This window comes from Halobacillus sp. A5 (assembly GCF_024189315.1).
Lineage (GTDB): Bacteria > Bacillota > Bacilli > Bacillales > Halobacillaceae > Halobacillus_A.
In genome coordinates this window covers 519,041-564,917 of record NZ_JAIZEO010000004.1, presented here as the reverse complement: position 1 = coordinate 564,917, position 45,877 = coordinate 519,041, and the positions used below count along the sequence as shown (strand labels likewise).

The following is a 45,877-nucleotide window of genomic DNA, read 5'->3' as shown; positions in this document are numbered from 1 at the left end:
CAGAGACGATGAGGTCAATAGGTCCGAGGTGGAAGCGTGGCGACACGTGCAGCTGACGGATACTAATCAATCGATGACTTAACTACATCCCTTTGTGAAAAATCAACGAATCGTCATGATGTGTTGTCTAACCTCTTATCCAGTTTTGAGGGTTTACCTCAAACCAAATGATGTGGTGGCGACAGCGAAGAGGTCACACCTGTTCCCATGCCGAACACAGCAGTTAAGCTCTTCAGCGCCGATGGTAGTCGGGTTGATCCCCGTGAGAGTAGGACGTTGCCACGTCAGATTTATTTTTCATCTTAATGGGAACTATAATTAATAGTTCACCCACATTATCGCGGGGTAGAGCAGTTCGGTAGCTCGTCGGGCTCATAACCCGGAGGTCGCAGGTTCAAATCCTGCCCCCGCAACCAATTTTTAATCGTAGTACAGACAAAATAGCAGTTTCTTATTAATTCAACGTATGACGTTGAATTATATTAGTAGTTACGATACTTTTAATATAATGGTCCGGTAGTTCAGTTGGTTAGAATGCCTGCCTGTCACGCAGGAGGTCGCGGGTTCGAGTCCCGTCCGGACCGCCATTACATCTTATAATTACAGCCTTAGGGATCAATCCTAAGGCTTTTCTTTTGTTCTTTTTTATTTTCACCTCTTCCTTGGTATAATAAGTTTATTGTGAAGAAGCGTGAGAGGGGTATTTGCTATGGACGAGTTTTCTTTTATCCGGTCGATTCAGCCTGCTGCTTATTTTCAGTCTTCCTTGATTAAAGGAGTGAGTGATGATGCGGCCGTCTTTCGCCAGCCGTCTGAGGATGTTGTGACGGCGGTTGATACGATGGTGGAGGATGTGCATTTCTCTAAAGAAACGATGGATCCTTATCACGTCGGATACCGGGCGTTGGCAGCGAATCTTAGTGATTTGGCAGCAATGGGCAGCAAGCCTGCTTTTTATTTAGTATCGCTGGTCGTTTCAAAGGATTGGTCAGAAGAGGAGCTTAAAGAGCTGTATCGAGGTATGCAGTCACTGGCTAAAGAACACCAGATTGATTTAATTGGCGGCGATACGGTTTCTGGAAAACAGCTTTGTGTATCGATTACTGTATTTGGATACGTGTTAAAAAATAAGGCGCGTTACCGCAATGCGGCTCGTCATGGAGATGTGGTATTTGCGACCGGGACTTTAGGAGATTCACGTGCCGGGCTGGAATGTATACTTAAAGGCAGGCATGACCGGTATTTAATCGATAGGCATCGTCTGCCTTCCCCGCGCGTACGATTTGCGGAGGAATTAGCGTTTTGCCGGCGTGTTGCTTTAAATGATATAAGTGATGGGATTGCCAGTGAAGCGAATGAAATTGCAGAGGCTTCTCAAGTTGATCTTCATTTAAATTTTGAGCAGCTTCCATTTTCTCCTCAGCTGGCTGAGTTCTTTCCTTCTCAATACGAGGAATGGGTTCTGACTGGCGGGGAGGATTTTGAATTGATTGGAACGGTGAATGAACAGGAGTGGCCGCGCGTGCTGGAGGCAGCTGAGAAAACGGGAACTTCTGTGGCTCAGATCGGACGTGTGAAAGATAGCGGAAATACAGGAGCTGTGTATCTTTATAAAGAAGACGTGCGGACTCTTTTAACTAAATCGGGGTATACCCATCTGCAAGAGGAACGTGATTAGCATGACAATGAAGCGAACGATGCTTTCAGAAGACGAAACGAAACAGTTTGCCGAGAGGCTTGGGATATTGCTTACGGCCGGGGACGTCCTCACACTTGAGGGCGATTTAGGCGCAGGAAAAACAACGTTTACCAAAGGGCTGGCTAAAGGGCTTGGAGTTAAACGGACGGTGAACAGTCCGACGTTTACGATTATAAAAGAGTATATGGGCCGTCTGCCGTTTTATCATATGGATGTTTATCGATTAGAGAATAGCGATGAGGATCTGGGTTTTGAGGAGTTTTTCCATGGTAAAGGTGTGACGGTCGTGGAATGGTCACAGTTCATAGAAGAGTATTTACCGGAAGAACGACTGGATATCAGGATCGAATATGTTGATGAAACGACGCGTGTGATCTCTTGTACGGCTCGTTCGTCTCATTTCGAACAAGTGTGCAAGGAGTTGAGTTCATGAATGTACTAGCGATCGATACGTCAAATGATGTGTTAGGACTGGCCGTCGTTAAAGACGGTGTTGTGTCAGGAGAATTAATGACAAACGTGAAGAAGAATCATTCGGTCCGGCTGATGCCTGCGATTGATCAGCTGATGCACGACACTCAGACGAAGCCGGAGGAGTTGGACCGCGTGGCGGTTGCTCACGGTCCAGGCTCGTACACGGGAGTAAGAATCGGGTTAACAACGGCAAAAACGATGGCCTGGTCACTTGGGATTCCGGTTGTCGGAATTTCAAGTTTAGAAGCGGCGGCGAGTCAGGGGAAGCTTTTTTCAGGAGTGATTTGTCCTTTTTTTGATGCGAGACGAGGTCTTGTTTATACAGGGCTGTATGATAATAAAATGAATGTGCTGAAAGAGGAAGCGAATGTGTTGATGACGAATTGGCTTGGCTCGTTAAAGGATATGGATGAACCTGTGCTGTTTCTCAGTCAGGACCTTAAGCTGCATGAAGAGGTCATTACAGAATACCTCGGGGACCAAGCGGTATTTCCTGACGCAGCGTATCACTACCCGCGGCCGTCTTATCTTGCGCTTGCTGCCATAGAAATAAAACCGGCTCCTCTGCATGAACTCGTTCCAAACTATCTGCGTCTGCCTGAAGCTGAAGCGAAGTGGCTTGCTCAACAGGAGAAGCAGTAAATGGCAGCGATTCGACCAATGCTGGAGAGTGATGTAGAGCAGGTGATGGTGGTGGAGAAAGCTACGTTTGCCGTGCCGTGGAACGAAGACACGTTTAGAAGTGAAGTGAACGGAGAGAATCCTTATTCCAATTATTATGTGATTGAAGAAGATGGGCACGTGTTCGGCTATTGCGGCGTGTGGCTGATCATTGATGAGGCCCACGTGACGAATATTGCTATTCATCCCGATTACCGTGGGAAAAAGTACGGCGAGCAGCTGTTTCGTTATTCTTTTGAACAAGTAATTGAAATGGGTGCGATCCAGCTCAGTCTTGAGGTGCGGGTGTCCAATACGGCTGCTCAGCATCTATACCGCAAGTTCGGCCTCGTTCCAGGAGGTATTCGAAAAAATTATTATACGGATGATGGGGAAGACGCAGTAGTAATGTGGGTGGGATTAAAATGAAGGATCAATATATTTTAGCTATAGAAACGAGTTGTGATGAAACAGCTGTGGCAATTGTAAAAAATGAACGCGAGCTGGTAAGCAATGTAGTCGCTTCCCAGATTGAAAGTCATAAGCGCTTTGGCGGAGTGGTTCCAGAGATTGCTTCTCGTCATCATATTGAACAGATTACGATCACTTTAGAAGAAGCACTGACAGAGGCAGAGCTTACGATGGACGATATCGAAGCCATTGCTGTAACAGAAGGACCGGGACTGGTCGGTGCTTTACTTGTGGGTGTAAATGCAGCCAAGGCACTCGCATTTGCCAAACAAAAGCCGCTCGTCGGTGTTCATCATATCGCCGGGCATATATACGCCAACCGGCTGGAAAAAGAATTTGAATTTCCACTGCTTTCTCTCGTCGTCTCAGGGGGCCATACTGAGCTGATTTTAATGGACGAGCACGGAAGCTTCGAAGTCATTGGCGAAACGCGTGACGATGCTGCAGGAGAGGCCTACGACAAAGTGGCCCGGACTCTGACGCTCCCTTACCCGGGAGGGCCGCATATCGATAAACTCGCTCAGGAAGGCGAAGTCACTATTGATTTTCCGCGCGCCTGGTTGGAGGACGGATCTTATGATTTCAGCTTCAGTGGTTTAAAATCAGCAGTTATCAACAAGCTGCACAACGCGAAGCAGAAAAATGAAGACATTCCTCCACAGGATGTTGCGGCAAGCTTTCAGGCCAGTGTCGTAGATGTGTTATCCACAAAAACGGTCCAGGCTGCTAAAGAGCATGGCGTCAAACAGGTAATTGTAGCCGGAGGAGTAGCCGCAAATAAAGGACTGCGGCAGGCGCTGCAGGCTAAATTTACAGATATGGATTGTGAATTACTTATTCCGCCGCTTCACTTATGCACAGATAACGCAGCAATGATTGCTGCGGCTGGAGCGGTAGCTTATCAACAGGGTCACCGCGCAGGCTATGACTTAAATGCCAACCCGGGTCTTGACCTTGAAATGTACGGCAGAAGAGGCTTTTAAGCTCCCTTTAAGTAAGGGAGCTTTTTTTGTGGGTAAGGAAATTATAAAATTTCAAGCTGTGGATAAGCAGTATTGAACAGCAACACCCGGCGTAAGGAACCCTTACACTCGCGTGGTATAGCAGAAGCGAAGGATGCCGTCCTCAAGCTTAATTGCTTATGCGTTTCGTGGTTGCCAATGCGCCTGAGCTATTGTTCTTAATAAAGTTATTCACAACTGTATATTTATACAGTGGATAAAATAAATAGTGTCTTGAATTTTTAAGGGTAGAAAACGTTGCCATAATCTGTGGATAACTTAACTGTTATTTGTGGATAGTGTGAATAAACTTGTTGAAAACCGATGATAACCATACACATCTGTTGAAAAAGGTGTGGATAGTAACACTGTTGTCATACAAGGGTATACAGAAGTGTCTCTTATTCTAAAAGGAATTTTATTTGCTGAAGCTTATATTTACTTCTTAAAACATTGAGTTCCCCTGTATCTTTTGAAATAATTTGGAGTAGAAAGTTTTTAATTCTCATCATGCCCGCAATTTTTGTTGATTTCTTCTTTAATAAAATAAGAAGTGCTTAAGAAAGTATCGGATAAAGGGGATAACAGCCATGTTTTTAAAAACGATCACATTAAAGCATGAACGCGTTCAATCTTTTAATGAATACCCATTTTCCATCCCCGCTATTAGAAACCTTGATCAACTGCACCTAAACACTAAAGTGACATTCTTCGTCGGGGAAAATGGTTCGGGAAAATCCACTCTATTAGAAGCTGTTGCCGATCAATGCGGGTTTAATACGGCGGGAGGCGGACGGAATAATTACTATGACGTTGAAGCTTCCGGATCAGCTCTTGGCGAGTACATCAGGCTGTCATGGATGCCTAAAGTGACGAACGGCTTCTTTCTGAGGGCTGAATCGTTTTACAACTTCGCCTCTCACGTGGATGATGTGAAGGCGGAAGAGGCGTATGGCGGACGCTCCCTTCATCACCAGTCACATGGAGAATCTTTTTTATCCTTATTTACTAACCGTTTTCATGGTAGAGCCCTATATTTACTCGATGAGCCTGAGGCCGCCCTGTCGCCGCAGCGTCAGCTTTCTTTTCTTAAAATTGTTCACGACCTGGCAGAGAAGGATGACTGTCAATTGATCATTGCCACGCATTCTCCTATTCTTTTAGGCTATCCAAATGCCTCTATCCTCAGCTTTGATCATGATACAATTAAAGAAATTGATTACGAGATGACAGACCACTACAAAATTACGAGCTACTTTTTGCAAAATCGGGAGAGGTTTCTCAAAGAAATTTTGGAGGATTGAGCAATGGAGATTAGAGTAGATGATGCAACAGGACCCGAAGTCGTAGATTTAATAACAGGGCATCTTCAGAACATGAAGCTTCATTCCCCGCCGGAAAGCAGACATGTATTAGGTATTGACGTGCTGCGGACGAAGGAGGTTACCTTTTGGAGTGCATGGGAGGATGGGGAACTTGCCGGCTGTGGCGCACTGAAGGAAATTGATCAGCATCACGGCGAAATCAAATCAATGATCACGTCTCCTTCCTATTTAAGAAAAGGTGTGGCGAGTGAGGTTTTACAATTTATCATACGAGAAGCAAAGCAGCGCGGCTATCACCGGCTAAGTCTGGAGACGGGCTCGATGGACGCTTTTGAACCTGCGAAGTGTCTATATCAAAAGCTTGGTTTCCAATACTGCGACCCGTTTGCAGGTTATCAAGAGGATCCAAACAGTGTATTTATGACTAAGCTGCTTTAAAGAAAGGAAGTCTTACATATGATACTCAATATGGAAAATGTCTCGATCCGACGAGGCGACCGCTGGATATTAAATAACATCAACTGGCAGATTGAAAAAGGAGAACACTGGGTACTGCTCGGATTAAACGGCTCCGGGAAAACATTCATTCTCAATCTGCTAAATGCCTACACTTTCGCTACAAAGGGAGAAGTCAACGTACTCGGTATGCAGTTCGGGAAGACCTATCTTGCTGAAAAACTACGCCAGCAGATCGGATTTGTCTCTTCCGCCATCCAGCAGAAAATCCATCAGGGGGATAATGCGTTTGAAGTTGTTCTAAGCGGAGCTTTTGCTTCGATCGGCCTTTATGAAAAGCCGACGGATGAAATGAGGGAGAGAGCGATTTCGCTGCTCGAGGACCTCGGGTGTATTGAATATGCCAATCGTGATTATGATACCCTTTCACAGGGGGAGAGACAGCGTGTGCTCATTGCTCGTGCGTTAATGGCGGAACCTTCACTGCTCATTTTGGATGAACCGACGAACGGTTTGGATTTTATTGCGCGTGAACAATTGCTGGAGTCGATCGAAAAACTTGCACAGAAGCCGGATGCGCCGACAATGATTTATGTGACCCACCACGTGGAAGAAATATTACCCGTCTTTCAGAAAACACTGCTTTTAAAGGAAGGTGAAGTGTTTGATCAAGGGAAGACGGAGGAGTTAATTACAGGTGAGCAGCTAACTCGTTTTTTTGATCTGCCGGTGGAAGTGAGCTGGCATAACGAGCGTCCGTTTCTATCGAAGGTACAGATGGTGAAGAAGTAAAAAAGACTCAGCGTGGCCGCACGCTGAGTCTTCGTTATGAATCGAGACGTTCCCACTCTTCAAGCAAAGCTTCCATTCTTTCATGCAGCTGTTCATTTTCTTCCGTAAGCTTGAGCGACTTCTCGTGGTCCTGAAATACCTCGGGCTCACACAACAAGGCATCGTTTTCCTCGACTTTTGCTTCGAGCTGTTCGATTTCCTTCTCGATTTCCGCAATACGCCGTCTGCGCTTTCGTTCTTCGCTTTTCAACGCTTTATCCTGCTGAAAACTGTTTATAACTTCCTGTTCAGCAGGCTTTGTGGCTGCGGCCTGTGCTGCCAGTTCGGCTTCCTCGATCTCCAGGAGCTCGCGTTCTTCCTGTTTTTTATGAAGATAATAATCATAATCTCCGAGGAAGACGCGCGTCTCCTCCGGCTCCATCTCAACAATCTGAGTGGCGATTTTGTTAATGAAATAACGGTCGTGGGAGACGAATAGAATCGTACCCGGGTAATCGACCAGCGCAGATTCGAGCACTTCTTTGCTGTCTAAATCAAGGTGGTTCGTCGGCTCATCGAGGATCAGCAGATTTGCTTCCTGCATCATCAGCTTCGCCAGCGCGACCCGTGCTTTTTCCCCGCCGCTTAATGCCGATACAGGCTTCAGCACATCTTCTCCTGTAAATAAAAAGTTGCCGAGAATCGTTCGGATGTCTTTTTCATTCTTCAGCGGATAATCGTCCCACAGCTCGTTCAGCACCGTTTTCTTTGAGTTGAGCTTTGTCTGTTCCTGATCATAGTAGCCGATTTGTACATTTGTGCCGATCATAATATTGCCTTCGGCCGTTTTTAAGTCTCCGATAATCGTCTTAAGAAGTGTTGTTTTCCCGACACCGTTCGGACCGACTAAGGCAAAGGAATCCCCGCGCTGAAGATCCAGCGACAAATGCTCGAACACATTACTGGCGGCATCATCATAGCGAAACGCTAAATCACGGATCTTCAGTACATCATTTCCGCTTTTCTTTGCCACCTGAAAGCTGAAGCTTGCAGATTTTTGATCGGTTTTTGGTTTATCGAGCTTATCCATTTTCTCCAGCTGCTTGCGTCGGCTCTGTGCACGTTTACTCGTTGTCGCCCGCACGATATTTTTTTGAATAAACTCTTCCATCTGCTTGATTTCGCTCTGCTGCTTTTCGTAATGCTTCAGCTCAAGCTCATAGTCTTCTTCTTTCTTCTTTAAATAGTCGCTGTAGTTGCCGTGGTATTTCTTTGAACCCCGGTGGGCGATCTCATACACAGTATTTACAATCTCATCTAAGAAATAGCGGTCGTGCGAAACGATGACAACTGCCCCCTCATACCCTTGTAAATACGTCTCAAGCCAGGAGAGCGTGTCGATATCCAGGTGGTTAGTCGGTTCATCTAGAATCAGCACATCCGGCTGTGTTAACAGCAGCTTACCAAGCGCCAGGCGCGTCTTCTGCCCGCCGCTTAACGTCGCAATCGATGTGCTCCAGTTGAAGTCGTGGAAGTTCAGCCCGTTAAGAACCGCCTTAATCTCCGCTTCATATTGATAGCCGCCCGCCAACTTAAAGTAATCCTGCTTCTCATCGTATTTCGTGAGCAGGTGCTGATACTTATCCTGATCAGCAAGCAGGTCAGGATCGGCCATGTCTGCTTCCATCTGTCTTAGTTCACGCTCAAGCTTCTGCAGATGAGCGAACACCTTGTTCATTTCGTTCCAGATCGAATCGTCAGACTGCAGTCCGGTATTCTGAGCCAGGTAGCCCATCGAGACATCCTTCGGTTTAAAAATATCCCCCTCATCATGGCTCATTTCTCCCGCCATCATTTTAAGCAGGGTACTTTTACCGGCTCCGTTACGTCCGACAATCGCGATGCGGTCATTCATTTGTATATCCAGTTTAATATTTTGCAAAATTAACTCCGCGCCAAACCGTTTCGTTAATTGATTCAGTTGCATGAGAATCATGTCGTTTCACCTCAATGAAATAAGTGTATCTTATATCGGACGAGACTAGCAAGGAGAGGTGCTTACGAGATTGTGAACGCTTTAACACTTTCGTTTGATTTTTTGGTAAAATAGGAGTAGTGTTTGAGTAACTACCCCCGTAGCAAAGGAGTCACGGCATGTCTGATTTTACGCATTTCAATGAGCAGGGCAGGGCCCGCATGGTCGACATTTCCGAGAAAAAAGATTCCGTGCGTACCGCGCTTGCCCATTCAAGTATAGAAGTGAACGAAACGATATATCATAAAGTGAACAGCGGCGATATGGAAAAAGGGGACGTGCTTTCTGTCGCACAGATTGCAGGCATTATGGCGGCAAAGAAGACCCCCGACTGGATCCCGATGTGCCATCCGCTGCCGTTAAAAGGCATTGACGTCAACTTTGAATGGGAGACAGGCGGGAAATACATTCTTCACATTCTCGTTTCGGTCAAAACGAAAGGGAACACGGGTGTCGAAATGGAAGCATTAACCGCTGCATCCGCTGCCGCCTTAACCGTATATGACATGTGCAAAGTGGTCGATAAAGGAATGGTGATCGGGCCGACATATTTAGAAGAGAAAACAGGAGGTAAATCCGGCGATTACAAACGATAAAGCCGGTAAGGGGAGGTTGAACCAATGGATATAGAAAATGCAAAAATCCCGCAGGCCACAGCGAAACGCCTGCCATTATACTATCGATTCATTAATAATCTCCATAGCCAGGGCAAGATGAGAGTCTCCTCGAAGGAACTGAGTGAAGCGGTCAAAGTCGACTCCGCGACGATTCGGCGTGATTTCTCCTACTTTGGTGCTTTAGGGAAAAAAGGGTATGGTTATAATGTCGAGTATTTGCTGTCGTTCTTCCGTAAGACACTTGACCAGGATGAGACGACAAGCGTTGCGCTCATCGGTGTCGGGAACTTGGGAACGGCGTTTTTAAACTATAATTTTATGAAGAATAATAATACAAAAATTGAAGTCGCCTTTGACGCTAGAGACGAGCGGATCGGCCAGAAGGTCGGCGGTGTGCCGATCAAGCACATCGACGATTTGGAGAAGCACATGGAAGGCATTTCGGTCGCGATTTTAACTGTACCGTCCTCAGCGGCGCAGGGGATCGCGGACCGGCTGGTGGAGGCGGGCATCTCCGGCGTACTGAACTTTACGCCGGCGCGTATTACCGTCCCATCAAGTGTCCGCGTCCATCACATTGACTTAGCCGTCGAGCTCCAGGCGCTCGTATATTTCTTAAAGCATTATCCTTTAGACGAAGAAGAGGACAGCCAATAAGGTTGGCCTCTTTTTTAAGGTTTTGAGTCGTCTTTTCTTTTAATAATAAAAGCAGTAAACAGTCCTGCACTCTCTGCTAAAAACAACCAGAGGAAAAAGTTTTGAAAAGCAGAAGACATTTCAGGTGATTTTGGATACTTTCCTGTAAATACTCGCCCGTTCCAGTAAATGTAAGCCCCCAGTCTTTCAATTGTAAATATGACTCCGGCAGCTAGGAGAAACGAACAACTTAATAATAAATAGGTTTTGTATTTCATTAACTCGCCCCGCTTTAATAAGTATAAATTTACCATACCAGGAATTATAACACTCTTTAACTAAGAACTAGAGAATCTATTTTGAGCAGCAAACAATGTGATGTGAAAGTATAGAAGTGATAAAATAGAGGTTATTCAATAGTCCAGAATAATGAAGGTGAGTACTTTGAAGAGAATACCGAACAAATGGCTGGTCGTCATTTCCGTTTTATTCGGAACGTTCACCGTCATTTTAAATAACAGTATGCTCAACCCTATCCTGCCCCGCTTTATCGACGTATTTGACGCCGATGCAGTGGCGGTCGGTTGGATTTTAACGATTTTTATGGTCTCGATGGGGATGGCGATGCCGTTAACCGGCTACTTAGGGGATCGCTTTGGAAAAAAGAAAGTCTATATCGCCGGGCTCTGCCTGTTTATCGCAGGCTCGGTTTCCGGCCTCTTATCACAGACGCTCGGCATGGTCATTATATCACGGGCGATACAGGGAATTGCCGGCGGGTTTATGATGCCGATTGCGATGGCGTTGATTTTTAATTCGTTTCCACGCCACGAACGCGGGCTGGCTGTCGGTGTATACGGTGTGGCTGCGATGGTGGCGCCGGCAATTGGTCCGACGGTCGGCGGGTTAATCATTCAGTTTCTGGACTGGCCGTGGCTGTTTGCGTTCAACATTCCGTTTGGCGTACTCGGCCTCATGTTATCCGTAAAGTTTCTTGAGCCGACGGAAACTCATCCGGAGAAAAAGTTTGACTATATCGGCTTTGGCATGATTACGCTCGGGATCGGAGCGGTTCTGTTTGCGCTCGGCCGCGGCCGGGAGCTTGAGATGCTTGCTGATCCTTTGAATCTCACGCTCATCATCGCAGGTCTTGCAGCCATTGCGGCGTTCGTTATGTATGAAAATCGTCAGGACGATCCACTTCTGAACTTATCCGTCTTTAAAGTGCCGACATATTCCGTCTCGATTCTCGTCACTTCAGCGGCTTCGATCGGATTGTTCTCCGGCATCTTCCTGCTGCCGCTGCTCATTCAAGTCGTCTACGGCTTAAATGAAGTAATGACAGGGCTGTTGTTTTTACCGGCGGCCGCGGCGAGCGGAATCTTTATGTCCATTGGAGGACGGCTGCTTGATAAAAAAGGGCCGCGCTACGTCGTGCCTCCTGGTCTTGCCATTATGGCGGCAGCAACGATCGGACTCGGGATGCTGACGACTCATACGCCGTACTGGCTGATTCTCCTGTTGAATTCCGTGCGAGGCATAGGGATGGGAATGGGGAATATGCCGGCTACGACGTCAGGGATGAATTCAATTCCTGAGCATCTCGTTGCGCAGGGATCAGCGATGAACAACATCATCCGCCAGATTTCCTCGTCGCTTGGGATCGTCTTTTTCTCCATTTATTACGAAGTCAGAAGAGCACAGGTCGTTTCAAGCCCGGATATGGACATGCAGGCGGCAACGCTGCAGACGTTAAATGAAGCGTTTCTTGTCTCAGCAGCTGTTCTTTTACTCGCGCTGCCGTTTTCCTTTGTGTTAAAAGGAGTACAGGACGATAAAGCATAAAAAAATGCTGAAGGAGCTACTCCAGCTCTTCTTCAGCATTTTTTTCATTCCGCCCGCGCCATTCCCGCGCAAGCAGTCCGTAAATAAACATGTCGTACGCTTCCCCGTCGCGGAGAATAAACTCACGCTGCGCGCCTTCATACGTAAAGCCAAGCTTCTCATACAGCCATAACGCCGGCTGATTGTATTCAAAGACGGTCAGCTGCAGACGGTGAAGGTTCAACTCATCAAAGGCGTAGTTAATTAAAAGCTCCATCGCTTCAGAGCCATAACCTTTCCCTTGATGGTCTGCATCGCCAATCGCAATCCCGACCCAGCCGTTGCGCTGATTCCACAGGATCCCGTCAAGCTCTACATAGCCGATCAGCGACTCCCCGTCACAAATCGAGAAAAGAAAGGAATTGTCGCTTTCACCTGTATCATCGCGCCACTGTTTTAACGAATCATAGGATCGCGGCTGCGCGGCTGCCGCATCGAAGCGGCGCAGGAAGAGAGAATGGTTAAACCAGGTTGAGATTTGCTCTAGATGCTCATCTGTCACGGGGCCAAGCCGGACACGGTGACCGTGTAAGATGGCTTTCATCACGAAACCTCCTGTCTCTATTTCTTATTCTCATTCTTCTTCTGTTTAATCTTCAGATGAATGTTAATCAAGCGGATCGTCACCGCAAAGTTAAACGTCGCAATCACGGCCGGAAGCAGAGTCGTGAAATCCCAGACAGTCTCAGACTCCATGCTGGCCGCAATATACGTGAAGGCCACCCCCATAAAGAAGTAGATAGCCGCCATCGTCAGCGGAGAGGCTCTCATATTAGAACAACCCTCCTAATACGATCGTCTGCAGCTGCTCCTGCATGCGCCGGATGTCTTCCTCTGTATAGAAAAGCTGCGTAATGACCACGAACGAGTTCATCGCCATGTGAGCCACAATCGGCGTAATGATGCTTTTCGTTTTTACATAGAGGAAAGCGAATACCACTCCCATAGAGAAGTAGACAAGCATGTGCAGGAAGTCGAAGTGAAAAGCGCCGAAGATCACAGAAGAAAGCAGGACAGCTAACAGGAAGTTCGTGCGCTTATACACCTGCCCGAAAATCACCTTACGAAAAATGATTTCTTCTGTTATAGGAGCGAACACAACGGGTAATAAAATGAACAGCGGTGATTCTCTCGCAATGCTCATTAAGTCCATTGTATTCTCAGAACCCATCGGTATTCCGAAAATTTCTGTTTCAATCGTAGCGGCAATTCCCTGAGCGAACAAGGCCATAAATACACCGAGAATCGACCAGAGCACAATTTTTCCTTTAGAAGAACGTTCCCTGCGCAATTGCGGATCCGTCATATCAGGTTTTAGCAGGCGTAATATAACAATGGTGGCAACTGTGAAGCTGATAATCGACCATACAGCGATCGCATCAGACTCACCGAGTCCAAACAGAAACATCAGCGGCAGTCCAATAAAGGAAGACAGCTGTGCAATGATATACGTAATAATAATCCACCAATATCGTTTTGGCATATGCATAACTCCTTTTTAGTGAAAAAACAGGGTGTTTCCATACTTTATGTATTTTATCATAATTTAAATACAACCCCTAAGAATAAAGGCTTAAGCCCGTGCGAACATTGTAGAAAAAAGTTGATAAAAAATTGATAGTTTCTACTTGAAAATCAAAAGTGAATTGATTATTATAAGAATTGTGTTAGCACTCAGCATAAACGAGTGCTAATAAACGACATGGATCGAAATATGAACCTGACTAAGGAGGGTGTCCTAATTGTTAAAACCATTAGGTGATCGTATTGTTATTGAATTAGTAGAGGAAGAACAAACGACAGCAAGCGGAATCGTACTTCCGGATTCTGCGAAAGAAAAGCCGCAGGAAGGCAAAGTCGTTGCAGTAGGTACAGGCCGTGTAACTGAAAACAATGAGAGGGTCGCACTTGAAGTAAGTGCCGGAGACCATGTCATTTACTCGAAGTTTGCCGGTACTGAAGTGAAGTTCGAAGGCAGCGAATACTTAATTATCCGCGAAAGCGATATTTTAGCAGTCGTTCAGTAAGACCTTAAGCACCATCTATTCTATCGATACGAAATTTGATAAGGAGGGCATTTTATTATGGCTAAAGAACTAAAGTTTAGTGAAGACGCTCGCCGCTCCATGCTGCGCGGTGTAGATACATTGGCAGATGCCGTTAAAGTAACACTAGGACCAAAAGGACGTAACGTTGTCCTTGATAAAAAATTCGGATCTCCGCTGATTACAAATGACGGGGTAACCATCGCGAAAGAAATCGAACTGGAAGACCACTTCGAAAACATGGGTGCACAGCTTGTGTCTGAAGTTGCTTCTAAAACAAACGACGTTGCCGGTGACGGTACAACTACAGCAACAGTACTTGCACAGGCTATGATCCGTGAAGGACTTAAAAACGTAACTTCCGGCGCGAATCCAGTAGGCATCCGCCGCGGAATTGAAAAAGCAACAGCTGTTGCTACAGAAGAGCTGCGCAAAATCTCTAAGCCGATCGAAGGCAAAGAGTCCATCTCCCAGGTAGCTTCCATCTCAGCATCTGATGATGAAGTAGGACAGCTTATCGCTGAAGCCATGGAGCGCGTAGGTAACGACGGAGTTATTACAATTGAAGAATCTAAAGGATTCAACACTGAACTAGAAGTAGTTGAAGGAATGCAGTTCGACCGCGGATATGCTTCCCCATACATGGTTTCTGACCAGGATAAAATGGAAGCGGTTCTAGAAGATCCTTATATTCTGATTACTGATAAGAAAATCAACAACATCCAGGAAGTTCTTCCTGTCCTTGAGCAGGTGGTACAACAGTCCAAGCCGCTTCTATTAATCTCTGAAGACGTAGAAGGCGAAGCACTGGCTACACTCGTTGTAAACAAACTTCGCGGAACATTCAACGCCGTATCTGTTAAAGCACCAGGCTTTGGCGATCGTCGTAAAGCAATGCTTGAAGATATCGCTGCCCTTACAGGCGGTCAAGTGATTACAGAAGATCTAGGACTAGATCTGAAGAATACTACTCTTGATCAATTAGGCCGTGCTTCTAAAGCAGTCATTACAAAAGAAAACACAACAATCGTTGAAGGTGCCGGAAACCCAGAGCAAATCGCTTCCCGCGTTTCTCAAATCCGCGCACAGGCAGAAGAATCTACTTCTGAATTCGACAAAGAAAAATTACAAGAGCGCTTAGCTAAGCTTTCAGGCGGAGTAGCCGTCATCAAAGTCGGTGCTGCTACTGAAACAGAGCTGAAAGAACGTAAACTACGCATTGAAGACGCCCTTAACTCTACTCGAGCAGCAGTAGAAGAAGGCATCGTAGCAGGCGGCGGTACAGCACTTGTAAACATCATCAAGTCAGTAGAAGGTCTCGGCCTCGTTGACGATGAAGCAACAGGTGCAAGCATCGTTCTACGCGCCCTTGAAGAGCCAGTACGTCAAATCGTACACAATGCCGGACAAGAAGGATCCATCATTGTAGAGCGCTTGAAAGGCGAAGCTGTAGGTGTTGGCTTCAACGCAGCAACAGGCGAATGGGTGAACATGGTTGAGCAGGGAATCGTAGACCCAACCAAAGTTACTCGTTCCGCACTGCAGAACGCAGCGTCCGTAGCGGCTATGTTCCTAACTACTGAAGCAGTAGTTGCTGACCTTCCAGAAGAAGAAGGTTCTGGCGGCGGAATGCCTGATATGGGCGGTATGGGTGGAATGGGCGGCATGATGTAAGCTGTCTTCAAACCCTTTGCTACACAAGGATTTGAAACCCTATAAATTAGTATTGACTGGATTTTGACTGGTTTTTCTATAAAACTCCGTTTGAATCATAATAGCCTCTCATGAGTTCACTAAACTTTTGAGAGGCTTTCTCTTTTCCTAACTTTAAGAAGTAAAAACTGGTGGGAATTATATCTCCTTAATATTACTTAAGGACAACCAATTTATAGCAGAATGTGTAGCACTATCCTTTTTCTTCTCTCTCTCTTTCTTTAATTTCTGATTTTAGTTTCTCATAGTAATTACTATCTCCAAATCTTTCTTCTTCGAGGTAGTCTTTTATATCACTTAGAATTGAAATTAATTCAGCGTTCTTCTCATCTTTCTTCTTGACTTCTTCACTAGATCCATCAATGTTTTTCCTGAAAATTTCAATAACTATTATTGAGAACCTTATTGCATTTGAAAGCAAAGAACATAATAAAAAGAAATGTATAAATGTTTCTCCAGGAGTGACTAGATTTGTATTTATAATAGACAGTATCAAAAAAGAAAAAGCAAGAAATAAAGACCAAGTGGAATAACCTATAAATCTATCGGAAGTATCATCCTCAGCCATTTTAAGAACTGCTCTAGAATAATTTGTGCCTAGTACAGACATAACCGTTATTAAAAAACCTATTAATACTATGGAAATGTTAATTAATAGCCCGACTTTGTCTTCATTAAAAATTAAGGATTGTAATTCACTTTCTATGTTATTAACGATGGTTAAGTAATGAGAGTTTGGATCAATAAATAAATATATTAAATTTAGAATTGCAAGAAGCAGCATCCCAAAAAAAATTTTGGGTAATAGTATTTCAAACCAAAAATCAAATGCGTATATAATCATTGCCTTTATATCTGAAAAGCGGTTTTGAAATTTTTGCTTAAAGCTATTAGCCACTTCTATAGCTCCCTTTCTTTCCTTTATTGTCACTTATGACTCGATAATGATCTTCAACTACTAGTATCAGTCGATTGTCTAAAAAACTTCGTGCATCTTTAAAACTTATTCTTATTAAGTCTCTTTTAAACCGGTTATAAGCTTCATTAATAGCTCCATAGTTATGTATTATTGTATTTATAATTTCTGCAGCGACCAATTCCCAACCTGGATAAGAGGCTGGGTTGTTATCGAAAATAATATCTTTTAAAGGCCCCCCATTATTCTTTAGGTCTACATTATCTAATTCTCCTGTCTCTGGATCTCTATATCTCACTCTTAGCATATCAACATGCTCACTGTTTAGTTGAAGCATTTCGAGCATAGTTAAGGCAGTCTCAAATTCCATAGTCTTATCTTTTCCATTTCCCACACCGAACACTAAACGAACTTTGTTTGCATCTAAATCGTCCTTTGCTTTACCAATACCCCTAAGAGATTGTAATACACTGTTACGCTCTTTTTCCTCAACTATGGAAGATTCAAAAACACCCATTTGGTATTCACTAAGAGCCATGGAAATTTCAATTGACCTTATTTGTGAAGATCTTTTAATATCTTCTAACCCTTTGTATGACATAATCGGGCTCATAACAATTTCGTATTTTTCATTTCCGCTCTGATCTTTTGGTAGGAATGTGTTTAAATATTTTTCAATCCCAGTTTCTTTTATACCGTGCATACTTCCTTCTATAGCGAACGTGGAGGTATTATCATCATACACAATTGTTACCATCTCAATTACATCTTTCTTAACTTCACCTAAATCTTGTGGTGAAAGGATATCACCAATGTAAGGCTTATAATCTTGTCGATATTTTACAAATGGTAATATTCTATAGTTTGGCTGTTTTTCATTAAATTCTAATTTTCGAATGGCAGTAGGGTATCCATCTATTTTTCTGAGGCGCTCACTCCAATTAACCACTCCAACTTTATCTAAAAAATCTCCAACTGAAATATTAGTTTTACTATTTCCTTCGTATATTGCAACACTAAAAAATTTGACTGTTCTTGACATAGAAATTTTCCCCTTTCATACCTATTACTTCTTACTTCGTTAGAAGAGACAATTTTCCTGTTTATATACCAATATTTTTATGTTTGTAAAGAAAAAGTCACCTTTTTATTTGGTAAGGTGACTAAATAATGCGTATTCAGTTTAACTTTAATTAACTAAATAGAATTCCTGGTTCAATCTAATGCCCCTTTCATAAGTTCACTAAATTTTTCAGATGCTTTTTGTTCCATATTTTTAGTAATGTGGGCGTAGATATTCATAGTCGTATTTATATCCCCGTGCCCTAGCCTCTGCTGAATTTCTTTTGCACCGACTCCAGCTTCAATTAAAAGAGAAGTGTGCGTGTGTCTGAATGAATGGGGGGTAACACTTTTTTCTATTTCACTAAGCTTCAGTAAACGCCTCATACGGTTTTCGACTGTTTTTATAAAGTCTGGGTACCCTGGGTTGTTAATCTCTTTCGCAAAGACGAATCCAAAATCATTATACTGATCTCCAAGAGCCAATTTTATTTCTTTTTGGTAAGTTAAATGCTTCTTAAACTCATTGATCACTTGCTTGTCCATTTTTAACGTCCGTATAGACCCTTTTGTTTTGGGAGTGAGCAGCTGATAATCCTTTGTATTATTATTAGGGTTATAATAGGTCTTTGTAATACGAATGGATTCATTATTAAAGTTTACATCACTCCACTTGAGTGCCAGCATTTCTCCTACACGCAAGCCACTATAGGCAAGGGTGAGAAACATAATAAAATCTCTATCTAGTCCCTTTTCCTTAGCTGTTTTTAAAAAAATTATCAGTTCATTCTTCTCTAAAAATTTTATTACCTCATCATTCTGCTCAATTTCCTCGACTGTTTCTATTTTCTTTGGGATTTTTGCGAACTCACTTGGATTTGTTTTAATAAGGTTATATTCTAACGCCTTCTTAAATAACATTCGGCCAGTAGTATGGATTCCATCCAAAGTATTATGGGCATATCCTTTTTCGTGTAGGTCATCAAGAACTGCTTGATAGTGTTTTCTTGTAATATCAGATAACTTCATTTTCGAAAAATATCTTCTGAAGTGCTTCAACTCTTTAGTACGCCCACGATGCGAGCTAACCTTAGAATTTTTCGCATAGAAATTAAGCCATTCATCGGCAAACTCGGTAAGAGTAATATTATTTTCTTCAACAAAGGATCCTTCTCTTAACTCCCTTTCTAATTCCTCTGCTTCAACTCTTGCATCTGTTTTTCTTGTGAAACCCCCCTTAGACTTTGTTCTTCTGGTTCCGGTGACTGGATCTAACCATTCTATTTGATAGGACCACTTGTTACCTCTTTTTCTTAGATATGCCATAGTATTACCTCCTATCTAAACTGTAAGTTATAAAATGGTTTTTACTGGTACAATAGGACGTCGCTTTATTCTTTCCAGTCGTTCCTGGCATACATCTAAAGGAATATTAAAGTCTCGAGACCATACATCAATGATTTCAGGATCACTCAACGTATACTCTTTGATCATGTGATAGGGTAGCGAGGCGTAAAGAGTGAAGTGCCTTGCATCTCTTTCTTGAAGCTCATAAAAATCTTCAGGCATTATTAACTGCCGTCCAGCATGTCTCAATGCGTGGCAAAGCTCATGGAAGAATTGCTCTCGTTGGTTTATCTGGGGAAGGCGGCTATCTAAAACAATTTCTTGAAACTTCCCTAATTTCATATAACTAGCTTGAGTGGGTCTAAAGTTGACAAAGATTTTGTTCTCAAATCCAATGTTATGAACACTTAAATCAGTCGGTTCTTTAAAATTGTGATTTTTATACCACTGAGTTATAAGGTCTTCTAGAATTGTGGTTGTGTAACAAGGGAATTTCAATCTTAATCACCATCCTTACAAGCATTATACGAACAAGTGTTCTATTATTCAATATATAATCACAAAAAATGGATTTGGAAAAGGTAGATTTGGATGCTTAATTAACAAAAAACCTAAAGTATAGGAGTTCATCTCCAGAACCATAATGAAAATAAAATTCATAGTTTGGGAGAGTGATAGAAAATGTTCCTAACAGAAGCTTGGGAGAAGTATTATGTCGATAAAAAGATTGAAGGTTACTCACAACTAACACTGAAAACATACAGCCTACAATTTAATATGCTGGTGAAATACTTTGGAGATATTGATACAGAAGAGGTGGCTATCGATCAGTTAAAGAGGTATTTGGTTGAGGTGGGCGGACATTTGAAGCCTTCTAGTCTTGGAAACAAGGTTCGTTTCCTTAGATCTTTTTTCAAATGGCTACATGAAGAGGGTGTTATCAACGAAAATCCAGCAATAAAATTAAAAGAACCTAAAGTTGGCAAGAGAATCCCTAAGTTTCTTACGGAGATGGAAATTGAACAACTTAGAGAATCGTGCTTAACTTCCTTGGAAAGGGCACTTTTCGAATTTTTTTATTCAACTGGGTGCCGTATCGGAGAGTTAGTAAATCTGAATAGAGAGGATATCAATTTCTCAGAAAGATCGGTTATTGTAAAAGGAAAAGGAGATAAAGAAAGAGAAGTCTACTTCAGTATTCGTTGTTCACTGTGGCTACAGAAATATATAGAGGAGCGCATAGATCATGATGAATGTTTATTTATTACAAATAGAAGACCTAAAAAGAGAATGAGTATTGAGATTATCCGATATATTATTAAACAGATATCCTTACGCGCAGCTATTAATAAAGAAATACATCCTCATCAATTAAGGCACAGTTATGCTACCCATATGCTTAATAATGGAGCACCAATCGAAGTTATCCAAAGCTTGTTAGGGCATGAAAAAAGTGAAACAACGAAAATTTATGCTCAACTAAGTGGTAAGTTAAGACAGGATTTCTATAGTAAATATTTTTAGGAGCCGTGCCTGTTAAAAGACATGGCTCCTATTTTATTTGTAAGAAATGCTTGTTGTAAAGAGGTTAATTTGAAATAATTGTTATTAAGAATTAGGGCGATTATCTCGAAACTGAGTCTTCGAGAATGGCAGGTTTATTGAAGACTCAATTTTGAGATAATTATCATTTAATAGAGAAATTAAAGAAGCACGCTCTATCCATTTTTCTGGGAGAGTGTGCTTTTATATCTTTTAACTATACCTTAAATTTTTGCTTGGAGCGTTTCTTTCATCTTTGACCAAGCTATGATTCCAGAAATAAACGGCAGGACGGCGACAAGGCCAATGGCCCAATTAACATTAATGATGTCTGTAATGATTCCTGCAAATAATGCACCAAAGGCGTAGCCACTGTCTCTCCAGAACCGATAAACGCCCATGGATGTGGCGCGCCATTCTGGATGAGCCACATCGCTTATGGAAGCAAGAATCGTAGGATAAACCATGGCCGTTCCTATTCCTAGTAGTGCCGCACCAATGACCCATAAAGAATAGGTATTTACGATTAAGATAAACCACAACGATAATGCCTGACCAAACATTCCAGGTACGATCAGTTTTTTCCGCCCTATTTTATCGCTCCACACACCGGTAAATAATTGAAACAATCCCCAGGCTGCTGGATAAACCGCGACCACTGTTCCAATCTGTGCGACACTTAACCCGCCGGCCGTAAGAAAAATCGGAAAAAGCCCCCAGGCCATTCCGTCTTTTAAGTTCGTTGTCAGTCCAGCAAAGCTGTTGCTTGCTAAATCAGGGTTTTTCCACGACGTTCGCTTGAATACTTCCCATGTGGAAACAGGATCTGACTCGGCCTTGTGTTGTTTCGCCTGGGTTTTCACATGTTGGTCCGTATTTTGGACGATAAGAGATAAAATAAATCCAACAACTACGAATGCGATTCCAATATAAAAAGGTTCCGGACTTAGAGAATAAGTAGAAGCAACATAACCGGATACAGCTGCCATGATCGCAACACCAATATAGCCGGCGAATTCGTTAAAACCGACGGCTAAACCTCTCTGGTTTGATTTAGCAAGATCGACTTTCATGTTAACTGTCATCGACCAGGTGAGCGCCTGGTTAATTCCTAGAAAGACATTTGCGACGATCACGACCCACCAGGCATGAGCGAAAATAACCAGAATCGGAACGAATAATCCGATTCCCCAACCCAAGAGAAGTACTTGTTTTCTTCCCATCCGATCGGCTAGATCACCTGCGAAGAAATTGACAATCGCTTTTGAAAAACCAAAGCTGATAATAAAGGACAGGGCTGCACTCATGGAAGCTAATCCGAACCGTTCTTCTCCTATAATCGGTAAAATGGTTCTCTCCAAACCAACCATTGACCCGACAAATAGGTTAATGACCACTAATAACACAAATTGAACAATATTTTCTCTTACACCTACTTGAACATTTCCCAAATGATCTCCCTCCTTAAAAGAACCTGATTTTGAATCATCAGGTTCTTTAGTCTGTTATTTTCCTTGATTCGTTTTACGTGTCTCTTTGAAGTTTTCTGGCTGAGGAGGTACATCTTCGGTCATATATTTGATAAATTCATCTTTGTTTTTCATTTGTAAAGCGTGGTTAAAACGCTTCTCAAACCCCACGGTTGAGGCGGGTTTTCCGCTTAACTTTCGTCCGCATACGGAACCGGAAAAAGCGCCTGGATAAAGTTCGATATGATCATCCAGACTCGTAATCTTTTGAAGGCTTTCATAAAGGTTCCCTGCTCCTTCTTCAAGAGAAGTGGCCAGTTCTGTACGGCCTGCATCTCCGACCATTAACGTGTGCCCTGTTAATACGAACCACGGATCATCGCCTCTTGTCGTATCTGTAACGAGAATGGATAGATGTTCAGGTGTGTGACCGGGTGTGTGTAAGAAAGTTAATTTCGTGTTCCCTGCCATAAGTTCTTCACCATCTTCTACGGCAGTAAAGTCATAATCTGTGTCCGCAGAACCATGGAGAACATACTTTGCTTCACTTTTTTCTGCTAAAGAAAGTCCTCCTGAGATGTGATCGGCATGAAGATGAGTATCAATGACATACTCAATATTCATTCCTAAACGTTTGGCTTCTTCCATATAGAAATCAATTTCTTCTTGCAACGGGTCTACTACAACTCCTGAAGCTTTACTACCGCAGCCAAACAAATAGGAAGCTGCGATAGGGATAGGATTTGTGTGCATATATTGACGAAATAGCATTTAAATTCCTCCTTGAGTTACTGGGTTGAATTTTCTTTGTACAGGTTCCATTCATGAATCCCTGCTTCTAAACGTGCGGCTTCAAAGCCTTCTGCCTTCAAATACTCGACAGCTTCTGTTGCATAGACACAGTACGGACCGCGGCAGTAAGCAATTACTTTCTTATCCTTTGGAAGGTCACGTATATAATCATTCAATTCTTCCATAGGGAGGGAAATCGCACCATCAAGATGTCCGTTTAAATATTCTGCTTTCGGTCGGACATCAATCAAAACGTGGCTATCCTCTTCCTTTCGTTCGACCCAGTCCTCCAGCTCCAGCGTTTCTAACTCATCGCCTCTCATAATGAAGTCTTTACGCAAGAGGTTGACCTCAGCAATTTGTTCTTCAGCAATGGATTTCATGGAGAATAGAAGGTCCACTACCTTAGGGTTAGCGAGGTAATAAATGACATAGTTCTTTTCCTTTTTATAAATTACTAAACGAGCTTCCAGTAATGCCTGTAAGTGTTTAGACGTATTAGCCATAGACATTTTTGTTTCCTTAGATAAAACTTCGACGGATTTGGGTGATTGAGAAAGTAAATCGAGCAATTCTAATCGCTTAGGGCTGGACAACACCTTGCCAATCCGGGCAAATTCTTTATAGATCGTATCTTTAAATGATCTGGCATCCATGATTAATTAGACTCCTTTAATACTATTTAACTTAATAGTTGAATAGTATCATTAGGGAATAGGTGTTGTAAAGAATAATGGATGAGGAGAATTGAGGCTGAGGTTAGTTGTTGAGTTTGACAATTGTTTCATTTCACTCTAATATACAACTATTCAATTGTTCAGTTGAATACGTGGAGGAATGTGAATAGATGCGGTTTGGGTTTTTTAGAAAATGTAAAAAAGAGAGGAGAGGTTTTTTGTCTGATAACTTACAAGATACAGTTCACGATTACATAACTGCTCCAGATAAAGTAAAAAAGATGTATAGAAAAGTATTAGTAGTAGTAAGTATCTCTCAAATTTTTGGAGGAGCAGGGCTTGCTGCGGGGATTACAGTAGGGGCACTTTTAGCACAAAAAATGCTCGGTACGGATGCTTTTGCGGGGGTTCCAGCAGCCTTATTCACTTTAGGATCGGCGGGAGCAGCTTTAATCGTCGGAAGACTCTCTCAACGGTATGGACGTCGCACAGGTCTAGCGACCGGTTTTATTGTAGGAGGGGTTGGTTCGGTTGGAGTGGTTCTTGCAGCAGTATTAAATAGTGTCATTCTCTTATTTGCTTCTCTTTTAGTCTACGGTGCTGGTACAGCAACCAATTTGCAAGCTCGTTATGCAGGGACAGATTTAGCTAATCAACAACAACGAGCGACTGCTATAAGTATCACAATGGTTATGACAACATTTGGTGCAGTGGCGGGTCCGAATCTAGTAGATATTATGGGGGAAGTTGCCCTTTTTATTGGAATTCCACCACTTGCAGGTCCATTTATTTTATCTGCTGCGGCTTATATCTTGGCTGGTCTTGTACTTTTTATCATGTTACGCCCGGACCCGCTAGATATCGCAAAAAGGATATCAACTTATAATCAGGAAAATGCTCAACACATTGATAATGATCTTATTGACAATAATCTAAATAAAAGAGGGCTTACTGTCGGGGCTACGGTTATGGTTCTAACCCAACTTGTTATGGTCGCAATCATGACTATGACACCTGTCCATATGGAGCGTCATGGCCATGGTTTAACTGATGTTGGAATTGTTATAGGCTTTCATATTGGAGCCATGTACCTTCCATCCCTTGTAACAGGTATTCTTGTTGATAAAATAGGGCGGACGGCTATGAGTATAGCTTCTGGTATCACTTTATTAATGGCAGGTTTATTAGCAGCTTTAGCACCAAGTAATTCTGTTATTCTATTAATCATCGCACTTTCTTTACTTGGATTAGGATGGAACTTTGGATTGATCAGCGGCACTGCTCAAATTGTTGATTCGACAATGCCTTCCACAAGGGCGAAAACTCAAGGGACACTTGATGTTTTTATTGCTTTAGCCGGTGCTTCTGGGGGTGCTTTGTCGGGGGTGGTCTTAGCGAACACAAGTTTCACGACATTATCTATAGGAGGAGGACTTTTATCACTCGTTCTTATACCTGTTGTGATTTGGTCTCGTCGCAGTTAAGGCTCGGCCCGACATGGTACTGGCCGCAGTATGAAAGCATGATTACCAACCTTGTTAGAGAATTGAATCTAGGAACGTTCGCCCAGCACACAAAAGGGGCAATGCTTTCAGAACGATCCCTAAACACTCCGCCAGAGCGTTATGTACGTCCAGAAAATTCGAGTGAAAGGTCGATTCGCTTTAAAGGCGGGGTGCAGTCTTCTTATTGATGCTGTAGCAGATACGATTCCTTCAGGGTTAATCGAGCTTAAAACGCGAGTTACAGCAATTCGACGGGGTGAAGACGGTGCTATCACGGTTGAAGCAGACCTTGCTGATGGAAGTACAAAAAAAGTTTCAGCAAGTGCTGTTATCTTAGCATTGCCACCTCGTGTTGTGGGACATCATATTAACTTCTCTCCTTCATTACCTCAAAATATTATAACTGACCTAAAAAGCAAACCCACTTGGATGGCAGGACAAGCCAAGGCAATAGCCGTCTATGATCGTCCCTTTTGGAGGGAGTCGAGGCTCTCTGGATTTGCAACAAGCTGGGTTGGACCCTTACAAGAAATCCATGATGCTTCTCCTGAAACAGGCTCTGGTGCTTTATTTGGATTCTTTGGCATGCCAGCGAAAACGCGCCGAGAACTAGGGGAGGACAAAGTCTTAACTTTAGTTATTGATCAATTGGTCGGGCTTTTTGGCCTCTCCGCTAAAAATGTAAAGACAATTCTATACAAGGATTGGTCCACAGATTCCGAAACGGCTGTTGAGGAAGATATGGACTTACTTAGAGATTTTCCGATCTATGGTCAGCCCCCAAAATCAGGGGTATGGGAAAAGAAAATAATTTTTGCTGGTACAGAGACCAATTCACAATATGGTGGCCATCTTGAAGGTGCCCTCCTGGCAGCTGAACAGGCAGTTTTAGAAATTAACCTAACCAGTTAAAGATCCATTTCTTTTAGTCTGAAATTTAGATGTTTTGGTGACTGGATTATTATTTAATAATAAGGCTCTGTTAAAGTTTGGTGAAATGATGACGATATCTAATTGTGAATACGATTATTGTGGGATATGAAGCTTATTTTAAAGAGATTCAACAGTAAAATAAACGTTTGGTGGAACGATTGTAGAGCAATTTCTAACTATTCATTCTGGTATTCTGGCCTTTACCATGAATCTTACGATAATGATTATGCTTCTGACAGCCGTGGAAGGGGTAGTTAAAAGCCAAGGGATAAAAATAGGAGAAAACTTAAGTATAGCTGGGACAAATTTTAGTATGGATCGTTAGTCTGCTATGAAAAATGGAGAGAATGGAAGACACAGTGGAGGAAGAAATTATTAATCTGTTTCTAATGGAACAGTAAAATTAAAAATGATCCTACAACTGCTTCTTCATTTTTATAACGCGATACCTTCCCTTTAACCAAACAGGATGCTCTTCCACGATTTTTAGTCTGTGCTTATACATATCGTATATATCGTCAAAGTTTACCTGTATATCCGTTCCAAGGACCGTCGCTGCTTTGCTTAAAATCTGCTCACCACAAAGAGGAGAGTGATTTTCGTTTGTGAATTTATCGAACACCCATATTTCCCCATTCTCTTTTGTTACACGGACCATTTCTTTAAAGCATTGATAGGGGTCTGGGACTACTGAAAGAATTAAATTAGCCACGACCACGTCGAAGGAACGATCTGGAAAGAATAAAGTTTGAGCATCCATGACAATAAACTTGGGGAAGTAGCCATTATGATTTCTCTCGGCTTTTCTCAGCATGGAAGGAGATAAGTCAATCGCTGTTACATTTAAGTCTGTTCCTTTTAGATAAGGGAGATCTGCTCCGGTTCCTGCTCCATTGAGTAATATTGAATGACCTGAAGAAAATGTTTCCTTTTCAAACATAATTTTACGGCCTTTTGCAAATGCCCCTCTATTAAAAAAGAAATCATAAACTGGTGACCATGCTCTATAGATCATAGAATTCCAATGGTTATTCATTAGATTAACTCCTTTGAATTGTCTTAGGTAAATCTCTAAAATCCCGTCCACCCACCGTAGAATTGATTAGTGATATAGGAGGTCAGTTGTCTCATCCAGCCAAAGTAAAGGAAAATGCCCATCGCAATCATCGTATAACCACCTATTTTCATGATTTGATTTTTCATTGGTTCTCCTTTTCTATAATCTCTTCCTTCCCATCCATAAGAGTGTGGTGATTAATGTAAAAGCGGTCAGCGCTAAAAAAGGGATCGTGATAAAACCTGCCCAGTTAATATATTCCGTATTACATGGGACTCCCTCAGCACATGGTTTAACCGATGCGAATCCAGGCACCTTCTGCTCCATATAATGAAAAATTGAGACGAGGCCTCCGATAATAGGGAAGGGGAGAGCATATTTAATGATACTGCGATCCCCGAAATAAGCAGCGATTCCTAATAAGAGACTTAATGGATACATAAATATACGCTGAAACCAACATAGTTCACATGGGATGTAGCCTTTAATCTCACTAAAATAAAGGCTGCTGAGAGTAGCAATAACGGCGACGAGCCAGGCCAGATATAACGTGTAATCCTTCCACTTGGATTCTGTGTGTTCGGTTTTACTCATCGTTACCCTCCAGCTCTTCGTTAATGAGGCTAGAGATGGCATCATAATCGAACGGGTCTTCGAGAACCTCACCATTAATCATGAGGGTTGGCGTCTGCTCGATCTTGTGTTCCACAACCAGATCATCATCCATAGCTACAGCTTCTTCCACCTGGCTTGAAGTAAGATCTTCCTCAAACTGCTCGGAATCCAGCGAAGGAACACTATTTTCTGCGACTTCTAAAAGTTTTTCATCTGTAATCCACTCGGCGTCATGATTTTCCTCAGGCTGCTCCTCAAACAAACTCTTGTTAAACTCCCAGAAGGCTTCTTCACCCTGGTTGTACACAGCTTCCCCGGCCCGGGCGCCCAGCTCTGATTCCTGGCCGTGGAATAGGGTGTTGATATACGTCAGGCTGACATCTCCTTTATCGATGTAGTCTTCTTTTAACTGTGGATAGACTTGATCACTCCAGACTTTACATGCAGGACATTTATAATCACCAAATTCAATAATTTCAACGGGGGCCCCTTCTTCCCCTATTGTTGGCTGCTCTTCTGTAGAAGGCGCTTCTTCCGCTGAATCAGAAGACGTTGTCTCTGATGACTTTTCTCTGTTATCGAGTACGACAAATACAGCAACCAGTCCAATGACAAATACGGTTAATAGTACAATAAACCTCATCGAGCTCTTTTTATTTTCTGGCATGATCATGTTCTCCTTTTTTCTTTTTTTCTGATGATTGTTTTAGCAAAGTGACGATAAAGAGAATAAATAAGATCATAATGCTTCCGGCTGCCACGATAACGGAAAGAAAAAAACTATTCATCTATTTATCCCCCTATCTTTTTATAAATGATCAATGTAACTAGGACAAGTTCAGTGTATGGAAATTTAATCTAACATTCAAGTGATTATTAGAATAAAATTATTGACATAATTGTTACAGAGTCATACACTATAAACAAATAATCAAACGAATATTAGAATAAGGAGTGTAATCATGAGTGACATGATCAAAAATAAAACCAATGCCGATACGTGTGATACCTTTTGCTACGATGAAGAAATTGTCAACCGGATACAGCCGGAAATAGAGAAGGTGAATGGTGTTGAATTAATATTCAAGGCTTTATCAGATGCTACAAGAGTGAAGATTGCCTATGCTTTAACATTAGAAAAGGAACTCTGTGTGTGTGATGTGGCTAACATCATTGGCTCAACGACAGCTACCGCTTCTCATCATTTAAGGCTGCTGCGCAATATGAAATTAGCGAAGTACCGTAAAGAAGGAAAGTTGGTTTTCTACTCATTAGCTGATGATCATGTTCATCAACTCGTTTCGATTGCACTACTTCATTCAAAAGAAGACGAAAAGGCGTAGATCATTAGGAGGTATACACCATGAGTCAATTCGATAAATCATCACAATCAAGCTGCTGTTCCAGTCATCAGGATACTGAAGCAGAAAAAACAAAACAAGCAAGCTCTTGCTGTTCTACAGAAGAATCTCATAAAGAAAAAACTTCTTCGTCCTGCTGTGGAAATGAGGCACAAGCAGAACCAGCCACTTCTTCCTGCTGCCATACAGAGGAAACCAGCAATGAGCAACAGACTGAAGATGAACCAGATCTCAATAGCATAGAGTACAACATTAGCGGGATGGACTGTCCTTCTTGTGCGGCGACCATTGAGAAAAGCTTGAGTAAAACAAAAGGGGTTCAATCGGTTCAAGTCAACTATGGAACAGGAAAAATGGCCGTAGGGGCCGAAGATCGTTCGGTTCACGATCAAATTCCTAAGCAGGTGCGAAAATTAGGCTTTGAAGCTGAACCAGTTCGTGCAGCAAATCATAAGCAAACTTACACGATCGAGGGGATGGACTGTGGTTCCTGCGCTGCAACCATTGAAAAGCATCTTAGCAGGAATCCGAGTATTCAGGAAGTTCGTGTGAATTTTTCCACAGGGAAAATGCAGGTGGATCATACGACCCATCAAAAAGAAATTGTAAAAGAAGTAGAAAGAGCTGGATTCAGCGCTTCTTTAGAGGAATCCTCCGGCCAGCAGAAGGACCAGATGTCGAGTAAGAAAAATGGAATGCCAACTACTACTTTATCCGGCGTTTTTCTGGCCCTGGGCTTTATAGGTTCTTTTACAGCTGTTCCTGAAGCCTTTATTACGGCATTCTATGCTGCAGCTATGCTCATTGGAGGGTATAAGCCGGCAAGAAGCTCATTTTACGCGATTAAAAGCGGCTCTCTTGATATGAATGTTCTTATGGTATCTGCAGCTATTGGGGCAGCTATTATTGGCGAGTGGTTTGAAGGGGCTACCGTCGTATGGCTTTTTGCTCTAGGAAACACGTTACAAAACCGCTCGATTGAGCGTACCAGAGATTCGATCAGAAGTTTAATGAATCTCACCCCGTCGGAAGCTAACGTGAAGACCGGGGATCAAATCATCCGCAAGGCAGTAGAAGAAGTAAAGGTCGAGGATGTCATCATCGTAAAGCCAGGGGAAAAAATTCCCCTGGATGGAGAAGTGCTGACGGGAGCTTCCAGTATTAATCAGGCTCCGATTACAGGTGAATCTTTACCCGTTGATAAGCAACAGGGAGATACCGTATACGCAGGTACTGTTAATGAAAGTGGCTCCTTAGAAATCAAAGTTACAAAACTGGTGGAAGATACAACGATTGCTAAAATTATTCATCTCGTGGAAGAGGCGCAGGAAAAGAAAGCCCCGACCCAAGCGTTCGTCGATCGTTTTGCCAGTGTATATACTCCAATTGTTTTTGTTTTAGCTTTATCAGTTATGGTGCTGCCCCCGTTATTTGGTTTCGGTACGTGGGGGGAATGGGTTTATAAAGGGCTTGCCTTACTCGTGGTAGCCTGTCCTTGTGCCCTCGTGATTTCCACCCCTGTAGCCATCGTTTCAGCCATCGGTAATGCAGCTAAGAATGGCGTACTAATCAAAGGCGGCACGTTTTTAGAAAAGGCTGGATCCATTCAAGCCATCGCATTTGACAAGACGGGAACCTTAACTGAAGGGAAACCTAAAGTGGCCGAAGTTATTTCTCTCAATCAAAATAGGGAAGAACTCATCTCCATTACCCGCACAATCGAAGAGCATTCGACTCACCCAATCGCTCAAGCTATTACAGCCTATGCGGATGAGAGAGACATCTCAGCAAGGGAAGGGATTGAGTTTAAAGCCATTGCGGGTAAAGGCGCCCAGGCCACAATTGATGGTGTAGAATACTTTGCCGGAAATCCCAAATTGTTTAATGAATTGGAGGTTTCTCTCCATGAAATAGAAGAACGTATCCATTCTTTACAAGGAAACGGCAACACCCTTGTCGTTGTTGGGACTCGTTCAGAAATACTTGGAATGATCGCTGTTGCGGATACCATCCGGGACATTACCGTTCAATCGATTCATGCTCTTAAAGAAATTGGAATGAAAGAGATGGTCATGTTAACGGGTGATAATGAAGGAACCGCGAAAAAAATCGCAGGCGAAACAAGTGTGGACCGCTATTTTGCGGAACTGCTGCCTGAAGACAAAGTGACAGCTGTGAAGAAACTGCAGGATGAAGGAAAGCGTGTTGCGATGGTGGGAGATGGCATTAATGATGCCCCGGCCCTGGCTACAGCTGATCTTGGCATCGCCATGGGCGGCGCTGGAACAGACACGGCCATGGAGACGGCGGATATAGTGCTAATGGCAGACAATTTAGAGAAGCTGCCTCATACTATCCGGTTAAGCCGACGGGCCCTGCACATTATCAAGCAGAACATCTGGTTCTCCTTATTAACCAAACTTGCTGCGCTCGTGCTGATATTCCCAGGTTTCTTAACTTTATGGATGGCCGTTTTAAGTGATACAGGTGCCGCCCTGATTGTCATTCTAAATAGTATGAGATTGTTAAAACAGAAATAAACATTATATAATCCGAATACAGCTTCTGTTTGAAGAAGCTGTATTCGTTTTTTTAGAAAGATGAAATACACATAAAAATCACAAAGTATTTAGGTTCAAATGAGAATATTTGGGATTCTAGATTTAAAGATCAAGATCCTTTTAATGTCTTCATTCGATTTGTACCTGAAACTGTAGTAGTTAGAGATCAATTGTATAAAATCGATGAAAGTTGAGACACAAAAAGAATTTAAAGAGAAATATCTCGAAATCAGGTCTTCCGTTATTTGGGGCAATTCTGAAACAGAAGAATTGCCCTCTTCTTAATGTTTTGGGCAGATATCTGGAAGACTTGATTTCGAGATAAATAGCTCAAATTCCACGAAAGATACTGCTTAATTGTTCTAGCCATCTATATTTCATTTATTCTTTATTACTTCCCATTGAGTAGGGTCTACTGAGCGGTTTCTTATATAGTTACCCTTAGTGTTAGTGAGTAACAGATATTTTTGACCCCCAATTCCAAATTTTGAATAGCATGCATGTTTACAGAATGGTATGCTGGCACTAATATATTTGTACAAACAGGAGTTGAATCTACTCATTACAAAGCAAAGGGGATTACAAGAGATCCTGTAACCAAGGCATTAGGAAGAAAAGGTGATAAGTATTGATCGGATAATTTCATATTCATCAAATTCTTAAGCCAAGGCACAATCCACTTTAACGAAGGCAAGAAGTACAAATCAAATCATCGAGAAAGTTGAAGCAAGGAGTGGTTCCTTGGAGAAAGCATTTAAGTAGCGGCTGCGAGGGAAAAGGAAAACTGACGGAAATCATAGAGGAAGCCGTATACTTTTCAAGTGAGGGGAAAGGATGTTAGTAACACTACTTTTAAAGAGGCTATCTTATGGAAAAAATCTCTGCATATCAGTTATTTATCCTAACGTACATGTTCCAGATTGGGACGACCACACTTTTTGGATTCGGTACAGAAGCTGGAAGAGATGCATGGTTGGCAACTTTACTTTCAAGCTTTTTGGGATCCATACTAATTCTATTGTATATAGGCTTAATGAAAATGAATCCAGGGCTCACCCTCGTGGAATGGTTTCCTCATCATTTTGGAAAAGTGATCGGTATTCCCCTTGCCTGGCTTTATCCTCTCATCTTTTTATTTGATGCAGGAAGGATTGTCGGTGATCTCAGAGATTTGATACCAACGACTTTGCTGCCAACCACCCCTCCTATAATGTTCAATACCCTTTTCCTGGTGTTAGTGGCTTTCGGTTTGTATTTAGGGATTGAATCTTTGGCCCGGGTGGGAGAGATCATTTTTCCGCTCCTTATGTTTCTCCTTGGGATTGAAATCATTCTGCTGTTTAGTTCTCAAATACTTAATTTTAATAACTTTTTACCTTTCATGGAAAAAGGCTTTTCCCGAGTATGGAAGGCCACCTTTCCTGTAGGAATTCTTCAGACTTACGGAGAAACGATTGCGCTTGCTATGATTTGGACCCAAGCTAGTAACCCGAAAAGTATTCTGAAAGTGACGTTGATCGCTTCACTTATATCCGGGGTTTTACTCGCGCTAAGTGTTGGGTTAACTATTTCAGCATTTGGTGAAGAATTGTATATGCAAAACATTTATCCCATTTATCATTTGCATCAAGTCATCGATGTTGCTGATTTTATCAATAATTTAAATGTTTTTGGGGTGATCTATTTCACGACTACCATCTTCTTCAAGCTTTATATTAAAGCAGCAGCTGGGCTGATTGCGATTCAATATTTGACGAGAATGAAGGATTATCGTCCCATGATTATCCCTGCTATGATTATCATTCTCTTTATAGGGCTTACGGTTTCTGAGAATGTGATCGAACATATTTACGAATTATCCTTTAAATATGTGAATCGCTATGTATGGTTCGTATTATTTATCATTCTTCCCTTTTTACTTTTTGTTGTATCCACGATTCGTCATAAACGCGTTAAAGAGTAACCCCTAGGTTTTATGGGGGTTACTCTTTTAATTGATTATTAAGTGACTAACCCTACATCCCGGATCTTTATATTTACATCAACAGTAACCTCTGTTTCTGTAAAAATTTCCTCCCAATTCTGTTTCACTTGCTTCCATTCTTGTGGATGCTTTCTAAAAAGTGTTAACCCAAAGTCTAAAATGTCTGTCTGATATTCAGACTGTACTTTATCAATCATGTCTTCTACTCTTTTTTGATAGTATTTCTCCGCTTCTTTTTCCAGTCGTTCCACATCTTTTGAAGCAGATAAATCCAAGTTGGTGTTGTTTTCCTGTACGGATCCTTTCCCGTCTAATTGAACGTGAAGATGCATTTTCCCGTCCTTAACTTTTGGGGAGATCTTTCTTTTTAGATCCTGGACGCGAAGCCCCGCTGTTTGATCTTGGCCACCATAAGGGATTACAAGAGCAATATATTCTAGTTTGTTTTGTATCCACAGAAGATCTTTCGATTCGTCTTCATTCAGGTAGCCGACCAATTGCAGCTCTTTGTTAAATGCAGCTAGTCCATAAAAGTCTACACTCTGTTCCGGACCTGATAAACCTGGGGAAGATTGGATTTCCCAGGCTGTGAGGACGGGATTGCTTGGACCATACATTCTTTTTTGGAAATCAAGAAATGTAGTGGTCACACCTTGAGCAAACTGTTTTTGAATGTTGTTTGTAGAAAGGGAAGTGGCCACTTCCAGATCACTGGTATTCGTCAACAAATCGACAGACCTTCCTCCCTTGACCACAGAGTAGTTGGCCCGAACAGGAAAATCATTGTAACGTAATCTCATGTCTATGCTTTCTTTGAGTCCTTGTTTTGCAAGCTCTTCTCCTGCAAAAAAAGATTGCTGCTGAAGCCGAAATATCTTTCGTTCCACTTTATTTTGAATGTTCTGTCTAGCATCGAAGGCTGTTTTTCCAGTTGCAGCCTTTACTAGAACACTCTGTTCTGGTGCTTCTCCTCCTCTTTGGTTGATTTGTCCGAATTTAGAAGGGATCGCTATTTGAAGGCTCGAAACATACTGGCCTTCCTCATCGAGGTCCATTCCTCCCCCAAGAACGATGGCTCGATCATTCAGTTCTATTGAATCCCAGCAGCCAGTTAAGAAAATTAAAGAGAGCAACGCTGCAATACATATTCTTTTCATGTGTCCCAACCTCACGTTTATTTTTTAGGGCCCGGCTTTTGTCCCTTTGGCATATGATAGCTGGTACGACCGACGATCAGCTTGGGACGTACCCTTTGCATCCACACAGGGGCTCTCCATAGTACATCTTTCATCCCTGTACCTACCAGTGGTGCCATCGGGGCTAAATAAGGAACGCCAAAAGATCTCAGGCTGACTAGATGAAGGAGGAGGGCTAAAGCACCCACCATTACACCGAAGAGTCCAAAAACTCCCCCTAGAATAAGCATAGGAAACCTCAGGAGACGATAAGCTAAGCCAAGGCTATATCCAGGAACAGCAAACGATGCGATGCCTGTCCCAGCTACCACAATAACAACCGGGGCCGTTACTAACCCTGCTTGAACAGCTGCTTCTCCTAAAACCAGGGCTCCTACAATACTAACGGCAGGACCGACTAGTTTGGGAAGTCGGATCCCCGCCTCTCGTAAGGATTCAAATATAATTTCCATCATTAGTGTTTCGATGATTGTAGGAAATGGGCTGGGTTCCCGGGCCGCTGCAAAACTTAAAAGAAGATTGAAAGGAACCATCTCAGGGTGATAAGAAATAATGGCTACATACACAGAAGGCAGAAATAAAGCAATCGTGAACAGCAAGTACCTTACCCAGCGAATAGCTGTCCCGTACATAAAACGCTCATAAGCATCTTCAGAGGCTTGCAGCCCTCCAAAGAAAGTAAAGGGAACCACTAAAACAAATGGCGTTCCATCTACGATAACCGCTGCTTTTCCTTCCAGTAAGGCAGAAACCACCGTATCAGGTCGCTCTGTATGTTGAACGGTCGGGAATGGAGAAAAGGGAGCATCCTCAATAAAGGCCTCAACATATCCAGACTCTAATATTCCATCAATTTTGATTCGCTCTACTCTCTTCTTTACTTCAGTAAGAACAGAAGGATTAATTAAACCATCAACATAAACGATGCCTATATCGGTTTGACTCAATTCTCCTAAGTTCATCATTTCAATCTTTAAACGAGGGGTCTTCAACCTTCTTCTGATAAGAGTAGTATTTACACGAAACGTTTCCGAAAATCCCTCTCTTGGCCCTCGGATGACTGATTCACCAGAAGGTTCTTCTAATGCCCGCTTGTCCCAGCCTTTGATATCTAAAGCCAATGCCGAATCGTGTCCCTCTGTTAAAACAATAGCGTTGGCCCTTACGATTTCTTTAGGTATTTGTTCGAAAGTAGAGAGCGTTTTAGATTGGCCCACGGAAATATTTAGCTGATCACTCCAAACCTTCGAATCCTCTACTTCCGAAGGATGGGGGTTACGCATAAGTCCTTTCAGTATATGTTCATCGAGAAGTTGCGAGCTAATCATCCCATCCATATAGACAACTAAAAATAAGGCTCCGTCTTGTCCTTTTACATAGCGAAAAACCACATCGGAACAATTTTTGAAAACTTCTTGAAGCTTCTCTTCATTCACCCTTAATTGTTTGCTTAAATTTTCCTTTGCCTGTTGATGCTCATCTTCAAGTTTTTTTAATTGTTTATGTTGAGAAGGTTTACCTTTTCCATGACGTTTGAATCTGAACATAACTACCTCCAAATACATATATACTTAGTTAATTTTAGTAGTCCCTGAAAAGTTATATCTCATACATAAAAGTAAATTACAGGATATCCGCTTATTTTCCTTAGATCAATTACTACTCCACGGAAATATTTAGTTGAACTTTTATCTTCAATATAAAGGGCGTTTACTGTATTACCTTAAGTGAGAAATTTAGTTATGATTTTAGACTGAATGAGGGACGGTGCTTTTTACGGTCCTAAAATTGATATTCACATAAAAGACGCTCTGAATAGGAGCCATCAATGGGCAACCGTACAGCTGGATTTTCAAATGCCAGAAAAATTCGATCTGGAATAGATTAATGAACATAATGAAAAAGTTCGTCCAGTGGTTATTCACCGGTCCGTGTTTGGATTCATTGGGATATAGAACTAAAGAAATTGAAGCTTTCTTAACAAAGGTAGGAATAGAGGATAAAACTAAAAATAAAAGCCTTTAATGGCAGTTATTGTACTTTATACCCTACTTACTCTTTAAGGACTCTACCCCATGTATCTTATAGAACACCTAATACAATTCTTCAGTTAACGAGGGGGCGATTTCGAAATTGGTGATTTCTTTATGTGAGGGGCCAGATTGTTAAGAAAAGAAAGGACTAAAAGGGTGTATATTGAATACCTAAGTAAGGAGGGATAATAATGAACCCAAAAATTGATATTGTAACAATTCCCGTCGGAAACTTAGACCTGTCCACCAGATTTTACAAAGAAGTGTTCGATCTTCCTGAAGATAAAATTTCATCGGGGGAAGATCATGTGGCTTTTTTTCTAGAAGGAGAAATGTCTTTGGTTTTATATGAGCGTTCAGGCTTCGCTCAGATGACTCAACAGCATGAAGACAATTTAAACACTTGTAGTGTTATTTTTAGCCACACTGCTAAAGATATTAAGGAGGTAAATTTCATTCTTTCACGTGCTGGCAAGGCAGGCGGCACGGTTACCAAAGAAGGCAATGCAGATGATTGGGGATATTATACAGGCCTTTTTAAAGATATAGACGGTTATACGTGGGAAGTAATGACTTGGCAAGAAACAGATAATATCTATACTATAGAAGTAAACAGAGAATACAGATATAAACCAGAAATTCTATTTAAAGCATGGACATCCCCCCAAGTACTCAAGGAGTTGTTTGGACTTACCGAGGTTGAAATGGACGTTCGTGTAGGGGGGAAATTTCGTTTAGCTACAAATAAAGTCGAGGCATTCCCAGGGATGCATACTGAATCTGGAGAATATCAGGTAATTGAACAAAATAAACGCATTGAAAAAAGCTGGATTTATGAAGGACCAATGTCACCTGACAAAACACTAAATTCAGAAATTATCTTAGAGTTCATTGAGACTCAACCCAACGTTACTAAAGTAGTTTTACAGGAAAGTAGCTCATCTTTATCAGATGTGGATAAGAGGAATCAAGCAAGAGATAAATGGACCTATGCGTTAGTGGAGATGAATGCTCTTCTAGGGTAAATATTTTCGTTATAACAATATTAAATTTAAGGTCTACTAAATGATACCTTGAATTCAAGTCATCAAGTAAAGGGAGCTTTTCTGGAATAAAGAATATGAAGGTGTGCAAAATAATCGTATAACTAAATCAAATAATAAAAGCAGGTAACTTTAACATGGAAGTTTGCCTGCTTTTTATTTGTGTATTTACAGTAATTTAGATTGCGTGTTTTATTCCTTGTCCTTATCCTCTAGCTCCTTAGATTTTCGTAGCAAATATTGAAAATAGCTTTCCAATTCCCGAATTTGCTCGGGCCCCATGGCCTTCCACTTTTCTAAATCGAAGAATGCGGCATCTTCAACCCCATATTTATCCATGAGCTTATTTATTTCATTGATAGTATCGTATTCATTTTTTTCAGGTTCTTTCACAGTAGTTTCAGATCTACCTAATAAATAATCAACGCTTACATCTAATGCATTAGCAAGACTAATAAGCATTTCATTTGAAGGTGTACTATAACCATTTTCATAGTTGCTGACTGTACCCTTTGTAGTTTTAATCTTATTTGCTAATTCACTCTGAGTAAGCCCTTTTGTTTTTCTTGAATATTTAAGTCTTTGTGAGAGCATTTTTAGGATCCTTTCACTTTTTCATGTACAAGATTATTGTACCATTTTTCTGCTTATTTATAGATATTTTTAACTAAAGTACAAGAAACTTGTTTTTTAGTGTTGACATACAAGAAACTTGTACATATACTTTAAGTACAAGTTATTCATACTAAGGAGGTGAAATAATGAAGAATAAACGTTTAAAAGAGGCAAGAGTTCAAGCTAACATGAGCCAAACTCAACTTTCAGAATGCCTGGGATATAAAGGAAAGCAAAGTGTGGCTAATTGGGAAAATGGATATTCAACTCCAACTCTCAAAGTAGCTATTTGTTTAGCAGAGGTTTTGGGAAAAGATGTCCATTTTTTGTTTGGCCATAAAGTACAAGATACTCATACAAATAGTTTGGGGAAATTAAAATCCAATCAAAGAAAGGAATTGATTTAATTGTTTGAAGCAAAATTACAACCCGAGGCTGAATTTAATAATAAAGTGTACGACATCTTTTATGACATTGCAAAAAAGGCGCAAGAAGATGTACACAAAGAAAATGAATTGCCTTATTTATTGGATCGTACGAAGCTAGCTGAATATGTTTTTAATGTTAGTGTACAATCATTGGATGCTCACATTTTGAAACGTAAAGACTTCCCTAAAGTTCATGTAGGAGGACGTACACTTTATCCTAAAGATTTAGTAATTAAATGGATTAGAGAACATGTTGATGTGACTAGTAATATTGCTCCGGAAAGAAACTTTGGTGTGATATAACTCTATGAATCTATGATAAGTCAACAAAATATAATTACTGGTACAAACCGAAGGGGTGAGTCCCATTAAATATAGTAAGTCTGCAGAGCTCATGAAGGAAATGAGGAAAAGAATAAATAAAACACAGCAGCAATTAGCAATAGATATGTTTCAGTCTAGAGAGTACATCTCAAAGCAAGAAGGGGGAGAACGAAAAATACCTCCAGTATCTACTAAATATTTTTTGGAAAAATACAACAATCCAAGGCTAGCACTTGAGGCAGTCAATGAATATATCGGGTGGGGGATTACGTACCTAGACGGTCAAAATGCCAAGAACGATAGATTCTTTTTACAATTAATATTACTGCAAGAGTTAGAAAGAGCGCTTGAAACAGTCTCTAAGGTTAAGTTGAAGGAAGATCTAGCTAGTACAAATTCTATGGAAAAACAAGATATCTATAAGTCAACTAAGGAAGTTGCTAAAATTGTGCATTTCTCAACCTTATATTTATCGATGGTATGTGAAACGTACGATATTAGCTGGTTGAAGATATGGAAAGACCATCATAATGATTTAAAATCAAAAGGCTATGTAGCTGGTAAATCGTAAAAGAGGTGAAAGAATGCAAGGCTGGCTGAAGCTTCATCGAAAGATACTTCATAGTGAAATCTTTGATAATGAAAAGATGTTAAAAATCTTTATCTATTGCTTAACGAAAGCAAGTCATAAAAATACTGAGTCAAGAGTGGGTAGGCAAAAAGTTCAACTTGAACCAGGACAATTTATATTTGGTCGTAAAAAGGCTGCTTCTGAATTGAACATGAATGAATCGACGGTTCGTGATTACTTAAAAATGTTAAAGGAAGATGATGTAATCACTATTCATTCCACCAACAAATATAGTGTCATAACCGTTGAAAACTGGGCAATTTATCAATCTAACGATGAAGATTACGCCAACAAAACAACAACAGATAACCAGCAAAAGAACAACACTTCGTCATCAGATAGACAGCAAAAAGACACATACAAGAATGGTAGAGAACTTAAAGAAGTTAAGAATGTAAAAGAATTTATTACTACAACTGCTTCTGAACGAATGGAATGTGAGGCCATTGAATTTTATCAAAACAACTTTGGCATTATAGGTCCTCAAATCTCAAAAGAAGTAATGAACTGGAGTGAGGACCTTGGAGATCCATTGGTGGTGGAAGCTATGAAGCGCTCCCTGGATCGTAATAAACCAACATGGGGGTACGTGAAAAGTATCCTTCAGTCCTGGATAAATAAAGGGATTCAAACAATAGAACAAGCAGAGGCTGAAGAAGTTGAATATAAAAACAGAAAGAGTAACAACGGAACATTCTCTAAAAGGCACTCCAATCAGGAAGTGGTGCCAGAATGGTTTAAAAGTCGTGAAGAGCAAGAAAAGGAGGATATAAGTAAACAACCTAGCGTCGATGATATTGCTCGAACCATTGAGTTATCGATTAAGTTAAATAGATCGAGAGAGAATATCCTTGATTCCATTAATCATCAGTATAATCTTTCTGAGGTAGATATTGCTTCTATTCGAGAAGGGAGATGTTCAGCTATCGATGTTTTATTAGAACACTTGAAGCTTAGAGTGGTTGGAAACATAAACTGAGGAGGTAGTACTATGGCGAAACTAAATAAAGAGCACTTTGCTTATTATGATATTGCTTCACAAGCTGCCAATGTTAAAACCTTTGAAGGAAAAAGGTATGATGTGCACGGTATTTGGGCAATAGATCGACATGGAGCAACTGAAAAACTTGCCAGTATCTATTATCGAATTCGAACTGTAAAGAATGACCGGTTTAAAACCATTGCTAAACGAAAAAATCCTAAGAGTGAGCTTATGCCCGTCAAATAAATGTAACGATTTTAATACGTGCTTAAATAATAGCACTTATTGAACATTGAAAACTACATATCTACGTTAGGAAAAGAAAGGTCACAGAACTTTCCTGGCTGTCGATAATCGTTCGGTGCGTGGCACGTGAAACGCATCTAGTGACCAGATAAGCGTTGTATCAATGATGGTTTTTCTATTTGAAGTGAGGATACTGCCGATGAAACTTTTAATAGTAAAACCTAGATACATAAAGTTCTTCGTATATGCTAGAAACGTTGTGCATTGCAGATTTGATTAATATAGTGGGTCTGCATAGGGTTGATTGTATCTAGCCAAAAACAATCACTTATATAATAAGGATTCTTTTCCAAGATGTGGATTTATATTTAAGTAGGTGTTAGAATCGTTATACAGTTCACTCGAGAAGGGAATGGTCTGATGAAAAAGTATTGGATCAGTGGTTTCTCTGGTTTAATATTGGCAATCATTCTTGTAGGTTGTGGAGCTCAAGGAGCCACAGGTCAAGTAGAGTCTTTATCACCAGAAGAAATGAGAAGTCACATTGAAGAAAATGATACAGCCTTTATATTACTTAATAATACGGAGGATAAGGAAGATCGGGCAGAAAAGATTGAATTAGTTGAAGAAAAGATTAATTCGATTAGTGTGAAAGAAATAAATGCTAAGTCTTCAGCGATGCTAGATAATAATTTAAAGCCAGACGACTTAGGGTTAAAGGGCATCCAGTTTGAGACTTTGGGCTTTTATGAGGATGGAAAATTAGAAGACTATGTTTCCTTAAGAAGTGTTGATTTTCCTTCAGAAGATAGTAAGGAAAAAGCTTTGCAAGAATTTATTGACGATAATGCATCATAACGGAAGTGATCTTTAATTGATCGCTTCTTTTTTTATGCGCAAAATTCTTTAAAGGAGGTGATAACAATGGGAGCGACGAATCGTGAACTAAAACAATCGAAGGACTTGGTACAAACGCTGTTAACTATTCAAGACCAATCTTACAATGATTGGCTACATGAAAAACACCAAGAGTACATTCAAGAGAATCAGGACGTTGTTATGAAATCTTTGCTGCATTATAAAGGGATGGATGAAGAAAAAGAAAACGAAAAATTTTAAGAGGAGTGTATCTATAATGAAGTTTCTAACTGATTATTACATGGTTTCTGCTATTAGTAATCTTCAATCTACGGGTGCTTCAATACTAACAGCTATGCAGTTGCTTGGTATTATTTCAGCTGCCATTGCTTTTGGAATTGGAGCTTATCATCTTATTTGGGGAGGCGTTCGAGGTCGTCAGAGTTCTATTGTTTGGTTTATTGGTGGTGCAGTAGGTCTTGTGGTTCTAATGGGAGCTACAGCTATTGCTCAATACATTGATAGCCAGGTAGTTTTTTAAAGGAGCGATATGCGAATGAGAGTATTATTCACGTTGAAGTTAGACGGAGAGATTGCCAGTTTTCACCCTTACTCTTTTGAAGAAGTCGTAGAAAAGACAGCAGATCTTGATAAGAAATGGAAGAAAAAGAATGCGCAACCGGTACATCTCGATTTTATGCTATCAAATGAAGAGGGAGATAAACTGTATAGTGGGACGTATGTTGTTGGATCGGAAGATACCACAAACATTTACGACCATATCTGTCAGAAGCTTGTGCAGCTCCCCATGAGAAATCATCAACATGAAACGGAAAGGGACATTCTCCTGCAACAATTAACATCCCATACGCCGACGAATTATCAAATGGATGTTACGGAATTAGTGAAAAAGAATACGGAGAAATCCTCTACATGGAATCGAACGAGTAAACGTGGAAAGGTTCTTGCTATTTCTTTGGTAAGTTTGCTTGTCCTAACCATTACGATTTCAATTGCGTTAGCCGTATTGGTAAGTGGCCATGCGAAGGCATTAAATAGCGCGAATGGAGAGCTGACAGAGGTAAGAACAATGAAACAAGCATACGAAACAGCGTTGAAGGGGGATAGGGATGAAGCTGTGAACCATTTGAAAGATAAAGAAGAACTAAGTGAATCTGAACAAAAATCCCTGATTTACATGCTAGTTTCAGAAAAGAAGTATAAGGAAGCTCTCAAGTATGCAGAAAAGAAAACAGCTTCATTCCTAGCTAGTCAAGTGATGGACATCCACGGAATGGATGAAACCAAGGAATTTCAAAAATCTCACCCAAGTCCAGTCGGCGCTTTTGAGGTAGCTTTCCACACAGAGGAGTATGAAAAAGCGATCAACGTCGAGAAGTTGCCAATGTCAGCTGAACTTTATAAGGAAAAAGGGATGGCCTACTTGAGACTAGATCAACTAGAAGAAGCGAAGAAAATGGCTAGTGAGGCTAAAAATGATGATTTGAATGAAAAAATCAATGAATATGAAGAGTTGGAAGAACAGTTAAAGAAACTGAACAGTCAAATAGAAACCGAGAAACAATCAGATAATGAAGACCAAGATAAAATCGATGCTTTAGAAGGAGAAAAAGACGAATTCAAAACTCAACAAAATAATATATAGGAGGGCGATTATTTTGAAATCGATCATCGCTAAAAAGCAGGTGCTTATCCCATTAAGCATCTGTTTTTTTATGGTGACGATGCTTGTGGCCACATTTATTTGGAATCTAGGGTTGGCCATGTGGTCGACCTTACAAACATTTCCGGAATTTAACCAGCCGTTAGTGATTGAAGCATCGTATTTCACAGATTTTCATGTGAAGGACCAGCCGTATTTCTACGGATTGGCGGCTTTACTAAGTCTCCTCGGTATCGCTCATATGATTTATAAACTTCGCAGTAACTTTAGTCCAGTGGGAACGGATGAAAAAGGATCCCAGCGATTTGCTACAAGGAAAGAAATTCACCAACAATACAAAGCTATCCCTGATCGGAGTCAATCCTATCCTGGACAAGGGGGTCCCGTATTAGCTCGCAAAGGAGAGAGCGCATATATTGATCCGTCACCCGTCAATAACTTGATTATTGGGACAACACGAAGTGGGAAAGGACAAACGTATGTGATTCCCACAATCGATGCCTATTCTCGGGCGGAGAAACCGCCATCTTTAGTGATGAACGATCCCAAAGGGGAACTGTTTGCTTCTAGCCGTGAAACCCTTGAAAAACGAGGGTATGAAGTAGAAGTTCTTAACTTAATGAATCCTATGCAAAGCATGAGCTTTAACTTGCTAGAACTAGTCAAACAATCCTATCAAGATGGTGATTATTCGACAGCTCAAACACTATGTGAAACGATCACTCACATGCTCTATCACAATCCACAAGCGAAAGAGCCTATGTGGGATGACTCAGCTAAATCTCTTGTAAATGCGATGATCCTTGCGATTACAGAGAAGAGCATATCAGAAGGAACAGAAGAAAAAATCACGATGTACACCGTTGCTAATATGTTATCTGAATTAGGAACGAAAAATGACATCGATGAAGATGGTCAAGAATATAACGCGCTGGATCAATATTTCCAAAGCTTACCTCAATCACATGTAGCGAAAGAGCAGTATGCGACGAGTAATTTCTCTAAAGGAAATACACGATCCAGCATTTTTACAACGGCAATGAATGGGTTAACGAAGTTTACGATGAGCGAAACCGCTAAGATGACAGCGAAGAACTCGTTAGATTTGAAGAAAGTAGGCTTTGGTCAATTTATTAAAGGCCAAGGTTCTCCCTTTTCAAAAGTATTTGTCACATTCCCTGATGGTGTGAAAGAAACCAATCAATCAGGAGAGAGTGGAACCTGGACGATTAACTTTTCATCGAAGTTGAAACCAGGGGACATCTTAACTGTTGAGCAAGATAAAGAACCCGTTTCTTCTAAGCAAAGACGGAATCAAACGAAAGATGAAAAGGAAAATTATGAAGAAAAGCAGGGAAGTGAATTGATGATTACGGTGAAGGAAGTTAATGAGGATACGGGAGAGGTTCACTTTTCCTCCTCTTCTCTTTCCGAAAGTGAAATTAGAGTGGAACGGATTACTTACTTCACGAAACCTATAGCTATCTTCATGGTTACCCCGGATTACGATACATCGACTCATGCGATACCTTCTATTTTTGTAAGCCAGTTGTATTATGTGTTATCCAAAAATGCAGCCATAGCAAAGGGGCAGAAATGCTTGCGTGAAGTGGTTTTTATGCTGGACGAATTCGGTAATATGCCGGCGATAGCCGATATGGACAATAAAATAACTGTTTGTCTGGGAAGAAATATACGTTTTCACTTAGTTGTTCAATCCTATGCTCAATTAAAGGATCTGTACGGGGAAGATGGACAGGCTACGATTCGAGGGAATTGTGGGAATGAGATTTATATCCTCAGTGCCGATTATGATTCGGCCTCTTCTTTCTCATCTAAATTAGGGAAAAGGACATTGAATACGCAAACACGGTCAGGCTCCACTTTCTCTTTAGATAAGTCGAAAACAGAAAGTACGGAAGGCAGAGATCTTCTAACAGCGAACGAACTTCAAGAATTAGAGGAAGGAGATACGGTAGTCCGTCGTGTATTAATGAGGCGAGATAAGAAGGGGAGAAAAATACGAGCATTTCCAATATACAATACCGGTAAACACAGTATGAAGTATGCTCACACTTATTTAAGTCAGTATTTTGATACGAGCCGGTCCATCACTGAAGAAGAAATACACACCCCACACCGTTATATTAATCCAAAAGAGTTAGTCATTGATTTTTATAACCATTCCGTTCCAGTCACGGAGAAGGAAAACAACGTGGAAAAGGCATC

At 41.4% G+C, this 45,877-nt stretch carries 50 protein-coding genes, 2 tRNA genes, 2 rRNA genes and 1 pseudogene (1 of these 55 only partly in view); 35 read left to right on the top strand and 20 right to left on the bottom strand.

The window, feature by feature from the left end; genetic code table 11:
- The 12 genes from LF822_RS17970 to LF822_RS17915 all read left to right on the top strand — a co-directional run.
- A 23S ribosomal RNA gene (locus tag LF822_RS17970) occupies positions 1 to 86 on the top strand; the annotation flags it as partial.
- Positions 87 to 171: 85 nt separating this feature from the next.
- Positions 172 to 285: ribosomal RNA gene (gene rrf / locus LF822_RS17965) — 5S ribosomal RNA — on the top strand.
- 54 nt (positions 286 to 339) lie between these two features.
- Positions 340 to 416: transfer RNA gene (locus LF822_RS17960), tRNA-Met, on the top strand.
- Between the two features lie 94 nt (positions 417 to 510).
- Positions 511 to 587 (top strand) — tRNA-Asp (locus tag LF822_RS17955).
- A gap of 122 nt (positions 588 to 709) precedes the next feature.
- The gene (thiL, locus tag LF822_RS17950; protein ID WP_253925449.1) at positions 710 to 1,678 is read left to right on the top strand and encodes a thiamine-phosphate kinase; all 969 of its coding nucleotides are present in this window, start codon (positions 710 to 712) and stop codon (positions 1,676 to 1,678) included.
- 7 nt (positions 1,679 to 1,685) lie between these two features.
- Positions 1,686 to 2,132, top strand: a complete 447-nt coding sequence (tsaE, locus tag LF822_RS17945; RefSeq protein WP_253925477.1) for a tRNA (adenosine(37)-N6)-threonylcarbamoyltransferase complex ATPase subunit type 1 TsaE — start codon at positions 1,686 to 1,688, stop codon at positions 2,130 to 2,132.
- Positions 2,129 to 2,815: a tRNA (adenosine(37)-N6)-threonylcarbamoyltransferase complex dimerization subunit type 1 TsaB gene (gene tsaB, locus LF822_RS17940; RefSeq protein ID WP_253925448.1), complete on the top strand. Its 687-nt coding sequence runs from the start codon at positions 2,129 to 2,131 to the stop codon at positions 2,813 to 2,815. The genes tsaE and tsaB overlap by 4 nt, the downstream gene beginning before the upstream one ends.
- Positions 2,816 to 3,262 carry a ribosomal protein S18-alanine N-acetyltransferase gene (gene rimI / locus LF822_RS17935; protein WP_253925447.1) on the top strand — a complete coding sequence of 149 codons (447 nt, stop codon included), beginning with the start codon at positions 2,816 to 2,818 and terminating at the stop codon, positions 3,260 to 3,262.
- Positions 3,259 to 4,287 (top strand): tRNA (adenosine(37)-N6)-threonylcarbamoyltransferase complex transferase subunit TsaD, encoded by a 1,029-nt coding sequence (gene tsaD / locus LF822_RS17930; protein ID WP_253925446.1) that lies wholly within the window; start codon positions 3,259 to 3,261, stop codon positions 4,285 to 4,287. Before rimI ends, tsaD begins: the two co-directional genes overlap by 4 nt.
- Before the next feature lie 608 nt (positions 4,288 to 4,895).
- On the top strand, positions 4,896 to 5,609 hold the full coding sequence (locus tag LF822_RS17925) for an AAA family ATPase (RefSeq protein ID WP_253925445.1): 714 nt from the start codon (positions 4,896 to 4,898) through the stop codon (positions 5,607 to 5,609).
- A 3-nt stretch (positions 5,610 to 5,612) separates the two neighbouring features.
- Positions 5,613 to 6,068, top strand: coding sequence for a GNAT family N-acetyltransferase (locus LF822_RS17920; RefSeq protein ID WP_253925444.1), 456 nt, complete (start codon positions 5,613 to 5,615; stop codon positions 6,066 to 6,068).
- Positions 6,069 to 6,086: 18 nt separating this feature from the next.
- The gene (locus LF822_RS17915; protein WP_253925443.1) at positions 6,087 to 6,878 is read left to right on the top strand and encodes an ABC transporter ATP-binding protein; all 792 of its coding nucleotides are present in this window, start codon (positions 6,087 to 6,089) and stop codon (positions 6,876 to 6,878) included.
- Between the two features lie 34 nt (positions 6,879 to 6,912).
- On the opposite strand, the gene abc-f is transcribed toward LF822_RS17915, so the two are convergent.
- Positions 6,913 to 8,853: a ribosomal protection-like ABC-F family protein gene (gene abc-f, locus LF822_RS17910; protein ID WP_253925442.1), complete on the bottom strand. Its 1,941-nt coding sequence runs from the start codon at positions 8,851 to 8,853 to the stop codon at positions 6,913 to 6,915.
- A 158-nt stretch (positions 8,854 to 9,011) separates the two neighbouring features.
- On the opposite strand from abc-f, the gene moaC reads away from it, so the two are divergent.
- Together moaC and LF822_RS17900 are read left to right on the top strand one after the other, a co-directional pair.
- Positions 9,012 to 9,488, top strand: a complete 477-nt coding sequence (gene moaC / locus LF822_RS17905) for a cyclic pyranopterin monophosphate synthase MoaC (protein WP_253925441.1) — start codon at positions 9,012 to 9,014, stop codon at positions 9,486 to 9,488.
- A 24-nt stretch (positions 9,489 to 9,512) separates the two neighbouring features.
- Entirely contained in the window at positions 9,513 to 10,166 is a 654-nt protein-coding gene (locus tag LF822_RS17900; RefSeq protein ID WP_253925440.1) for a redox-sensing transcriptional repressor Rex, read from the top strand.
- Positions 10,167 to 10,180: 14 nt separating this feature from the next.
- On the opposite strand, the gene LF822_RS17895 is transcribed toward LF822_RS17900, so the two are convergent.
- Complete coding sequence (locus LF822_RS17895; RefSeq protein WP_253925439.1) at positions 10,181 to 10,423, bottom strand: hypothetical protein; 243 nt, start codon at positions 10,421 to 10,423, stop codon at positions 10,181 to 10,183.
- 166 nt (positions 10,424 to 10,589) lie between these two features.
- Between LF822_RS17895 and LF822_RS17890 the strand changes: the two genes are divergently transcribed.
- The gene (locus tag LF822_RS17890; RefSeq protein ID WP_253925438.1) at positions 10,590 to 11,990 is read left to right on the top strand and encodes an MDR family MFS transporter; all 1,401 of its coding nucleotides are present in this window, start codon (positions 10,590 to 10,592) and stop codon (positions 11,988 to 11,990) included.
- Between the two features lie 16 nt (positions 11,991 to 12,006).
- Here the strand turns inward: LF822_RS17890 and LF822_RS17885 are convergent, their stop codons facing one another.
- Genes LF822_RS17885 through LF822_RS17875 form a run of 3 tightly spaced genes read right to left on the bottom strand, consistent with a single transcriptional unit; the run spans position 12,007 to position 13,512 of the window.
- Positions 12,007 to 12,573: a GNAT family N-acetyltransferase gene (locus LF822_RS17885; RefSeq protein ID WP_253925437.1), complete on the bottom strand. Its 567-nt coding sequence runs from the start codon at positions 12,571 to 12,573 to the stop codon at positions 12,007 to 12,009.
- A 17-nt stretch (positions 12,574 to 12,590) separates the two neighbouring features.
- The gene (locus tag LF822_RS17880; protein WP_253925436.1) at positions 12,591 to 12,800 is read right to left on the bottom strand and encodes a YdiK family protein; all 210 of its coding nucleotides are present in this window, start codon (positions 12,798 to 12,800) and stop codon (positions 12,591 to 12,593) included.
- Position 12,801: 1 nt separating this feature from the next.
- Positions 12,802 to 13,512 carry a CPBP family intramembrane glutamic endopeptidase gene (locus LF822_RS17875; protein WP_253925435.1) on the bottom strand — a complete coding sequence of 237 codons (711 nt, stop codon included), beginning with the start codon at positions 13,510 to 13,512 and terminating at the stop codon, positions 12,802 to 12,804.
- A gap of 259 nt (positions 13,513 to 13,771) precedes the next feature.
- Between LF822_RS17875 and groES the strand changes: the two genes are divergently transcribed.
- Both groES and groL read left to right on the top strand, forming a co-directional pair.
- Positions 13,772 to 14,056, top strand: a complete 285-nt coding sequence (gene groES / locus LF822_RS17870) for a co-chaperone GroES (RefSeq protein ID WP_253925434.1) — start codon at positions 13,772 to 13,774, stop codon at positions 14,054 to 14,056.
- 57 nt (positions 14,057 to 14,113) lie between these two features.
- Positions 14,114 to 15,748: a chaperonin GroEL gene (groL, locus tag LF822_RS17865; protein WP_253925433.1), complete on the top strand. Its 1,635-nt coding sequence runs from the start codon at positions 14,114 to 14,116 to the stop codon at positions 15,746 to 15,748.
- A gap of 232 nt (positions 15,749 to 15,980) precedes the next feature.
- Here groL and LF822_RS17860 read toward each other — a convergent pair whose 3' ends face one another.
- From LF822_RS17860 to LF822_RS17845, 4 genes are all read right to left on the bottom strand, one after another.
- Positions 15,981 to 16,685: a hypothetical protein gene (locus LF822_RS17860; protein WP_253925432.1), complete on the bottom strand. Its 705-nt coding sequence runs from the start codon at positions 16,683 to 16,685 to the stop codon at positions 15,981 to 15,983.
- Entirely contained in the window at positions 16,678 to 17,745 is a 1,068-nt protein-coding gene (locus LF822_RS17855) for a DUF6731 family protein (protein WP_253925431.1), read from the bottom strand. The genes LF822_RS17860 and LF822_RS17855 overlap by 8 nt, the downstream gene beginning before the upstream one ends.
- 173 nt (positions 17,746 to 17,918) lie before the next feature.
- Positions 17,919 to 19,091: a tyrosine-type recombinase/integrase gene (locus LF822_RS17850; protein WP_253925430.1), complete on the bottom strand. Its 1,173-nt coding sequence runs from the start codon at positions 19,089 to 19,091 to the stop codon at positions 17,919 to 17,921.
- A gap of 27 nt (positions 19,092 to 19,118) precedes the next feature.
- Positions 19,119 to 19,610, bottom strand: coding sequence for an ImmA/IrrE family metallo-endopeptidase (locus LF822_RS17845; RefSeq protein WP_253925429.1), 492 nt, complete (start codon positions 19,608 to 19,610; stop codon positions 19,119 to 19,121).
- A 183-nt stretch (positions 19,611 to 19,793) separates the two neighbouring features.
- Here LF822_RS17845 and xerA point away from each other — a divergent pair, with 183 nt between their 5' ends.
- Positions 19,794 to 20,636 carry a site-specific tyrosine recombinase/integron integrase gene (gene xerA, locus LF822_RS17840; protein ID WP_253925428.1) on the top strand — a complete coding sequence of 281 codons (843 nt, stop codon included), beginning with the start codon at positions 19,794 to 19,796 and terminating at the stop codon, positions 20,634 to 20,636.
- 242 nt (positions 20,637 to 20,878) lie between these two features.
- On the opposite strand, the gene LF822_RS17835 is transcribed toward xerA, so the two are convergent.
- From LF822_RS17835 to LF822_RS17825, 3 genes are read right to left on the bottom strand one after another with little or no spacing between them, the layout of a single operon-like run.
- A complete protein-coding gene (locus LF822_RS17835) occupies positions 20,879 to 22,105 on the bottom strand; it encodes an MFS transporter (RefSeq protein WP_253925427.1) in 1,227 nt (408 codons plus the stop codon).
- A 54-nt stretch (positions 22,106 to 22,159) separates the two neighbouring features.
- Positions 22,160 to 22,894: an MBL fold metallo-hydrolase gene (locus LF822_RS17830; RefSeq protein WP_253925426.1), complete on the bottom strand. Its 735-nt coding sequence runs from the start codon at positions 22,892 to 22,894 to the stop codon at positions 22,160 to 22,162.
- 17 nt (positions 22,895 to 22,911) lie between these two features.
- Positions 22,912 to 23,571, bottom strand: a complete 660-nt coding sequence (locus LF822_RS17825; protein WP_253925425.1) for an ArsR/SmtB family transcription factor — start codon at positions 23,569 to 23,571, stop codon at positions 22,912 to 22,914.
- Positions 23,572 to 23,873: 302 nt separating this feature from the next.
- Here LF822_RS17825 and LF822_RS17820 point away from each other — a divergent pair, with 302 nt between their 5' ends.
- Positions 23,874 to 25,076, top strand: a complete 1,203-nt coding sequence (locus tag LF822_RS17820; protein ID WP_371925959.1) for an MFS transporter — start codon at positions 23,874 to 23,876, stop codon at positions 25,074 to 25,076.
- 162 nt (positions 25,077 to 25,238) lie between these two features.
- Positions 25,239 to 26,009 (top strand): flavin monoamine oxidase family protein, encoded by a 771-nt coding sequence (locus tag LF822_RS17815; protein WP_253925423.1) that lies wholly within the window; start codon positions 25,239 to 25,241, stop codon positions 26,007 to 26,009.
- A gap of 436 nt (positions 26,010 to 26,445) precedes the next feature.
- Here LF822_RS17815 and LF822_RS17810 read toward each other — a convergent pair whose 3' ends face one another.
- From LF822_RS17810 to LF822_RS22900, 5 genes are read right to left on the bottom strand one after another with little or no spacing between them, the layout of a single operon-like run.
- The gene (locus tag LF822_RS17810) at positions 26,446 to 27,066 is read right to left on the bottom strand and encodes a class I SAM-dependent methyltransferase (protein ID WP_253925422.1); all 621 of its coding nucleotides are present in this window, start codon (positions 27,064 to 27,066) and stop codon (positions 26,446 to 26,448) included.
- A gap of 35 nt (positions 27,067 to 27,101) precedes the next feature.
- Positions 27,102 to 27,233, bottom strand: a complete 132-nt coding sequence (locus LF822_RS22905; protein ID WP_256522285.1) for a hypothetical protein — start codon at positions 27,231 to 27,233, stop codon at positions 27,102 to 27,104.
- 13 nt (positions 27,234 to 27,246) lie between these two features.
- Positions 27,247 to 27,681, bottom strand: coding sequence for a disulfide oxidoreductase (locus LF822_RS17805; protein ID WP_253925421.1), 435 nt, complete (start codon positions 27,679 to 27,681; stop codon positions 27,247 to 27,249).
- Complete coding sequence (locus LF822_RS17800; protein ID WP_253925420.1) at positions 27,674 to 28,369, bottom strand: DsbA family protein; 696 nt, start codon at positions 28,367 to 28,369, stop codon at positions 27,674 to 27,676. The genes LF822_RS17805 and LF822_RS17800 overlap by 8 nt, the downstream gene beginning before the upstream one ends.
- On the bottom strand, positions 28,356 to 28,490 hold the full coding sequence (locus tag LF822_RS22900) for a hypothetical protein (RefSeq protein ID WP_256522284.1): 135 nt from the start codon (positions 28,488 to 28,490) through the stop codon (positions 28,356 to 28,358). Before LF822_RS22900 ends, LF822_RS17800 begins: the two co-directional genes overlap by 14 nt.
- Positions 28,491 to 28,664: 174 nt before the next feature.
- Between LF822_RS22900 and LF822_RS17795 the strand changes: the two genes are divergently transcribed.
- The 3 genes from LF822_RS17795 (at position 28,665) to LF822_RS17785 (ending at position 33,587) form a co-directional block, all read left to right on the top strand.
- Positions 28,665 to 29,045 carry an ArsR/SmtB family transcription factor gene (locus LF822_RS17795; RefSeq protein WP_253925419.1) on the top strand — a complete coding sequence of 127 codons (381 nt, stop codon included), beginning with the start codon at positions 28,665 to 28,667 and terminating at the stop codon, positions 29,043 to 29,045.
- Positions 29,046 to 29,065: 20 nt separating this feature from the next.
- Positions 29,066 to 31,603, top strand: a complete 2,538-nt coding sequence (locus LF822_RS17790) for a heavy metal translocating P-type ATPase (RefSeq protein ID WP_253925418.1) — start codon at positions 29,066 to 29,068, stop codon at positions 31,601 to 31,603.
- 889 nt (positions 31,604 to 32,492) lie between these two features.
- Entirely contained in the window at positions 32,493 to 33,587 is a 1,095-nt protein-coding gene (locus tag LF822_RS17785) for a GerAB/ArcD/ProY family transporter (RefSeq protein ID WP_253925417.1), read from the top strand.
- A gap of 38 nt (positions 33,588 to 33,625) precedes the next feature.
- Here LF822_RS17785 and LF822_RS17780 read toward each other — a convergent pair whose 3' ends face one another.
- Both LF822_RS17780 and LF822_RS17775 read right to left on the bottom strand, forming a co-directional pair.
- Positions 33,626 to 34,765, bottom strand: a complete 1,140-nt coding sequence (locus LF822_RS17780) for a Ger(x)C family spore germination protein (RefSeq protein ID WP_253925416.1) — start codon at positions 34,763 to 34,765, stop codon at positions 33,626 to 33,628.
- Positions 34,766 to 34,782: 17 nt separating this feature from the next.
- Entirely contained in the window at positions 34,783 to 36,351 is a 1,569-nt protein-coding gene (locus LF822_RS17775; protein WP_253925415.1) for a spore germination protein, read from the bottom strand.
- 216 nt (positions 36,352 to 36,567) lie between these two features.
- Between LF822_RS17775 and LF822_RS23170 the strand changes: the two are divergent.
- Positions 36,568 to 36,750 (top strand): annotated as a pseudogene (locus LF822_RS23170) (aminoacyl--tRNA ligase-related protein); the annotation flags it as partial.
- Positions 36,751 to 37,028: 278 nt separating this feature from the next.
- The gene (locus tag LF822_RS17770) at positions 37,029 to 37,862 is read left to right on the top strand and encodes an SRPBCC domain-containing protein (protein WP_253925414.1); all 834 of its coding nucleotides are present in this window, start codon (positions 37,029 to 37,031) and stop codon (positions 37,860 to 37,862) included.
- 210 nt (positions 37,863 to 38,072) lie between these two features.
- On the opposite strand, the gene LF822_RS17765 is transcribed toward LF822_RS17770, so the two are convergent.
- Positions 38,073 to 38,474 (bottom strand): helix-turn-helix domain-containing protein, encoded by a 402-nt coding sequence (locus tag LF822_RS17765; protein ID WP_253925413.1) that lies wholly within the window; start codon positions 38,472 to 38,474, stop codon positions 38,073 to 38,075.
- 167 nt (positions 38,475 to 38,641) lie between these two features.
- Here LF822_RS17765 and LF822_RS17760 point away from each other — a divergent pair, with 167 nt between their 5' ends.
- From LF822_RS17760 to LF822_RS17715, 10 genes are all read left to right on the top strand, one after another.
- A complete protein-coding gene (locus tag LF822_RS17760) occupies positions 38,642 to 38,902 on the top strand; it encodes a helix-turn-helix transcriptional regulator (protein ID WP_253925412.1) in 261 nt (86 codons plus the stop codon).
- The gene (locus LF822_RS17755) at positions 38,903 to 39,226 is read left to right on the top strand and encodes a helix-turn-helix domain-containing protein (protein WP_253925411.1); all 324 of its coding nucleotides are present in this window, start codon (positions 38,903 to 38,905) and stop codon (positions 39,224 to 39,226) included.
- Positions 39,227 to 39,326: 100 nt separating this feature from the next.
- Positions 39,327 to 39,818, top strand: a complete 492-nt coding sequence (locus tag LF822_RS17750) for an XRE family transcriptional regulator (RefSeq protein WP_253925410.1) — start codon at positions 39,327 to 39,329, stop codon at positions 39,816 to 39,818.
- Between the two features lie 13 nt (positions 39,819 to 39,831).
- Entirely contained in the window at positions 39,832 to 40,857 is a 1,026-nt protein-coding gene (locus LF822_RS17745) for a DnaD domain-containing protein (RefSeq protein WP_253925409.1), read from the top strand.
- A 12-nt stretch (positions 40,858 to 40,869) separates the two neighbouring features.
- The gene (locus LF822_RS17740; RefSeq protein WP_253925408.1) at positions 40,870 to 41,106 is read left to right on the top strand and encodes a hypothetical protein; all 237 of its coding nucleotides are present in this window, start codon (positions 40,870 to 40,872) and stop codon (positions 41,104 to 41,106) included.
- Positions 41,107 to 41,526: 420 nt separating this feature from the next.
- Positions 41,527 to 41,964: a hypothetical protein gene (locus LF822_RS17735; RefSeq protein ID WP_253925407.1), complete on the top strand. Its 438-nt coding sequence runs from the start codon at positions 41,527 to 41,529 to the stop codon at positions 41,962 to 41,964.
- A 66-nt stretch (positions 41,965 to 42,030) separates the two neighbouring features.
- Positions 42,031 to 42,225, top strand: a complete 195-nt coding sequence (locus tag LF822_RS17730) for a hypothetical protein (RefSeq protein ID WP_253925406.1) — start codon at positions 42,031 to 42,033, stop codon at positions 42,223 to 42,225.
- A 16-nt stretch (positions 42,226 to 42,241) separates the two neighbouring features.
- Complete coding sequence (locus tag LF822_RS17725; protein ID WP_253925405.1) at positions 42,242 to 42,505, top strand: hypothetical protein; 264 nt, start codon at positions 42,242 to 42,244, stop codon at positions 42,503 to 42,505.
- A 15-nt stretch (positions 42,506 to 42,520) separates the two neighbouring features.
- Positions 42,521 to 43,630: a hypothetical protein gene (locus LF822_RS17720; protein ID WP_253925404.1), complete on the top strand. Its 1,110-nt coding sequence runs from the start codon at positions 42,521 to 42,523 to the stop codon at positions 43,628 to 43,630.
- Between the two features lie 13 nt (positions 43,631 to 43,643).
- A protein-coding gene (locus LF822_RS17715; RefSeq protein WP_253925403.1) for a VirD4-like conjugal transfer protein, CD1115 family crosses the window boundary here: on the top strand, positions 43,644 to 45,877 show its 5' portion. It continues 307 nt past the right edge of the window; the window shows 2,234 of its 2,541 coding nt (coding positions 1-2,234); it begins with the start codon at positions 43,644 to 43,646; its stop codon lies beyond the right edge, outside the window.

Coding starts and splice junctions, on each gene's coding strand:
- thiL (WP_253925449.1), top strand. CDS start 710: ATGGACGAGTTTTCTTTTATCCGGTCGATTCAGCCTGCTGCTTATTTT.
- tsaE (WP_253925477.1), top strand. CDS start 1,686: ATGAAGCGAACGATGCTTTCAGAAGACGAAACGAAACAGTTTGCCGAG.
- tsaB (WP_253925448.1), top strand. CDS start 2,129: ATGAATGTACTAGCGATCGATACGTCAAATGATGTGTTAGGACTGGCC.
- rimI (WP_253925447.1), top strand. CDS start 2,816: ATGGCAGCGATTCGACCAATGCTGGAGAGTGATGTAGAGCAGGTGATG.
- tsaD (WP_253925446.1), top strand. CDS start 3,259: ATGAAGGATCAATATATTTTAGCTATAGAAACGAGTTGTGATGAAACA.
- LF822_RS17925 (WP_253925445.1), top strand. CDS start 4,896: ATGTTTTTAAAAACGATCACATTAAAGCATGAACGCGTTCAATCTTTT.
- LF822_RS17920 (WP_253925444.1), top strand. CDS start 5,613: ATGGAGATTAGAGTAGATGATGCAACAGGACCCGAAGTCGTAGATTTA.
- LF822_RS17915 (WP_253925443.1), top strand. CDS start 6,087: ATGATACTCAATATGGAAAATGTCTCGATCCGACGAGGCGACCGCTGG.
- abc-f (WP_253925442.1), bottom strand. CDS start 8,853: ATGATTCTCATGCAACTGAATCAATTAACGAAACGGTTTGGCGCGGAG.
- moaC (WP_253925441.1), top strand. CDS start 9,012: ATGTCTGATTTTACGCATTTCAATGAGCAGGGCAGGGCCCGCATGGTC.
- LF822_RS17900 (WP_253925440.1), top strand. CDS start 9,513: ATGGATATAGAAAATGCAAAAATCCCGCAGGCCACAGCGAAACGCCTG.
- LF822_RS17895 (WP_253925439.1), bottom strand. CDS start 10,423: ATGAAATACAAAACCTATTTATTATTAAGTTGTTCGTTTCTCCTAGCT.
- LF822_RS17885 (WP_253925437.1), bottom strand. CDS start 12,573: ATGAAAGCCATCTTACACGGTCACCGTGTCCGGCTTGGCCCCGTGACA.
- LF822_RS17880 (WP_253925436.1), bottom strand. CDS start 12,800: ATGAGAGCCTCTCCGCTGACGATGGCGGCTATCTACTTCTTTATGGGG.
- LF822_RS17875 (WP_253925435.1), bottom strand. CDS start 13,512: ATGCCAAAACGATATTGGTGGATTATTATTACGTATATCATTGCACAG.
- groL (WP_253925433.1), top strand. CDS start 14,114: ATGGCTAAAGAACTAAAGTTTAGTGAAGACGCTCGCCGCTCCATGCTG.
- LF822_RS17855 (WP_253925431.1), bottom strand. CDS start 17,745: ATGTCAAGAACAGTCAAATTTTTTAGTGTTGCAATATACGAAGGAAAT.
- LF822_RS17850 (WP_253925430.1), bottom strand. CDS start 19,091: ATGGCATATCTAAGAAAAAGAGGTAACAAGTGGTCCTATCAAATAGAA.
- xerA (WP_253925428.1), top strand. CDS start 19,794: ATGTTCCTAACAGAAGCTTGGGAGAAGTATTATGTCGATAAAAAGATT.
- LF822_RS17830 (WP_253925426.1), bottom strand. CDS start 22,894: ATGCTATTTCGTCAATATATGCACACAAATCCTATCCCTATCGCAGCT.
- LF822_RS17825 (WP_253925425.1), bottom strand. CDS start 23,571: ATGGATGCCAGATCATTTAAAGATACGATCTATAAAGAATTTGCCCGG.
- LF822_RS17820 (WP_371925959.1), top strand. CDS start 23,874: ATGTATAGAAAAGTATTAGTAGTAGTAAGTATCTCTCAAATTTTTGGA.
- LF822_RS17810 (WP_253925422.1), bottom strand. CDS start 27,066: ATGAATAACCATTGGAATTCTATGATCTATAGAGCATGGTCACCAGTT.
- LF822_RS22905 (WP_256522285.1), bottom strand. CDS start 27,233: ATGAAAAATCAAATCATGAAAATAGGTGGTTATACGATGATTGCGATG.
- LF822_RS17805 (WP_253925421.1), bottom strand. CDS start 27,681: ATGAGTAAAACCGAACACACAGAATCCAAGTGGAAGGATTACACGTTA.
- LF822_RS17800 (WP_253925420.1), bottom strand. CDS start 28,369: ATGCCAGAAAATAAAAAGAGCTCGATGAGGTTTATTGTACTATTAACC.
- LF822_RS22900 (WP_256522284.1), bottom strand. CDS start 28,490: ATGAATAGTTTTTTTCTTTCCGTTATCGTGGCAGCCGGAAGCATTATG.
- LF822_RS17795 (WP_253925419.1), top strand. CDS start 28,665: ATGAGTGACATGATCAAAAATAAAACCAATGCCGATACGTGTGATACC.
- LF822_RS17790 (WP_253925418.1), top strand. CDS start 29,066: ATGAGTCAATTCGATAAATCATCACAATCAAGCTGCTGTTCCAGTCAT.
- LF822_RS17785 (WP_253925417.1), top strand. CDS start 32,493: ATGGAAAAAATCTCTGCATATCAGTTATTTATCCTAACGTACATGTTC.
- LF822_RS17780 (WP_253925416.1), bottom strand. CDS start 34,765: ATGAAAAGAATATGTATTGCAGCGTTGCTCTCTTTAATTTTCTTAACT.
- LF822_RS17775 (WP_253925415.1), bottom strand. CDS start 36,351: ATGTTCAGATTCAAACGTCATGGAAAAGGTAAACCTTCTCAACATAAA.
- LF822_RS17770 (WP_253925414.1), top strand. CDS start 37,029: ATGAACCCAAAAATTGATATTGTAACAATTCCCGTCGGAAACTTAGAC.
- LF822_RS17765 (WP_253925413.1), bottom strand. CDS start 38,474: ATGCTCTCACAAAGACTTAAATATTCAAGAAAAACAAAAGGGCTTACT.
- LF822_RS17760 (WP_253925412.1), top strand. CDS start 38,642: ATGAAGAATAAACGTTTAAAAGAGGCAAGAGTTCAAGCTAACATGAGC.
- LF822_RS17750 (WP_253925410.1), top strand. CDS start 39,327: ATGAGGAAAAGAATAAATAAAACACAGCAGCAATTAGCAATAGATATG.
- LF822_RS17745 (WP_253925409.1), top strand. CDS start 39,832: ATGCAAGGCTGGCTGAAGCTTCATCGAAAGATACTTCATAGTGAAATC.
- LF822_RS17740 (WP_253925408.1), top strand. CDS start 40,870: ATGGCGAAACTAAATAAAGAGCACTTTGCTTATTATGATATTGCTTCA.
- LF822_RS17735 (WP_253925407.1), top strand. CDS start 41,527: ATGAAAAAGTATTGGATCAGTGGTTTCTCTGGTTTAATATTGGCAATC.
- LF822_RS17730 (WP_253925406.1), top strand. CDS start 42,031: ATGGGAGCGACGAATCGTGAACTAAAACAATCGAAGGACTTGGTACAA.
- LF822_RS17725 (WP_253925405.1), top strand. CDS start 42,242: ATGAAGTTTCTAACTGATTATTACATGGTTTCTGCTATTAGTAATCTT.
- LF822_RS17720 (WP_253925404.1), top strand. CDS start 42,521: ATGAGAGTATTATTCACGTTGAAGTTAGACGGAGAGATTGCCAGTTTT.